The following is a 57,671-nucleotide window of genomic DNA, read 5'->3' as shown; positions in this document are numbered from 1 at the left end:
GGTCATGACGAGCTTTTGGTACAGGCCGCGGGCCGGGTCGGCGTAGACGATTTCGAGCGACCCCGCCGTGGTGGCAAGCGCGTCGCCGAAACTCGCGACGTCGACGCCGGAGAGCTTGAGCTTGGTGGCATCGTCGACGGTTGTGAACTCGGCGCTGCCACCGAGCAGCCGGTCGGCCACGACCTCGGCCATGGCGTTCGCCGGGGCGACGAGGCCGACGCAGCGGTCGTTCCAGCTGGCAACCTCGCCGATGGCCCAGATATTCGCATCGCTCGTGCGGCAGTCGTTGCCGATCGTGACGCCGCCGCGGGTGCCGACGGCGAGTCCGGCGTCCCGGGCGAGCTCGTCGCGCGGGGAGATGCCGATCGCGTAGACGACCATATCGGCGGCGATCGTACGGCCGTTGCCGAGTTGCAGGCCGGTCACGGCGGTGTTGTCATCGTTCGTGAGAATGGTGCGGGCCCGGGTGCCGAGGTGCAGCTCGATGCCCTGGGCCACGATGAGCCGGCCGAGGGCCTGTCCGCCGCCCTCGTCTAGCTGGGCCGACATCAGCCAGCCGCCGGAGTGCACGATGGCGGATTCGGCGCCGAGCTTGTGCAGTCCGCCCGCCGCTTCGAGGCCGAGCAATCCGCCGCCGGCCACGACGACCTTGGGGGTGCGGCCGAGTGCGGCCGTGAGGGCGGCGAGTTCGTCGACGAGGGCGTCAACGTCGTCGACGGTGCGGTACACCCGAATGTGATCGCGACCGGGCATCTCCGGAACGGGCGCGCTTGACCCGGTGGCGAGCACGAGGTCGTCATACTCGAGCACGGCTCCGGTGGACGTCGTGACGGTCTGGTGGACCCGGTCGATGCGGGTGGCGCGTTCGTTGATGCGCAGGGCGATCCGTTCGCTGTCCCACGGCGCGGTGGGTTCCAGGGTGAGGTCGATCATTCCGGCGAGCCGCTGGCTCAGGGCGACCCGGTCGTAGGGGCGGTGGTTCTCCTCGGCCAGCACGACGATCGACAGGGTGTGCTCGGTGTCGCGGGAGTGCAGGGCGTCGGTGAGGCGGTGGGCAGCGGGTCCGCCGCCGATCACGATGACCCGGCGCGGCGTCTCGGCAGCGGGAATGGCGGCATCCGCTTTGCTCGTCGATGTGACGGCGTGTGTCGCAGTCCCAGCGGTTGTTGCAGGGTCTGGGGCAGAATACGCGGAAGCGGTTTCATTCGAAGCTGGCATCAGCATCCTTTCGAAGCGGGGCAATTGTGAGCGTAGTTCGGGGCAGTTTCCCCCTCGTGTCGCTCGTGTGTCCCGTGCTGGTCGAAAGCCCCACAGCGGCGCACCCCCGCTGTGAGGCGAGTTTCACGGCGAGGAAACATAGGGGGCGTCTGGTCGAAATATGGCCCGCCTACCGTGGGACCAACGCACAAACGCGACAACCCAGGGAGCGCACCATGACTATGACAACCGCCGAGTCCCGCCCTACCGCTGCACTGACCCGCCCCACCCTGGTCTGGGAGCGCGCCTGCGCCGTGGCCGATCTGGAACCCAGCTGGGGCGAAGCGGCCCTCATCCGCGAAAACCAGATCGCCCTGTTTCTGCTCTCGCCCACCGAGATCTACGCCGTCGACCACCGCGACCCGCACACCGAGGCCCACGTCATGGCCCGCGGCATCGTCGGCTCCAAGGGCGACCGCCCCACCATCGCCTCCCCGCTGCACAAAGAGGTCTATGACCTCGGCACCGGAGAATGCTTCACCAACCCGACGCTGGTGCTGAACACCTACGAAACCCGCGTGGTCGGCGGTTTCATCGAGGTCGCCGTCGAGACTGAACGGCACGCCCCTGAACTCCTCAGTGCCGCATGACCTTGCTCGGCGAACGACTCAGAACCGACCAGGTGCGAACCATTCCGGCTCGTACCCCACAGACTCGCACCGATCAGGTGCGAGCCGGTCGACCCCGCAGCAATCAAGCGGATGCCGCGCCCCAGACGGCGCTACCCGCCGCGCTCGTCGCCATCTCGCACGGCACGAGTTCTGCTGACGGGCAGGCCGCCATCGCCGCCCTCGTCGATGCCGTTGCGCTCGCGCGCCCCGATCTGGGCGTGACCGGCGGTTTCGTTGACGTGCAACAGCCGGATGTCGCGGCCAGCCTCGGCGCGCTGCGCCCGAAACGCGCCGCAGTGGTGGTACCCCTGCTGCTATCCGCCGGCTACCACGTGCACGTCGATCTGAAACGCGAGTCCCGCGTGCCCGGCCGCGTGACCACCGTCTCCCGGGCCCTCGGCCCCGATGATCGCCTCATCGATGTGCTCGAGCACCGGCTCGCCGCCGCCGGATTCACCGCCCAGCCCGGCCGCGAGGTCGTCCTCGCCGCTGCCGGTTCCAGCGACACACGCGCGGTCGAGGACTGCCGCCGAATCGGCGAGATGCTGGCGCAGCGCCTCGGCGTGCGCGTCACGGTCGGTTTTTTGTCCGCCGCCTCGCCCCGACTGGCGTGCGCCGTCACCGAGGCCCGCCTCCGCAGCGACAGCGTCACCGTGAGTACCTACTTGATGGCACCGGGATTTTTCTTCGACCTGACCCGCGCCCAGAGCGCCGGTGCCGAGTCGGTCACCGCTCCACTGCTGGTGCCGGGCGAACCAGCCCCCGCTCCGCTGGTCGATTTGGTCGTCGACCGGTACCTTGAGGCGAAAGCGCACGCCGGACTCTTCTAGAATTTGACCATGCGCATCGACATTGTCACCATTTTTCCCGAATTCTTCGATGTGCTCGATCTGTCGCTGCTCGGCAAGGCTCGCCAGAGCGGACTGATCGAACTCGGCGTGCATAACCTGCGCGACCACACCCACGACCGGCACCACTCGGTCGACGACACGCCCTATGGCGGCGGTGCCGGCATGGTCATGAAGGCCGAACCGTGGGGCGCAGCCCTCGACGCCATCCTCGGCGCCGCTCCCGAGGCTGTAGCGACCGAAGCTGTAGCGACCGACGCCGCGGCCGTAGCGACCGAGGCTGCCGCAACTGAAACGCCGACCGCCGACCAGGCCGAAACCGAAGCGCCGACCGTCGTCAACGCCGCCGACGACGGCCCGATCCTCATCTTTCCCTCCCCGGCCGGCGATCAGTTCACCCAGGCGATGGCCCGCGAACTCTCGCTCGAGCAGCACCTCGTTTTCGGCTGCGGCCGGTACGAGGGCATCGACCAGCGCGTCGTCGACCACTACTCACAGCGCGGCCGGGTGCGCCTGGTCAGCCTCGGCGACTACGTGCTCAACGGGGGAGAGGTTGCCGTAATGGCCATGATCGAAGCCATCGGACGCCTCATCCCCGGCGTTGTCGGCAACCCGGAAAGCCTCGTCGAGGAATCCCACGAAGACGGCCTGCTCGAATACCCGAGCTACACCAAACCGTCCAGCTGGCGCGGCCTCGACGTACCGCCCGTGCTGCTCAGCGGCAACCACGGCGCCATCAGCACCTGGCGCCGGCAGCAGCAGATTGAACGCACCGAACGGGTGCGCCCCGACCTGATGTCACCCGATCTTCTGCCCCCAGCGAACGCCAAGCAAAGCCCCAGCCGCCGTCGATAAACTGACGCGGTGATCATCCGCCGTGCCTTCTTCCACTGGCAATTCATTGCCGCCGGAGCCTTGCCGCTCTGGCTCCTCGTCGGGTCCTCGATCTTTGGATCGGGCGCCTGGGCCGTTCTGGGCATCTTCTTCGGAGCCGTGCTCATCGGCCTCGGGCTTCTCCTCGTCGCCCTCCTCTTCTATGCGCGCAAAGAGGTGCGCGAAACCCGCGCCGTCTCCTATGCCGACGTCGGCGTCCTCAGCCTCTGGCACACCCTCATCATCGCCATCCCCTTTTCCACGGATGCCGCCGGCTGGCTCAGCGTGTTGGTCATCCTCGGCGGACTGGCCGTGTTCTGGTTCGCGCTCTGGGAGCTGTTCGACTCTGCCAAGCGTCGAATGCTCGCGATGGTCGACCTGGTGGAGCAGACGGCACGCGGGCAGTCTGCACCGGCCGCGCCGGGACATCCACTGCCCTATGCGTCGCCGAAGACGACCAGGCCAACGCCCGGCTTTGGCCGTACGGGCACCCCCGAGGTCATCGTCATCGAAGAAAAGCGCGACCGCATCTAACTCAATCGAGCCCGACTTTGCAGCCGGGCCTCGTTCATGGCAGAATAAGCGATTGTGCCGCTGCAGGACTCTGCCACAGGGGAACCTGCTTTGTGCGGCGCACAACTCATACCGATTGCTTCGAATGAAGCACCGAGCGTAGTCGACCTGTGGCGGGTACAGAGAGCGAAACAACATGCATATTCTCGACGCGGTAGACGCCCCATCACTGAAGAAGGATCTTCCTGACTTCCGTGCCGGCGACACCGTCAAGGTTCACGTCAACATCATTGAGGGAACCCGCTCTCGTATCCAGGTCTTCCAGGGAGTCGTCATCGGCCGCTCCGGCGAAGGCGTGCGCGAAACGTTCTGCGTTCGCAAGGTCAGCTTTCAGATCGGCGTCGAGCGCACCTTCCCGGTGCACTCCCCGGTCATCGACCACATCGAGATCGTGACCCGCGGCGACGTTCGTCGCGCGAAGCTGTACTACCTGCGCGACCTGCGTGGCAAGAAGGCCAAGATCAAGGAAAAGCGCTAACTTTCGCGCTGACCCAAGGTTCAACCGGATTCTTACTGAGCTCCCCATCACCTAAACTGATGGGGAGCTCAGGCGGTTAAATGACAGATGAAGTGCTCACCTCCAGGTCCGATCATCGGGTGTCAGAGTCGAAGAGGTCCCGAAGCAAAATGGCACGAAGTACGAAGGCGCCCAGCAAGAAGCGCAGCGTCTTGCTGTTCATTCGCGACCTGTTGATCATTTTCGTGGTGGCTCTGCTGATCTCGTTTTTGATCAAGACCTTTCTGATTCGGTCGTTCTACATCCCGTCCGGGTCGATGGAGAACACTCTGCAGGTGGACGATCGCATCATCGTGAACCAGCTCGAACCCGAGCTCATCCCGATCACGCGCGGCGATGTCGTCGTATTCAAAGATCCGGGCGGATGGCTGCTGCCGCAGGCCGAGATCGTGCAAAATCCTGTTGTTGCCGGCGCCGACTGGCTGCTCTCGGTCGTGGGCCTGTCTGCCCCTGACAGTAACGACCACCTGATCAAACGGGTCATCGGCCTGCCCGGCGACCACGTCGTCTGCTGCAACGCCCTCGGCCAGATGAGTGTGAACGACGTTCCGCTCGACGAATCCGCCTACGTGCTGCTGCCGGCCGGCGAGGCCAAGGTCTCCGACATCGACTTCGACGTGACCATCCCGGACGACTCGCTCTGGATGATGGGGGACAACCGCTACAATTCCAAGGATTCCCGGTTCAACGGCGAGACCGCCGGTCAGGGCTATGTGCCCGTCGAGAACGTCGTCGGGCGGGCTCTGGTCGTGAGCTGGCCGCTGGCCCATTGGGCCTGGCTCGATGACTACCCCGAGGTGTTCCGCGAAGTCGAGCAGGCCGAGCAGGGCACCGAGTAGTGGCGGTTTCTGATCCCACCCTCGAGGTGGAGTTCGACCTCCTGCGCACCGGCGCGAGCTTCGTCATCGGATGCGACGAGGTCGGCCGCGGTGCCCTCGCCGGGCCGGTGGCCGTCGGATTCGCCGCGGTGAACGCATCCGTTCTGACCATGCCGGTTGGACTGCGCGACTCGAAGATGCTCAGCGAGCCGCGCCGCGAACGTCTTGCGCCGCTCGCCGCGGCCTGGGCGACGTTCTCGGCTGTCGGACTCGCCTCGGCCGCGGAGGTCGACGAACTCGGCATCATCGCCTGCCTCGGCCTGGCCGGCAAGCGTGCCCTGTCCGACCTGTATGCGCAGGGCGTCGACGTGGCCGGCAGTATCGTGCTGCTCGACGGCAGTGACGACTGGTTGAATAAGGCGCTGGCCACCCCGCTCAACGTCGTGACCCGCATCAAAGCCGACCGAGATTGCGCGTCGGTCGCGGCGGCATCCGTTATTGCGAAGGTACACCGCGACCGTCTGATGATCGCGGCGCACGATGACGAACCTGGCTACGGCTGGGCGTCGAATAAGGGCTATGGCAGCGCGGCGCACATGAGCGCGATCGACCTGCTCGGACCGAGCCCCTTACATCGAAAATCGTGGCTGAAAATCTCATTGTAAGATGAGATCATCATGGAAGAAGACGAAATCGAGGACTACGACCGAGAGGTCGAGTTGGCCCTGTACCGGGAATATCGAGACGTCGTTGGCCAGTTCCAGTACGTTGTCGAAACCGAACGACGCTTCTACCTCGCAAACGAGGTCGAATTGGTGCGCCGCGACACCGAGCACGACTTTTATTTCGAACTGACCATGAAGGACGTCTGGGTTTGGGACGTTTACCGCTCCGACCGGTTCGTGAAGTCGGTACGCGTGCTGACCTTCAAGGACGTCAACGTGGAAGAGCTCGCTTCGAAAGACTTCGAACTCCCCAAGGAACTTGCGCTCGACGAGTAAGGAATGACTCCGGGGCCGCGGGGTGGCCGGACATGCTCCGTCTAACTGACTAAAGATGGTTTAGGAAGGCAACCCTGTGATCCAGGACGCTGATCGTGCCCGTGCAACGTGGAGCAACCGCGAGGCTCTCGCCGAGGCGATGATTCCCCTGATCGGGCGCCTCTACCGCGATAACAATGTGGTGACGAGCGTCTACGGGCGCGGCCTGGTCAACCGGTCGGTCATTGGCCTGCTCAAGGCGCACCGCTTCGCCCGTCATATAGCGGATGTCGAGTTGCCGCTCGACGAGACGCTGCCGATTCTGCAGGCCCTCGACGGGTTGGGTCTCGGTGCTGCCTCGGTCGACCTGGCCCGCTTGGCCCTCGGCTTTCGCGAGCAGAACGACCGGGTCACCCTCGAGGAATACCTGCGCGGCGAACTCGCCGATGTGGTCGGCCAGCACGGACGCGGCGGTCGCTCCAGCACCGACGTGGTGCTCTACGGGTTCGGCCGGATCGGCCGACTGCTCGCGCGCATCCTGATCGAGCACGCCGGTGGTGGCCAGGGGCTGCGGCTGCGGGCCATCGTCGTGCGGCGCGGATCCGCCAATGACCTGGTGAAGCGCGCGAGCCTGCTGCGCCGCGACTCGGTACACGGCCCCTTCGAGGGCACGATCACCATCGACGAAGAGAACAACACCATCCTCGCCAACGGCACGCTCATCCAGGTGATCTACTCCGGCGACCCGGCCAGCGTCGACTACACGCAGTACGGCATCCACGACGCCATCGTCGTCGACAACACCGGCAAATGGCGCGACGAAGAAGGACTCTCGCAGCACCTGAAATGCCCCGGAGCGTCCCGGGTGCTGTTGACCGCGCCGGGCAAGGGCGCGCTCAAGAACATCGTGCACGGCATCAACCACGGCGACATCCTGGCGAGCGACCGCATCATCACCGCGGCGTCCTGCACCACGAACGCGATCACCCCGGTGCTCAAGGCGGTCAATGACCGCTACGGCATCATCGACGGCCACGTCGAAACGGTGCACTCCTTCACCAACGACCAGAACCTGATCGACAACTTCCACTCCGGCGACCGCCGTGGTCGCTCGGCCGCGCTCAATATGGTGATCACCGAGACCGGTGCGGCGAAGGCCGTCGCCAAGGCTCTGCCCGAGCTCGCCGGCAAACTCACCGGCAACGCGATTCGCGTGCCCACGCCCGACGTGTCGATGGCCATCCTCAACCTCAACCTGGCCGGAGCCACCGATAAGGACGAACTCAACACCTACCTGCGCACCATGTCGCTGCACTCCTCACTGCACCGGCAGATCGACTACATCGACTCGCCCGAGGTCGTCTCCAGCGACTTTCTCGGCTCGCGTCGCGCCGGTATCGTCGACGGGCTGGCCACCATCGTCACCGAGCAGAAGGCCGTGCTGTACGTCTGGTACGACAACGAATTCGGCTACAGCTGCCAGGTCATTCGGGTACTCGAGGAGATGGCGGGCGTGCACGCGCCCATCTTCCCGGCCATCCTCGCCACTGAGGCCCTCGAGCCCGTCGCCTAGCAGTGTGATTTGTACCGGGCCCGGGCCCGGAAAGTGGGCCCATGATCTATCACGGGCCCAGCTTCCTAAGGTGGGCCCGGGGATGTGATCGCGTTCCGCAGGCGGCCCGCCGCCGCTGCTTTCGCGTAGCGTAACCTCAACACCGGGTTAGCGCGGCTCGCAGATAACCACGGGAATGTCGCGCTCCGTGCGGCCTTGGTAGGCGCCATAGCCGGGGTAGGCGGCCACGATGCGCGGCCACAGCGCGGCTTTCTCAGCGGATGTCGCGGTGCGCGCCCGAAAAGGCCGCGTCACCCCGCGAATGGTCAGGTCTACGTCCGGCTGCGCCACGAGGTTGCTGTACCAGAACGGATGCCGGTCGTCGCCGCCCTTGGACGCCACCAGCACGTACCGCCCGCTCTCATGAATCGGCGCCGTGAGCATCGTCGACCGAGGACACCCGCTGCTGCGGCCGATCGTGTGCAGTTCAACGGTCTGCATGGTGCCGATGGTCCAGCCGAGGCGTCCGCCCGAGAGGGCCAGAAGCATCCGGTGCACACCATTCATGGCGCGCATTGTGAGATCGGTCACCCGGTTGCGCAGCGTGGTCATAAGCCCAGCGTACGTGGCCGCTGGCGATAGGTTGGAGGAATGACTCCAACAATGATGCTCAGCACGATTCTTCGCGAAGCGGGCTCGGCGCGCCCCTACGCCGACAGCCGCCCGCTGACGTTTGAGCAGATTCCGGTGCCGGTCCCGCGCGCCGGCGAGGTGCTCGTGCGCATCGAACGGGCCAGCCTCTGCCACTCGGACCTGTCGGTCATTGACGGTTCGCGCCAGCGCCCCCTGCCGATGGCGCTCGGCCACGAAGCCGCGGGAACCGTTGCCGGGCTCGGCGACGGCATCGACGATCTCAAGCTCGGCGACCGGGTCGTTCTCGTGTTCGTGCCGAGCTGCGGCGACTGCCGCGCCTGCCGGGCCGGGCGGCCAGCACTCTGCCACCGCGGCGCCGAGGCCAATGGAACCGGCGACCTGCTGCACGGCCCGGCCGTGCTGGTGGGCGGAGCGGGGGAGCGTATCAACCACCACCTGGGCGTCTCGGCGTTCTCCCAGTACGCCGTCGTCGCCCGCGAATCCGTCGTGGTGATCGACCAGGACGTTCCGTTCGAGGTCGCTGCAATGTTCGGCTGCGCGGCCCTGACCGGCATCGGCGCCGTGCTGGGCACCGGCGCCCTCGCGCCCGGCCAGTCGGTGATCGTGTTCGGTCTCGGCGCGGTCGGCCTGATGGCGGTCATGGCCGCCGCGCAGGTCGACGGCACGACCGTGATCGCCATCGACCCGCTGCCCGAAAAACAAGCCCTCGCCGTGCGGTGCGGCGCCGACCACACCGGATCGCCCGAGCAAGCAGCGGAGCTCGTGAACACGCATGCCGGCGACGGCGTTGATCTCGCCATCGAGGCGGTCGGCAGCGCCCGGGTCATGGAGGCGAGCCTCGCCCTCCTCACCCGCGGCGGCGCGCTCGTCTCGGTCGGCCTGCCGCACCCCGAGCAGACCATCACAACGCCCGCGCTGCAGTTCGCGGGGCTCGGTCGCCGACTGCTCGGCTCCTATATGGGCGACTCCGTGCCGAGCCGGGACATTCCGGCCTACCTGCAGCTCTGGCGCGACGGCAAGCTGCCGGTCGAGCTGCTGCACACCGATACGCGTCCGCTCGCCGACCTCAACGAGAGCCTGGATGCGCTCGTCGCCGGCGAGGTCGTGCGCCGCTTGTTCGTGCTGCAGGACGAGTAGCCGCCTCGGTCTGTTCTGCGCCCCGACGCAGCCTGCTCCTGCTCCTGCTGCGGGTAGCCTCCTCCACAGCGCCCGGATCGCCGCCTTCTGTACCAATGCGGTGGCGGCCCGGCCACGGCGCCCCGCGAGCGGTCACTCTGGTTCTCGGAGGCACTCGTGGCGCGCAAAGACGAAGTCGGCAAACTCGGCGAGCAGCAGGCCGCGCTCTTTCTCGAGGGTGCCGGCTACACAATTCTCACCCGCAACTGGCGGTGCGCCGAGGGAGAGATCGACCTCGTCGTACAACGCGGTTCTGCGGTGGTTTTTGTCGAGGTGAAGACGCGCAGCAGCCTGAGCTTTGGGCATCCGTTTGAAGCCATCACCGAGAAAAAACTTGCCCGCATGCGCCGCCTCGCCGCGGCCTGGTGTGTGCAGGCCGAGCGGTGGCCGCGCCAGATTAGGCTTGACGTCATCGCCGTGATCGCCCCGCGGGGCCGCGAACCGGTCATCGAACACCTCGAGGGCGTGTTCTGATGGGCATCGCCCGCACCCATGCCGTGGCGTTGCTCGGCCTGACCGGGGCGCTCGTCGAGGTCGAGGCCGATATCTCGGCGCAACTGCCCGGCATGATTCTGATCGGCCTGCCCGACGCTGCCCTGTCTCAGGCGACCCAGCGGGTGCGTGCTGCGGCCGCGAACAGTGGATGTCCCCTCACTGTTCACCGCCTCACCATCAATCTGTCGCCGGCCGCGCTGCCCAAACACGGTGCCGGGTTCGACCTCGCGATCGCCCTGGCCTGCCTCGCCGCCGACAGCACCATTTCGCAGGAGTCGGTGGGCAAGGTCGTGCACTTCGGCGAGCTCGCCCTCGACGGGCGGCTGCGACCGACCCCGGGAATCCTGCCGGGCGTGATGACCGCCGCCCGCCTCGGTCACACGACGGTGATGGTACCCATCGGCAATGAGGCAGAGGCGCGACTCGTTCCCGATATTCGAGTGATCGGCGTCGCATCGCTGCGCGAGGCGGCGATCTGGCATGGGGCAGACCTCCCGCCGATTCCGGTCGAGCCGATCCTGGCGGCGACCGTACCGAGCAGTCTGGCTGCCGAACCCGACCTGGCCGACGTGATCGGCAACGACGACGCCATCCTGGCGCTGCAGATCGCCGCCGCCGGTGGGCACCACGTCTTTCTGCTCGGCCCGCCCGGCGCCGGCAAGACCATGCTCGCGGCCCGACTGCCCGGGCTGTTGCCCGATCTCGACCCGGCCAGCTCGCTCGAAGTCAGCTCCCTGCGCTCGCTCAGCGGTCTCGGACTCGGCGATGCCCTGATCACCCGGCCGCCGTGGGAAGCACCCCATCACACCGCAACGGCCGCAGCCATGGTCGGCGGCGGCAACGGACAGATTCGTCCCGGTGCTGCCTCGCAAGCCTCGCACGGAGTGCTGTTTCTCGATGAAGCCCCCGAATTCGCTTCGCCGGTGCTTGACGCGCTGCGCCAACCGTTGGAATCCGGCTGGATCAGCATCCACCGGGCCAATGCCGTCGCCCACTTCCCGGCCAGTTTCCAACTGGTGATGGCGGCCAATCCGTGCCCCTGCGGGCAGTACGGGGCCGGCGACCTGAGCTGCACCTGCCCGCCGAACGCGCGCCGCCGCTATCTCGCGCGCATCTCCGGTCCGCTGCTCGACCGCATCGACATCCAACTCAACGTCAAGCGCATTACCGCCGCCCAGCTGCGCCTCGCCGCCGGCACCCAGCGCGTCACGAGCATTAGCGCCCGGGATCGGGTGGTGGCCGCTCGGGCTGCAGCAGCCGAACGGCTGGGCAGCACGCCGTGGACCGTGAACTCCCAGGTGCCCGGCCCGTGGCTGCGCGGTGCCCCGGTGCGGCTGGCCCCGGCATGCACGGCGGGCCTGGATCGCGCCCTCGAACGTGGCGGAATCACCATGCGCGGCTACGACCGGGTGCTGCGCATCGCCTGGACCCTCGCCGACTACGACGGTCTCACCAGTCCCGGCGCCGACCAGGTCGGTCAAGCCCTTTACCTACGCAAAGGAATGACATCATGAAGCTGTTTGGTCTCGACGAATCCCGGGTCAGGGCACTCGCCTCCGGGGTGCGCGGTGGGATGCCGGCGGCCGGTGACGGGCCGCCGGCCCGCGGTGGGACCGCGGCTGCAGGCCCGAACCTGGTCCCGATTTCGAGCGCCAGGACACCAGGTCTGGCCGGCAGCGCAGGCGTAGCTGATGGCACAGATCGGGCCGACGGTGCAGATCGGGCCGTCGGCACGGATCGGGCCGACGGTGCAGACGGGAGCGGCACGACCAACGGCGCCGCCATGGAAATCGAGACCGCAATGGTCGCCGAGGTGTTCGCCCGCGCCGCGTGGTCGGGCATCGCCGAGCCGGGCGACGGCACGGCGGGAGTGCTCGTGGCGAGCCTCGGTGCCAGCCTCGCCTTGACCGCTATTCTCGAGGCGTGGAGCCCGGTGCGCCTCGGTGCCCTGGTGCGCGACGCGCTCTCCGGCGACACGACGGTCGGCCCGAGTGCGCTTTTCGCCGTGAGTCCGTCCATTGATTTCAGCGAAGCGGATGCCGATACCAGCGCCGAACTCGAGGCCGCGTTAGACCAGGGGCTGCAGCGCTGGCGCCCGCGGCTCAACTCGACCGAGGTCATCCGCTCGCTGCAACAGGCGGCCCGCGTCGAGGCTCGTTTGCTGCTGGCCACGGATTCCCTCTGGCCGGCGGCTCTCAATGACCTCGAGAAGCACGCCCCGCTTGCCCTGTGGTGGCGTGGCGGACCCGGTGCCCTCGCCGCGCTGCCCAACTCCATCGCACTGGTCGGGGCGCGGGCCGCCACCGGATACGGCGAGCACATCGCCATGGAAGCTTCGGCGGGGTTGGTCGACCGTGGCTTCGCCATCGTTTCCGGTGCCGCGTACGGCATCGACGGGATGGCCCACCGGGCCGCCCTGGCCAGTGACGGTCTGACCGTGGCCTTTCTCGCCGGGGGAGTTGACCGGTTCTACCCGAGTGGCCACGACTCCCTGCTCACCCGCATCGTGGCCTCCGGCGCGGTCGTCTCCGAGCTTCCCTGCGGCGCAGCACCCACGAAATGGAGGTTTCTGCAACGAAACCGGCTCATCGCCGCGTCCAGTGCGGCGACGGTCGTGCTTGAGGCCGGCTGGCGGTCCGGCTCGCTCAACACAGCCGGCCACGCCTCCGCGCTCGGTCGCCCACTTGGCGCGGTGCCCGGCCCGATCACGAGCCCGACCTCGGCTGGCTGCCACCGCCTCATCCGGGAGTTCGCCGCGGTGTGCGTGACCAACCCGACCGAAATGGCCGAACTGGTCGGCGATCGGTCGATTCCGGTGCCCTTGGCCAATTTCCACCTGGAAGCGGGGCCCAACGCCGATGCGGGCCCCGGTCCGATTCCCCGCACGAGCGACCAGGTGCGCGTGTTTGATGCCCTCAGCGGTCGCTCGCCGCGCACGGTCGCCGACCTGTCACGCCGAGCCGGGCTGTCGAGTGCGGCCGTGCGCGGCGCCCTGGGCGGCCTCGACCTCGACGGCGCCGCCCAGGAACGCGAGGCTGGCTGGGTGCGCCGCGCGTAAGGCGCGTTTGGGGCTACCAGGAGCCAGCTGGAGCGGCCCTCCCGTGGCCGGGCGTGCGGCGTCACTGGATGGTGGTCGAATGCGGCCGCCAGATCCGCACGGTCAATTTCGATCGTCCGTCGCGGGGCTATGGATCGCTTGCGCGTGCGCGTGCGCGTGCGGAGCTGAGTACGTGGCATCCGGCCGGCGCTCCACTATGTCGTTGGCTGCGTCCACAACTGCGCCCATCGCTGCCTCCAAGTCCGGGACCACTGCTATGTCCTCGGCCCCGTCCATGGCCGCGCAGGCTCGCTTCACGGCGGCGAGGGAGAACGCGACGTCCGCGGCATCCGTCGACCAGTTCTTCACCGAGATGCGCAGAATGTCAAGGTCGTGCCAGAGCGCCCCCGACATCCACGCTAGGCCGTCGGCAACGAGCTGTTGCGTCACATGCCGGGTGCGATCGTCGCTGCCGAAACTCACGCACACCTGCATGAACACCACCTCGTTGAACACCTCGACCCCCGGCATCGCCCGCAGCCCATCGGCCAGGGCACGCGCATCGGTCGCGAGACGGTCAACCAGCGCGATCGTGCCATCACGACCGAGCGATCGGAGCGCCGCCCAGACCGGAACGCCTCGTGCCCCACGGGACAGCTCCGGCACCTTCTCGAACGGGTTGCCCGGGCCAATGTTGCCGGAGTGCCATCGGCTGCTACCCACAGGCCGAAAGCCCCGTCCACGTGCGCCCAGGCTCCCTGCCGCTTCGCCACGTCGATCGCTGCACCCATCGTGTCGGATGCTCCAGAACCCACTGCCGACCGGCGGCAAGACCGACGAAATTGCCCATCGTCGCGCCCATCGTGAATCCGACATCCGTTCCGAGAGGAAGCCCGAGCAGATCGAGGATCCAGCCCGCAGCGTTCTCCTCGAGTACGGCAGTTCCGGGAGTGGCGAAGCGCATTCCAGCGTTCTGGTCCCACGCGGTCACCAGCTAGTCGGCGGCGAGGGATGCGGGAAGGGTTCCCTCAATCACCCAGCCGAAGAACCGACCGGACGGCAGTGCCATCAGTCCGGGTTCCGCGAAGGGAGTGACGTAAGCCAGGCTTGGGCGTGCAACAGTGCACGGTCCAAAGCCTGGGTGTAGAAGTCCGGCTGGGCAGACATGCCGCCATAATAGCCCCGGGTGACCGGCCTGTCGGTGGCAGCCCGTAGGGTGGATCCCAACGACGGGACGGGAAATGGCGAGCATGCAGTGGGGCCAGTATGCGCCCGCCGACAAGATTCTGGTTCACCTCAGCGACACCCATTTTCTAGCGGATGCCGCGGCGCTGTACGGCACCGTCGACACCGACACCACGGTGCATCGTGCCCTCGAACAGCTGCACCGGTCGGGCATCCGCCCCGATGCCCTCATAATCACCGGTGATGTCGCTGATCGTGGCGAAGCGGATGCCTACCGACGTATTCGCGGCATCGTCGAATCCGCCGCGGCCCAGTGGCAAGCGAAGGTCATCTGGGTGATGGGCAACCACGACCAGCGCGCCGCATTTCGGAGCGTCCTACTCGGGCAGGATCAGCCGGGCGAAGCAGCGGCGCCGTTCGTTCAGGACGCCAACGTTCGCGACCCCGCCGATCAGGACCTTGTCGATCAGGACCCTGTCGATCAGGACCCTGTCGATCAGGACCCTGTCGATCAGGTGCACGACCTCGATGGCCTGCGAGTCATTGCCCTCGACACCAGCGTGCCGGGCTATCACCACGGTGAGGTGACCGCCGCGCAGCTGGAGTGGCTGCGCGGGGTGCTCAGCACGCCCGCCCGTCACGGCTCCATTCTCGCGCTGCACCACCCGCCGATTCCCACCCCGCTGCCGTTGATGAGCGTGCTCGAGCTGCAGGAACAGCCGCGCTTGGCGGCGGTGCTGGCCGGCAGCGACGTACGCGCGATCCTCGGTGGTCACCTGCACTATGCGACCCAGGGCCTGTTCGCCGGAATTCCAGTGTCCGTGGCCGCGGCCACCTGCTACACGATGGATCTCAGCGCCCCCGAGCGTGAGCTGACCGGCGTCAACGGCGGCCGGACCCTCAACCTGGTGCACGTCTACGGCGACGAGATCACGCACTCGCAGGTGCCGATCGGCGCCTTCGATACGGCCACGCATTTTCCGGCCGACTATGTCGATCGACTGGCCGCCCTGTCACCCGAAGCCCGACTCGAAGCCTTTTCCCGCCAACTATGATCACGCGAGGCACCCCAGCGCCAGCAGACCAACTTGACCACGAACGGATGCCGTTCGGCCCGCCAATTCTGCCCCCGTGCCGCGGGTCGCGTGCGGCACGCTCGCTGCCGAGACGAAACTGAAACCGTGACCCTGACCGACGACATCGACGCGTTTCTGCGCTACCTGAGCGCAGAGCGTGGCTACTCGGCGCACACCGTTCGGGCGTACCGCACCGATCTGGCGCAGCTGGCCGCGTTTGCTGCGGAACGTGGTGCCGCGGCATCCGCTGATCTGACCCTGGAGCTGCTCCGGGAATGGCTGTGGGTGGGCACCCAGGCCGGCCTCGCCCGCGCGACGCTCGCCCGTCGGTCGGCGTCGGCGCGCAGCTTCACCGCCTGGCTGGCGCGGGCCCGCGACGACAGCGTGGATCCAGCCGCTCGCCTGCGCTCGCCGAAACCTGGCCACACGCTTCCCCGCGTGATCACCCACACTCAGATGAACGAGTTGCTCGAACTGCTCACGGCCCGCGCGCACGGGGGAGTGGAGGCCGGCGGCGGGTCAGGTGGCGCCGAATCCGGGGCCCGCATCGATCGTGAACCTGCCGCGCGTGATCTGGCCGCGCGTGATCTGGCCGCGCGTGATCTGGCGATCGTCGAACTGCTCTACGCCTCGGCCCTGCGTGTTTCCGAACTCGTCGGACTCGACGTCGCCGACGTCGACCTCGAGCGGTTGACCGTGCGGGTCACGGGCAAGGGCTCCAAGGAGCGCGTGGTGCCGTTCGGTGTGCCGGCGCAGCGTGCGATCGTGCAGTACCTCGGCCAGGCCCGCCGCTCGCTCGTGGAGCACGCGTCGAGCTCGGGCCCGACGTCAGCGGACGGCACCACAGCACCCGGCACCACAGCACCCGGCACCACCGCGTTGTTTCTTGGCCGCCAGGGTCAGCGTCTGGGCACACGCGGGGTCTACCGACTGGTTGCCACCCTGCTCGCCGAGGTTCCCGGAACCGGTCCGGCGGGTCCCCACGCCTTGCGACACACCGCGGCCACCCACCTTCTCGACGGCGGCGCCGACCTGCGGGCCGTGCAGGAGCTACTTGGACACGTTAGCCTCGGCACCACCCAGATCTACACGCACGTCTCCGCCGAACGTCTCAAGGCCAGCTACGGACTGGCCCACCCCCGCGCCTGATCGCCGGCGTTGGTATGGTCGCGCTGACCTGCCAGTACGGCGCACCGTTACGGGCCGGCCGGAAGTAACACGGCCCGCTGCAAGCCGCCGAGATAGAGCAGCGGCGACACGTAGTTCCCGTGCAGGCGTACCCCCAGGTGCAGGCAGCCCGGCGCGCAATGACCGCCCGTCGCCACAGTTCCGATCTGCTGCCCGGCCTGCACCCGGTCGCCCTCGGCCACGAGCGCCAGCACCGGCTCCACCGTTGTGATCAGATCACCGGCCTGGGTGATGGAGAGCACCGGTCGATCAACGACCACTCCGGCGAACGATACGACGCCGTCGTGCGGAGCCAGCACGGTATCGCCGGTCTGCGCCATCAGGTCGATGCCGCGATGACCGGCAGCATACGGCGTGACCGGCGCAATGAACGGGGCGATCACCCGGTGCGGCTCCGGGAGCGGCCAGCGCCAGACATCCGCTGCCAGCGTCACGACCGCCGGGGGAACCGCGCTCGCCGTGGCAAACTGACTCCCGAGGAGAATGAGCAGCATTACAGCGGATGCCGCCAGGCGGCGAATCGCGAGATTGCGTAACGTATGCATGGGGCCAGCCTGGCCGGGGGCGCCTCGGGCGAACAGCTCGTGGGCGCATTCGTGCAGAGGACATAAGGACTGCTGCGGTGGAGGAGCTGTTTTCCTGCAGTCCGGTCTCGACCACCCGGCCGACGGTGATACGCTATCCCCAGCAGCGCTTTGTGCGCTGACTACGCGTGCCCATTTGGCCGCCATGTCCAATCGGTCCCGTACAGCCAGATTCATGCACAGCGAATCTTGCAGGTACAGGGCGGACATGTGCCGGGTACCAGGAGCGATGATCGACCGATCATCGCACAAACCGATTGGTGTGCGTGCAAGCGCGCATCAGAACAGGAGTACGGCACATGGCCGTCGTAACAATTCGCCAGCTGCTTGACAGCGGTGTGCACTTCGGGCACCAGACCCGCCGTTGGAACCCGAAGATGAAGCGCTTCATCTTCACCGAGCGTTCCGGCATCTACATCATCGACCTGCAGCAGTCGCTCGGGTTCGTTGACAAGGCCTATGACTTCGTCAAGGAGACGGTTGCCCACGGCGGCACCATCCTCTTCGTTGGCACCAAGAAGCAGGCCCAGGAATCCATTTCAGAGCAGGCGCAGCGCGTAGGTCAGCCCTACGTCAACCAGCGCTGGCTCGGTGGACTCCTCACCAACTTCCAGACCGTTTCCAAGCGTCTGGCCCGCATGAAAGAACTCGAAGAGCTCGACTTCGAAGACACCGCCAAGAGCGGTTTCACGAAGAAGGAAATGCTCATCAAGAAGCGCGAACTCGTCAAGCTGCACAAGAGCCTCGGCGGAATCCGCAACCTCACGAAGACCCCGTCTGCGCTGTGGGTTGTTGACACCAACAAGGAGCACCTCGCTATTGACGAGGCGCGCAAGCTCGGCATCCCCGTCATCGCCATCCTCGACACCAACTGCGACCCCGACGACGTGCAGTACCCGATCCCGGGCAACGACGACGCCATCCGCTCCGTTGGCCTGCTGACCCGCATTATCGCGGACGCAGCAGCCGAGGGCCTGATCCAGCGCCACGCCAAGCCGGAGGCCGAAGTTGAGCCCCTCGCCGCGTGGGAAGCTGAACTGCTTCAGGCCTCCGACGCCGAAACCACCCCCGCGCAGTCCTCTGCCGAGACCGAGAAGGTTGCCGACGCTACCGTCGCCGCCGACGAGGCCGTCGTTGCAGAGCCCTCCGTCACCATCGCCGACGCTGTCGCCGACTCCGACGTTGCCGCCGTACTGGCTGCCGTCGCCGATGAGCCGACCGTTGTTGCCGAAGAAACCAAGTAAGGAACCCGGTATGGCAAACTTCACACTCGAAAACGTCAAGGCTCTCCGCGAGAACCTCGGCACCGGAATGGTCGACACCAAGAACGCCCTCGTTGAAGCCGACGGCGACATGGAGAAGGCCATCGAGATCCTGCGTCTCAAGGGTGCAAAAGGCAACGCCAAGCGCGCTGACCGTTCCACCTCTGAGGGACTCGTCGCTGCCAAGGAAATCGGCACGACCGCATACATGATCGAACTCGCCTGCGAGACCGACTTCGTCGCCAAGGGTGACAAGTTCGTCGTTCTGGCCGACAAGGTGCTCGACGCGATCGCCGCCGCTGGCGCGACCACGGTTGAGGCTGGACTGGCCGCGACGGCCGGCACCCAGACCGTTGCCGAGCTCATCGACGGCGAAGCGGCCATCATCGGCGAGAAGTTCGAACTTCGCCGTGTTGCCGCCGTCACCGGCGAATCGTTCTCGATCTACCTGCACAAGACCAGCAAGGACCTGCCCCCGCAGGTCGGCGTTGTTCTCGGCTTCTCTGGAGCCGACGTGGAGACCGCTCGCAGCGTCGCCCAGCACATCTCGTTCGCCAACCCCGAGTACCTCGCGGCCAGCGATGTTCCTGCTGACCTGGTGGAGACCGAGCGCAAGATCGTCACCGAGATCTCGAAGAACGAGGGCAAGCCGGAAGCGGCACTGCCCAAGATCGTTGAGGGACGCGTCAAGGCGTACCTCAAGCAGGTCGCCCTGCTCGAACAGGACTACGCCAAGGACAACAAGGTGTCCGTCGCGAAGGTCCTCGACGATGCAAAACTGACCGTGTCGGGCTTCGCCCGGTTCAAGGTCGGCGCCTAACAACAAATGACGGAGGTCGGATTGCGAAAGCGATCCGGCCTCCGTTTTTGTGTGTGCCCCCTGGGGTACGCGCACGCTCTTGGTAGTTTGGTAACACCCCACTTCGGAAGGCCCCGCACGACATGACTGACACGGCCAGCACGCACACCCATAACAGCCCGGCCAGTACTTTTTCTGTACCGGTCAGGCCCACCGCTATCGTCAAGAAACGACGAGTGCTTCTGAAATTGTCGGGTGAGGCTTTTGGCGGCGGCGCCGTCGGAGTCAACCCGGATGTCGTCAGCTCGCTGGCCCGTGAAATCGCCGAGGGTGCCAAGCAGGTCGAGGTCGCCATCGTCGTAGGCGGCGGCAACTTCTTCCGCGGCGCAGAGCTCTCCCAGCGCGGCATGGACCGTGGCCGCGCCGACTATATGGGCATGCTCGGCACAGTCATGAACGCACTGGCCCTGCAGGACTTCCTGGAGCAGGCCGGCGCTGAAACCCGGGTGCAGTCCGCGATCTCGATGACTCAGGTCGCTGAGCAGTACATTCCGCGCCGCGCCGAGCGTCACCTCGAAAAGGGCCGCGTCGTCATCTTCGGCGCCGGCGCCGGCCTGCCCTACTTTTCCACCGACACCGTCGCTGCCCAGCGCGCCCTTGAAATCGACGCTGACGTCGTGCTCGTGGCAAAAAACGGTGTCGACGGCGTTTATTCTGACGACCCACGCACCAACCCCGATGCGCAGAAGATCCACCACATCACCTACCTCGAGGCGCTGCAGCGCGGGCTCAAGGTGGTCGACTCCACCGCTTTCAGCCTGTGCATGGACAACCACATGCCGATGCAGGTCTTCGGCATGGCCCCGGAAGGCAACGTCACCGCCGCCATTCTGGGCACCGATCTGGGCACGCGCGTCTCCAACTAGAATTATTCCACCACCAATAAAGGAGTCACCGTGATCGCGGATGTTCTTTCCGACGCCACTGCGCGCATGAACCGGGCCCTCGAGGCCGCCAAAGATGATTTTGGAACCGTGCGTACTGGGCGTGCCAACCCGCAGATGTTCGCGAAAATCCTGGTGAGCTACTACGGCACCATGACCCCGCTGGAGCAGCTTGCTTCCCTGCAGAACCAGGAAGCCCGCACCATGCTGATCGGCCCGTATGACAAGGCGGCCCTGCGCGACATCGAGATCGCCATTCGCGACACTCCGAACCTGGGCGCCAACGTCGGCAACGACGGCACCACCATTCGTGCGACCCTCCCAGAGCTCACCACGGAACGCCGCAAGGAATTCGTGAAAATCGTCAAGGCCAAAGCAGAGGATGCCCGCATCTCGGTGCGAAACATCCGTCGCAAGGCCAAGGATGAGCTCGACGCCCTCAAGAGCGAGGTCGGCGACGACGAGGTCGGTCGGGCCGAGAAAGAGCTGGAGCTGATCACCAAGAGCCACGTGGACGGCATTGATGACGCGTTCAAGCGCAAGGAAGCCGAACTCCTCGAGATCTAGGGAGCCTTTAGATGACCGAGAAACCCGGGAACGACCAGCCGCCGAGGCGCGGTCACGGTGTCAGTCGTGCCGAGTTTCGGGCGCAAGTGAAGACGACGCGGGCCGATTTTGAACGTCAGGTGCAAACTACCAAGGCTGATTTCGAGCGGCAGGTGCAGGCGACGCGTGCCCAGCTCGATGCCACCAACGAGCGCATTGAAGCCCGTACCGGGCGCAACCTCATTCTCGCGATACTGATCGGGCTCGTGCTCGGCGGTTCGATGCTGGTCAGCCTCATCATCGTCAAGCAATTGTTCATGATCTTCGCGGTCGTGATCGTCGCCTTCTGTGCGTTCGAGCTGGCCCAGGCGCTGCGGCACGCCGGACGCAACGTTCCGCGTATCCCGGTCGTCATCTCTGCTGTCGCGATCGTCCCGGCCGCGTTCTACGGCGAGGCGACCGGCCAGTGGCTCGTGATGCTCGGCGGGATCGTGCTGATCGCCCTGTGGCGGCTGGCGCTTCTGGTGATTCCGTCCCATCGCGCCCCGGCCCGGTCCATTGTCGGCGACGTGGGCGGCGGCATCCTGATTCAGGTCTATGTCGTGTTCCTGGCGAGCTTTGCCGTGCTGCTCGTCGCCCAGCCCGAGGGGCAGTGGTGGGCGCTCGCCTTCCTGATCCTGGTTATTTCCGCCGATACCGGGGCCTACGTCAGCGGGCTCAATTTTGGCAAGCATCCGATGGCACCCTCGATCAGCCCCAAGAAAACCTGGGAAGGCTTTATCGGTGCCGGCCTGATCTGCATGATCGCCGGCGTTCTGCTGTCCATCTTTATGCTGGATCAGGAGTGGTGGTTCGGGCTGGTCTTCGGCGTCGTGATTCTGCTCACGGCGACGTTCGGCGATCTGGCCGAATCGCTGATCAAACGCGACCTCGGTATCAAGGACATGAGCTCCTGGCTGCCCGGGCACGGCGGTTTTCTGGACCGGCTGGACTCGATCCTCCCGTCGGCTGCCGCGGCCTACGCCCTCTACCTGGTCTTTGCGTGAGCCGAACCGATTCGCCCCCCGTCAGCACAACCGAGACAATGAGGCTATGAGCACCATATTTCCCCGAGTGGCCAAGAAAACTCTCGGTTACAACGTGAGTCAGGTCGATGCCTTTCTGGCCGCGGCCCGACGCGCCTACGATCGGCACGACCTGACCGACAATGAAACGGATGCCGACACCGGCGTCGTCGAGTCCGGCTTCGAATCAGTGGACGAGGTCGCCGTCCGCAATGGCGCTGACCGCCACGGAAGCCCGGCATCGGGCACCGGCCCGAAGGTGACCGAGGCCATCCACGCCATCGTCGCGGACAAGGCAGCCGCGGAAGCCGAGCGTACCGGCGCGACCTTGACGGCCGAAGCCATTCGACACACCGCCTTCGCCATGCACAAGGGCGGATATTCGCCGGAACATGTCGACGCTGCACTGGAGCGACTCGAGGACGCCTTTGCCGCCCGGGAACGCGATCACGCCTCGCGCACCGGGGGAGAGCAGGCCTGGATGGTCGGCGCCGAGAAGACCGCCACGGTACTTGTTGCCCGCCTCAGCCGTGCGCCCGGTCACCGATTCACCCGTACCAGTGTGCTCGCGGTCGGCTACAAACGGGTCGATGTCGATCGGTTCGCAAACAAACTGGTGAAGTATTTTCTGGACGGTCGTGAGCTCACCGTCGACGAAGTACGAACCGCCGTTTTTCGCCCTGAACGGGGCGGATACCGCGAAGCCCAGGTCGACCTGGTGCTCGACAGCGTCGTCGACGTGATGCTGTCGGTACGTTGATTTGGTGACCGTTATCTGGCCGTTACCAAAGATGTGGGCTAGGGTCATCTAGTAATGGGTAGGCATCTGCAACTAATCGAATCCGTCCCGGCCAAGGCGCGGCCGCCGGTTCGTCGAACTCGGCGTCGAGCCAAGCCGACTCACTTTCTGTTCGGATTCACCGCCGCCTTCGCGTTCGTGCTCGTGACCGTCGTCGATCCCTACTCGGGTGCCACTGCATCCCCCTACTTTCAACTCGCCGGCAGCGCCACCGACGAGGGGCCGGCCCAGGCCGTGCTCGTTGCCGGCAGCTACACCAATACCATCACTCGCGACGGCTTCACCGTCACCGAGAAGCCCAAACCGGTTCCGGTGGTCGTCGCCGTGGAAAAGAAGCGAAGCGTCACCGCCCCGTCCGCCGCAGTGCCGGATCCCGGTTCGGCTCAGGCCTACGCCTACGACGCTGTCGCGGGTCGCGGCTGGGGCGAAGACCAATACAACTGCCTGGTCTCGCTGTGGCAGAAGGAATCACGCTGGCGTGTGAACGCCGAGAACAGTTCGAGCGGAGCCTACGGCATCCCGCAGGCGCTTCCCGGCTCCAAAATGGCCACGGCCGGTGACGACTGGGCGACTAACGCCGGAACCCAGATCGAATGGGGCCTCAGCTATATCACCGGCCGCTACGGCACTCCGTGCGGTGCCTGGGCCAAGTCCCAGGCTTCCGGCTGGTATTAGCGCTTACCCTTCTGATTTACGGCGTCGTCGGGCAGCGACCTAGACTGTTGTGATGGCGCGCAGCAATCGACCCCGAGGGCGCAAGAGCGCTCCGCGAGACGATGGCGAAGGCGCTGACCTGAACGACCTGCTGGCGGGCTGGCGCCGCAGCGAGGTGCGCCGCGACGGACTGTGGCATGTTCAACCGGTGCCGGCCAAGCAGGCCGCGAAGACCTATCTGTGTCCCGGCTGCACCCTCGACATCGTGCCCGGTACGGCGCACATGGTCGCCTGGCGCGGCGACGGAGTGCTCGGCGATGCGGCCGACCTGGCCAACCGGCGGCACTGGCACACTCACTGTTGGAGAATCAAATGACCGAGGAGACGTCCGTGACCCTGCCGGTCGGCATTCGTGGCAGCATCAAACTGCCCGCCAGCATCGAGCACATTGAACTGAAAACCAGCGATGGCCTCACCCTGGTGGGGGAGTTGGCGACCCCGATCGGGCGTACGCCGGTGGCGACGCTCGTGACGCTGCATCCGCTGCCCACGGCCGGTGGATTCATGGACTCGCACATTCTGCGCAAGGCGGCCAACCGCCTGCCGGCGATGGCCGATCTGGCCGTACTGCGCTTCAACACCCGCGGGACCTCGTCGCCGCGCGGCACCAGTGGCGGTGACTTCGGGGAGGGCATCACCGAACGCGCCGACGTGGCCGCGGCGATGGCCTTCGTCGCCGAACGCCAGTTGCCCAATCCGTGGCTGGTCGGCTGGTCCTTCGGCACTGAGCTCGCCCTCAAGTACGGGCTGGAGCACCCGATCCGCGGCGCTATTCTGCTGTCGCCGCCGCTGCACCGCACGACGAAGGCCGAACTGGCCGCGTGGGCTGGGAATGAGCGGCAGCTGGTCGCGGTCATTCCCGAATTCGACGATTACCTGCGACCGGATGCCGCTCGCTTGCGGTTCGCGAGTGTGCCCAGCCTTCGGTTCGTCGCCGTCGAGGGCGGCAAACACCTCTGGGTCGGCGAAAACCTGACCCGGCGGGTTCTCACCGAGATCGTCGCCACCGTCAACCCCGCCGCGCTGCCACTACCCATCGAATGGACGGACGGCCTGCGCGACCCGTCCTAAGCCGGTTGTAGCAGCTAGAGCTCGTTCTGGCGGGGGATGACGACCTGCTTGACGATCATGATGACCGACGCGGCGACTGGGATGGCGATCAGCGCGCCGAGAATGCCGAGCAGGCTGCCGCCGGCCAGTGCCGCAATCACCACGACAGCGCCCGGAACCGACACGGCGCGGCTCATGATGTTGGGGCTGAGAACGTATGCTTCCACCTGCATATAGATGAGGTAGTAGATGGCGGCGGCCAGCGCGGTCTGGGGTGAGCTGCCGATCTCGGGAATCAAACAGGTCAGCACGATGATGACCGACCCCGAGATGGTACCGACGAGCGGAACGAGCGAGAGCAGAAAAGCGATGAAGGCGAGCAACGCCGGGAACGGTGCGCCGATGATCGAGAGAAAGATGAAGCTCAGCACGCCGTTCACCGAGGCGAGCGCGGCCTGTCCCACGATGTAGCGGCCGACGGCCGTGGTGATCTGCTCACTGATATCGGTGAACCGCTCCCGCTTCGACGCGGGAACCAGCTGGTAGGTGGCGCGCTTCATGCTGTTGAGGGAGGCGGTGAAGTACAGCGTGAGAATAAGAATGATGAGGGCACCGAACAGGCCACCGACGAACGCGAGTCCGGACTGAACGATCGTGGTGGTGATGTTGGTGAGGTTGCCGCCCACAGAGTCGGTGACGGTCTTGGTGATCCCCGTGATGTCGAGGCCGGGAAACTGCTCCTGGAGATCACTCAGAAACGTAGAACTGTTCACCGCCTTGACCAAATCCGGAATGAGCTGGGCCAGCTTGGAGACCTGGTCGACGATGATCGGAGCGATTGCGAAAACGACGCCGGTGAGCACACCGAGCACGGCGGCGACCACGGTGAGAATCGCGGCCCAGCGGGGAAATCGCTTCTTCTCCAGCCAGGAGACGGCCGGATCGAGACCAAGCGCAATAAATAGCGCGGCTCCCACGTAGATGATGATCGTCTGCAGGGTGATCACCGAGGTGATGATCAAAAGGCCGAGGCCTACGCCCAGGGTGCCGACGAGTCCGAACCGAAACGCATTCTGAATTTTCACGGGTCGTCTCCAGGAGTAGGGAATTACTCGGCTGCGACCCGTTCTGCCTGGGTCAAAACGCTGCGCAGACTTTCAAAGTACCCTGCTACGGCATCGCGCTCAATTCTAATCTGCGCCATGCGATCTTCCGCGTCAGCGACCAGGGCACGCGACCGTGTCGTCGCATCCTCGACGAGTGCCGAAGCGCTGGTCTGGGCGTCGTGCAGAATGCGCGCGGCAGTCTCGTCGGCGTGGTCCTTGTTGGCCTTGGCCTCCGCCCGGGCTCCTGTGTCCAGCTGCTCGTTGAGCGCACGCAGTTCGAGCGTACGTTCAGTTGTCTCGGCGAGCTGCCCGGCGGCATCAGTCTGGAATTTCTGCGCCAGTGCCACCGCCTCCTGGTGCGAGGTGAGGTGTTCCTGCTCTGCTTCGTCGCGGCGGGCTTTCAGCTCGACATCGAAGTCGGCTCGGGCCTGGTCGATTTCTCTGGCCAGCTGGGCGGCCTCGTGCTGGCCGGTCTTCCGGGTCGCGGCGAGCTCGGTTTGTACGTCGATGCGGGCCTGCTCGGCCTCGGCCTCCGCCTCGAGGCGGGCTTGCTGGTTATCCCTGGTCAGGTCGGCGCCGGCCTGTTCCACGTCGGCGGCCAGGGCGGCACGTGCCTGCTCGATCTCGCGATCGGCCGTGACGCGCTTGCGCTCGAGGTCGCGGGCGAGGTCAGTCTGGGCCTGCGCGCTTTCGACCTCGGCGACTGCGCGGGCCTGCTCGATCTCGCGGGCCACGTCGATGCGGCCCTGTTCCACCTCGGCGGCGAGCAGGGTGCGTGCCTGCTCGGCTTCGTGAGCGCGGCTCAGTCGGGCTTCTTCGGTGTCGCGTGCGAGATCCACACGAGCCTGGTCGGTTTCGGCAGCCAGCGTCACGCGGGCCTGGTCGGTTTCCTGTTTGAGGGTCGCGCGCTGCTGGTCGAGTTCCAGCGCTACTTCGGCGCGAATAAGTTCCGTTTCGCGCGTCAGGCCGGCCGCTTCTTCGCGAGCCTCGGTGGCCTCACGCTGCGCGACGACGCGCACCTCGGCGGCTTCGCGATCCGCTTCAGAGCGGATGGCTGACACCTCACGTTTCACTGTGGCTCGGGCCTCGGCCGCCTCGGTGGCGACAGAGCCGCGAATCAGCGAGGCGTCCCGGGCAGCGTCCTGCATGACCCTCGCCTGCTCGTCCTGGGTACGTGCGCGCAAATCATCCGTTTCAATGCGAGCATCGTCGAGCAGTCGGCGAGCTTTGACGGCGGCGTCGGAAAGGGTGCGCTCGGCCTGCTCAGTGGAATTCCGTCGCAGCTGCTCGACCTCGTCGCTGGTCGTGGCGCGCAGTTTCTCCGCGTCGATATCGGCCTGGGCGATGACGCGGGTGGACTGTTCCTCCGCGACGCGAAGGGTGTTTTCCAACTTCGTGCCCAGACCGGAGAACGTGGGACTGCCGACCTCTTCGATCTCGGCGGTGAGGTCATCGATGCGGGCGGCCAATCGTTTGACCTCGCGGCCGGCCTCAGCATTTTGGGTATTGGCCTGGATGAGTTGTCGGCGCAGGGATTGAACAGCCTTGGCGACCTCATCCTTGTCATAGCCACGAAATACCTGGGTGAAATCGGCGTCGTCGTCAGACACTTGTACTCCTTACACGCGGGGCCCGGCCCCTCAATGGATCGTGCATTACGGGGCACCCGGTCAATTTTAGTGTGTTGGTGCCCCGTACGGTACGCGCCGGCTGCCGAATGGAGGCTGGACGGCTATTAGGCTCCTTTCAGGCGAACGGAGTAACGTTGAAAATCGTGTCTGAGGCGTTTCAGTCATGTGGTTCAGCCAAAGTGACTGAACAGTACCAACCAGCTCAATTGCTGAAGGGTGATACGTGCGTTTTGTTCTAGCCATCGTGGCATTCGTGCTTGCCGCCGTGATGATCGTGCTCGGCATCGCGCAGCGAACTATCCTGCTCGAACCAGCCTTCAGCTCACTAACCTCGACCGCCACCGGCGAGACTTTGTACACCGTGATCGACCCGAGCGCCCTCGCGGCCTCCCCGGGGAGCCAGACGATCAACGTACGCGGCGAGGGACCCATCTTTTTGGCCTACGGGCGCTCCGAAGACGTGGCCGCCTGGATCGGTGATGACGCCTATGCCACCGTGGCACTGAGCGAAAAAACGGGCGAACTGACCTCCACTGTCACGGCTGCCGTCGAACCCGACACGGACGACGACAGCTCGGATGAGCCGGTTGCCGCCGATGCTGCCGAGCCCCTGATCGTCAATCCGGCCGGTTCCGACCTGTGGCTCGAGGAGGTCAGTGACACGGATTCGTTGACGACCACGCAGACCCTCCCGGAGGGTATCTCGGTGCTCGTTGCTTCGGACGGGGTCGAACCGGCGCCCGCGAACATCCGTTTGTCGTGGGCATCGGATAATTCCACCCCGTGGGCCGGCCCGCTGCTTGCCGGCGGCGCCCTGTTGCTGCTGTTCGGACTCGTGTTGTACCTGCTGGCCCTGTTGCACCTGCGCCGGTCCCGGCGACCGCGCCGCAACGTTCCGCGCGGACCGCGCCTGCCGCGGCTGCCGCGCGCACCCCGGCCGAAGGCCATCAAGGCCAGTCAGATCACCTCGTCGCGCCGCGGTATCGCCCGTCGCACAGCGATCCTGCCGATGATTTTGGTGTCCGGTCTCGCTCTGAGCGGATGCTCGGCCGATCTCTGGCCGGATTTCAGCGCAACGACGACGGAAACGGCGACCCCGACCCCGACTCCGGTGTCTACCGACTCGGTTGAAGCGGCCGCCGAGCTGGCACCACCGGCCGTCACAGTCCCGCAGCTTGAAATCATCATGGGCGAGATTTCGCTCCTGACAGCGGATGCCGATGCGACCCTCAACGCGGACACTCTCGCGACCCGGTTCACCGGACCCGCGCTGGAACAGCGCCTGGCCAACTACGCGATTCGGGCGGTCGACGCGACAGTGCCGCCACTGCTGGCCTTGCCGGGAGCCCCACTCACCTTCACGCTGCCGCAGCAGACGAATTCCTGGCCGCGAGTGGTGATGACGGTGATTCAGAACGAAACGGATGCCGAGATTCCACCGACCGCAATTATTCTGCAGCAGGAATCACCGCGGGCGAATTACCTCATCGAGTACGCCTTCCAGCTTGAGCCGGCTGCGCGAGTGCCCGAAGTTGCTCCGGCCCTGATCGGGGCGCCGGCGATCGCGCCCGACAACAAACTCCTGCTCTTGCCGCCGAACGAATTGGCCGCGGCCTACGCCGATGTGCTCCTGCAGGGCGCTGCGAGCCCGTCCGTCAACCTGTTCGAAGACGAAGTGGATGCCTTCCGCGCCCAGTTTGACGCCAGTCGCGCCGACCGGCAGGCGACCCTGCCCGCCACCGCATCGATCGAATTCGGCACGGCGGCGGGGGACGGCAGCACTGTCGCCCTGGCCACCAACGACTCGGGCAGCATCGTGGCGGTCAGCGTCAACGAGACCGAGATCGTCAAACCGATCAATGACGGTGCCACGGTCAGCCCGAGCGGGGCCGCCAGCAAGGCACTGTCGGGAATCTCGTCGTCGTCGAAGGGCATTCTCAACACCTACAGTGACCAGCTGTTGTTCTACGTGCCGACGGCCGGATCGAGCGAAAAAATCATCCTCCTGGGCTTTGCTCAGGGCCTCACCCAATCTGCGGAGCTTCCATGACCAACCTGCCCCCGTCCGGATCCAACCTGCGCGGAGCGGTTGACCTTTCCTCGCTCGTCAACCGTGGCCAGGCGGCAGCGCCCGCGACACCCGGTGCCGCGGCGGCACCAGCGGCTGCTGGCGCGCCCGCCGGTGTCGTGCCGGTGCCGAGCCTCGTGCTCGACGGCACCGACGCGAACTTCGGTGAGCTGCTCGAGCTGTCCTCGCGCGTTCCGGTTATCGTCGGTCTTTGGGCCTCGCGGAGCGAACCGTCCACGGCGCTGATGACCGTGCTGGAGAAGCTGATCACCGATCTGGCCGGCCGGTTCGTACTGGCCCGCGTCGACATCGACGCCAACCCCCAACTCGCCCAGGCGTTTCAGGCCCAGTCGGTGCCCACGGTCGCCGCCGTCATTACCGGCCAGCCGGTACAGCTGTTCAACGGCCCGCTGGCCGAGGAGCAGATCAGCGACGTGCTCGGCCGCGTGCTCGAACTCGCTGCCCAGCAGGGCGTGACCGGCACGGCCGAGGCGCCGGCCGCCGCCGCAGACGGAGAACCGGCCGAGGTCGTCGAAGAGCCCCTGCCGCCGCACCACCTCGAGGCCTATGCCGCGATCGAGGCCGGCGATTATGCGACCGCGCAGAGCGAATACCGCACGGCGATCGCCCAGAACCCGAATGACACCATGGCCGTCGCCGGCCTTGCCCAGGTCAGCCTGCTGGCCCGCCTGCAGGGCAAAACGATCGACCAGATTCGGAACGGTGCCGCTTCTTCTCCCGACGATCTCGACGCGCAGCTGCTGGTTGCCGACCTCGACCTGTCCGGTGGGCACATCGAGGACGCCTTCGACCGACTGCTGAGCCTGTTTCCGGCCCAGCCAGCTCCCGGCCGCAACGCTATTCGCGAGCGCATCCTCGAACTGTTCGAGGTCATCGGCCAGGACGACCCCCGGGTCCCGCCGACTCGCTCTCGGCTGACCGCCCTGCTCTACTAGCGTCCTGCGGCGGAAGCCTGTCGTTTCACGGATTCGGGGACCTGGTTCAGATTAAGGACCTGAGGTTCGCCGCGACTGCTGCACGAATGGATGCCGCCGCCGACGTATGAGTCGGAGGCGCCGGTCACCTGCTGCGCGAAGCAGGTGACCGGCTGCCGGTCGGAAGCGTCGAAACCGTCTCTAACCAAGGCGGGTGGCCTGCGAAACCGGCCATCCCCGTTGGTCGAGCCTACCGAGACCCCCATGGACTGGCCTGAGCCGGTCTCGACAACGCGCGCTCTGCCCGAATGCATCTTCGCACAGATATCCAAACATATCTGAGAATCTCTCGACTTAGGCCTCGGTTTTTGGTACACTTCTTCTATGAGCCAGAGCGGCGATACTCCCCAGCCGGGCCGTGTCGATCCGTTCTTCGCGGCTCACGGCTACCCGCCGTCCACGCTCGAAGAGCGTGCCGAGTTCGAGGTGTTCTGGGCGCAGTGCCAGGCCGATTGGCGGTGTGAAATTGCCGAGGGGCTCGGAGAATTCGCCCCGTATGAGGTCACCGACCCGGTCGATCTGGAACCGGTCAGCCCGGCACCGGTCAGCCCGACACCAGTGAGTCTGGCGGCTGACCGCCCGGAGTTGATTGACGGCCCGACCATTCCGGTCGGCTTGGACCTGACCGAGGTGTTCGCTGCGGTGCCGCCCGAGAACCTCTTCGATGAGGACCTCCGCGAAGAGTTCCTCTATACGAACTACCTCGCGGACAATTTTCTCCCGGTCGATTTCATCCCGGACGGATGCACCACTGACGGATGCACCGCTGACGAGCGTCACACTGACCCTGCCGACGCTGACCGTGCCGAGGCTGACCCGGCTGAGGCTGACCCGGACCAACCCGGCCTGGCCCCTGGTAGTCCCGCGGACGTGCTGAGTCCGTTCCAGCGCAGGCAGGCGCAATTCGTCGACCGAGTGATCTACCTCGAGAAGGTCATCGCTTGGGCGCAGGCGAGTAAGGCTGAGGTCTTGACGGAGGCGTGGGAGTACACCACTAACAGTGCTGAGACCGGTCGTCCGCAGGCCGGTCCGCAGCATGAGCATGACTGGGATGCGACCTTCGCGGCTCAGCAGGGCCTGGTCGCCGAAATGGCCTGTGCGCTGCGCATCCCCGCCGGCACTGCCTCCGGCCTGTTGCACCAGAGCCGGGTGCTGGTCGAATCCCGGCCCGAGACCCTGACCGCGCTCCGCACCGGGGAGATCTCCCTGCGGCATGCCCAGCGGCTGCTCGACCAGCTCGACTCCGTCCCGCAGCCCGCCCGCGCCGAGTTAGAGGCGGTGCTGCTGCCGCACGCGAAACGCCTCACTCCGGCGCAGTTCGACGGAAAGGCCCGCAAACTGCGGGAGCGGTTCCACCCCGACAGCATCACCGTTCGCCGCACCCGGTGTCTGGCCGACCGCAAGGTGCAGTTCTTCCCCGACCAGGACGGCATGGCCACCCTCTGGCTGCGCGCGGCCGGGGATGACGTGCAGAGTATCTATACCCGGGTCACCGATGCTGCGATCAGTCTGCAGGGCCCCGATGAGCCCCGCACCCTCAGCCAGTTGCGCGCCGATGTCGCCATTGACCTGCTCCAGCAGGGCGTCACCGGCACAGGTCTCGGCGCTGGCCTCACCGCGAACGTCAACATCACCGTCCCGGTCCTGACCCTGATGGGTCTGAGCGAGGAACCCGGCGAGCTCGAAGGGTACGGCCCGATCGATCCGGAGACGGCCCGCCGGCTGGCTGGGACCGCGACGAGTTTCCTCCGCGTCCTGACCCACCCGCACACCGGCATCGTCCTCGACGTCAGCTCCACCCCGTTCCGCGTGCCCGCGGCGCTGAAGAAATACCTGCGCCTACGCGATGGAACCTGCCGTTTCCCCGGCTGCAACCGCTCCGCCGGCCACTCCGACCTTGACCACACCATAGATAAACAATTCGGCGGCCCCACCACCGCCACCAACCTCCACTTCCTCTCGCCCGCCCACCACAACCTCAAGCACTTCTCCGACTGGAAAGCCGTCGCCGATCCCGACGGCACCGTCCACTGGACCAGCCCCGCCGGCAAACACTACGCCACCGACCCCGCCACCCGCATCAACCCAACGCGACAACAACAGGCAGCGCCACAGGCAGCAGCGCCACCCGAACCGCCCGCCCCACCACCGCCGGACTCGCCTGCACCGCTGCCGCCAGCCGAACCGATCAGCGATCCGTGGAATGGCGACTGGAACGGCAGCTGGAACACCGCGCGGGACACCGACCCCACCGAGCCCCCACCGTTCTAGGGTCGACGGACAGGCTGAACACCACCGATTCTCAATGAATGCTGCGTCGCCAGATTGCTGTCGTTGGGCGCAGCCCCCCGCAATGGAGGGTCGGGGAGTTAGCGGCGGAGGCGCAGCCAAAGACCGGCCAGGGGCGGCAGGGTCAGGGTCGCGGAGGCGGGGCGACCGGCCCAGGGCTCGTTGTAGGCCTCGACGCTGCCTTGGTTACCCACCCCGGAACCACCGAAGTCGCCGGCATCCGTGTTGAGAATCTCCTCCCACGCTCCGGCGAATGGCAGCCCCACCCGGTAGTCCGTGTGCGGCTGCCCGGCGAAGTTGAAGAAGCACGCGACCGGAACGCCGTGGTTGTCCCAGCGCAGGAACGACACGATATTTTGGCTGGCGGCACCGCCGTCGAGCAACTCAAAACCACCCGGGTCGTTGTCGCGGCTCCACAGACTCGGGTTGTCGCGGTAGACCCGGTTGAGCTGACCGACCAGGTTGAACAGGCCGCGGTGCGCCGGCTGGTCGAGCATCCACCAGTCCAGGCCGCGCTCCTCGCTCCACTCCGACCGCTGTCCGAACTCGCTTCCCATGAACAACAGCTGCTTGCCCGGGTGCGCCCACATGAACGAGAGGTAGGCGCGCACGTTGGCAAGCTGCTGCCAGGAGTCGCCGGGCATCTTCGACACCAGGGCGCCCTTGCCGTGGACGACCTCGTCATGGCTGATCGGCAGCAGAAAATTCTCGCTGAACGCGTAGATGAACGAGAACGTGATGTCGCTGTGGTGGTACGAGCGGTACATCGGGTCGACCTGCATGTACTCGAGCGAGTCGTGCATCCAGCCCATGTTCCACTTGAACCCGAAGCCGAGCCCGCCGCCGCTGGTCGGCGCCGTGACCCCGCCCCAGTTGGTGGATTCCTCAGCGATCATGATGGTGCCGGGGTTGCGTTTGTAGGCGGTAGCGGTGATCTCCTGCAGCAGGCTGATGGCCTCGAGGTTCTCGTTGCCGCCATACTGGTTCGGCTCCCACTGGCCGTCTTCGCGCGAATAGTCGAGGTAGAGCATCGAGGCGACCGCGTCGACGCGCAGGGCATCAATATGGAATTCCTCGAGCCAGTACAGGGCATTAGCGACGAGGAAGTTGCGCACCTGCATCTGACCGAAGTCGAAGATGTACGTTCCCCAGTCCAGCTGTTCACCGCGGCGCGGGTCCGGGTGCTCATACAGGGCCTGGCCGTCGAAGCGGGCGAGGGCGAAGTCGTCCTTCGGAAAGTGGCCGGGCACCCAGTCCATGATCACGCCGATGCCGGCCTGGTGCAGTCGGTCGATCAGGTAGCGCAGGTCGTCTGGCGAGCCGAACCGGCTGGTCGGCGCGTAATAGCCGCTGACCTGATAGCCCCACGATCCGCCAAACGGATGCTCAGCCAGGGGCATGAATTCCACGTGCGTGAAGCTGAGTTCGTTCAGGTACCCGACCAGCTCGTCGGCGAGTTCCCGGTAACCGAGCCCGGGTCGCCAGGAGCCTACGTGCATCTCGTAGATGCTCATGGCCTGGTTGTGCGGATCGGTGGCGCTACGGTTGGTGAGCCATTCGGTATCCGCCCATTCGTAGGTGGAAGCGGTGACGACCGACGCCGTCTGCGGTGGAACTTCGGCGAGGCGGGCCATCGGGTCGGCCTTATCGATCCAGGCGCCGGACTGCGTGAGCAGCTGGAACTTGTAGTTGGTGCCGAGCGCCAGACCCGGAATGAACAGTTCCCACACGCCGGTGCTGCCCATGTTGCGCATGGCGTGGGTAGAGCCGCTCCACCCGTTGAAGTCACCGATGACCCGCGCGGCCTGCGCGTGCGGCGCCCAGACGGCAAACGAGGTACCGGTCGAACTGGCCGTGACGCCCTGGTGCTGACGGTGGTGTGCTCCCAGCACGTCCCATAGACGTTCGTGGCGGCCCTCGCCGATCAGGTGCAGGTCGAGTTCGCCGAGGGTAGGAATGAAGCGGTAGGGGTCGTCGCAGATCCACGGTGGCGCTGACTCATAGCGGGCTTCGATCGTATAGTCGCTGAGCCCGACGGTGCTTTCGCCCTGCCAGATGCCGTGCGCGAGGTGGGCCAGCTCAACGTGCGACCCGTTGGCGAGAATCGCGAACACCTCGGTGGCAAGCGGACGCAGCGCCCGGATGGAGACGCGTGGGTCGGACACGCCGGTCTGGTGGGCGAGGTGCTGGCCGAGGATTTCGTGCGGGTTGTAGTACCGGCCGGCGGCGACGGCCTCGAGCACGTGCTCGGGTATGGTCGCGGGTTCGATCGGGGCCGAGTTCTTCTGGACTGTGCTGGGCCCGGATTTCGGGGACTGTGCCTTCTTGCCGTCGATTTTCTTTGCCTGACCCTTCGTATCCGTGGACTCGTGCTTCTGGTGTTTCTTGTGTTTCTTGTTTTTATCTTTGTGACCGCTCATGCTGGGGCCGAAGTGTGCGGTGTGACGTGCAGAATATGCACCGGCTCTGTGAAGGCGTCGAGTCGCACGAAGTTGTCGGCCGCCCAGGTCCAGGTGGCTCCGGAGACCAGATCGTGCACGTCGAAGTTGTCACCGCGGACAATGCCGAACCGGGTGACGTCGAGGTGCACGATCGTTTCGCGCACGGAGTGCGGGTCGACGTTGGCGACGATGATGAGAGCATCCGCTTGGCCGGTGCCGGTGAACGCGGCGTCGAGGTACTTGCTGTAGACCAGAATCGAGTCGTCGTCACTGGCGTGGATGTCGAGGTTGCGCAGTTGCGCCAGCGCCGGATGCTCGGCCCGAATGCGGTTGAGCAGGGTGAGGTAGGGCGCGAGGGACTTGCCGAGCTCCTCGGCCTTGCTCCAGTCGCGCGGCCGATACTCGTACTTCTCGTTGTCGATGCTCTCTTCGGCGCCGGGCCGGGCGACGTTCTCGAACAGGTCGAAACCCGCGTAGACGCCCCAGCTAGGCGCTGCCGTAGCGGCGAGGGCCGCACGAATCTTGAACGCGGCCGGGCCGCCGAACTGCAGGTACTCGGTGAGAATATCCGGCGTGTTCACAAACAGGTTGGGGCGCAGAAAATCGGCCGTGTCGTTGGCGAGGCCATCGAAGAATTCCTCGAGCTCAGTCTTCGTGTTGCGCCAGGTGAAGTAGGTGTACGACTGCTGGAAGCCGACCTTGCCGAGCGCCTGCATGAGCGCCGGGCGGGTGAACGCCTCGGCCAGGAACACCACGTCGGGGTCGGTCTGATTGACTTCGGCGATCAGCCACTCCCAGAAGTCCAGCGGCTTGGTGTGGGGGTTATCGACCCGAAAGATGCGCACGCCGAGGCTGATCCAGTAGCGGAGCAGGCGCAGCGCCTCGAGCCGGATGCCGGCCGGATCGTTATCGAAATTGATCGGGTAGATGTCCTGGTATTTTTTCGGCGGGTTCTCGGCGTAGGCGATGGAGCCGTCGGGCAGGGTCGTGAACCACTCCGGGTGCTGCTGCACCCAGGGGTGGTCGGGGGAAGCCTGCAGGGCAAAGTCGAGGGCGATCTCAATGCCAAGGTCCGCCGCTTTTTTCAGAAAGGACTTGAAGTCGGCGACGGTGCCGAGGTCGGGGTGGATGGCATCGTGGCCGCCGTCGGCCGAGCCGATCGCCCACGGCGAGCCAGGATCACCGGGGGCGACTGTGAGTGAGTTGTTTGGACCCTTGCGGAAGGCCTGCCCGATCGGGTGGATCGGCGGCAGATACAGCACGTTGAACCCCATCGCCGCGACGGCGGGCAGGCGTTTCGCGGCGGTGGGGAACGTTCCGCTCTTCCAGCTGCCATCTTTTTGCCGAACGGCGCCCTCCGAGCGCGGGAAGAACTCGTACCACGAGCCCACTCCAGCCCTGGCGCGTTCGACGATGATGGTGCGTTCGGCCGAGAGCGAGGCCAGCCCGGCGAGGGGGTGAGCGGCGATGGCTTGCCGCAGCGCGGCATCCGCGACCGCGAGTAGTCGTGCGGCGGCCGGCTTGCTGGTGTCGGCGAGGGCGGTCGCTGCGGCCTGAAACAGGCGGCGGGCCGCGAGCGGGCGATTCTGGTCGATGCCGGCCTGCTGCAGCAGCGCGTCGCCGATGCTGAACATGAGTTCCACGTCGATGCCGGCCGGAACCTTGATCTGCGCGTTGTGTTCCCAGGTGGCGAACTCGTCGGCATAAGCACGCACCCGATACCGCCAGTGGCCGGCGACGCCGAGGAGCACCTGCACGCCGTAGCGGTCGGTCCCCTCGCCCTGCAGCAGCATGGGATGCCGGGTTTCGCTGCCGTCGGGCGCCGTGAGCTGCAGGTCGACGCCGATCAGGTCGTGGCCCTCACGAAAAGCGGTCGCGCCAAATGGGACGACCTCGCCGGCGAAGGCGCGGGCCGGCCATTGGTTGTCGTTCAGCTGAGGCGAGAGGTCGAGAACGGGGATACGGCCAATGGCTGCGCCGGAGGCACCGCTAGCCTCCTGCGGAGACGCACCGGCCGTGGCGCTGCTCGATGCTGTCGGCAGGGTCGTCTTTTTTGCTGCTGTCTTGGCCACAGAATGACCGTAGCGTGAAAGCGTGGCAATCATGCTCGCCTCGCGCCAGCCTCGCCCGCGGGACGCGAACATTCGGCGTTACGTGTTCGTCATCTGGCACCCCTAAGGTTGACCTCGTGAAGGCCATCCGCAAATTTACCGTCCGTGCCGTCCTGCCTCAGCCCCTCGCGGCGCTGGAGGAGCTTGCCGGCAATCTTCGCTGGTCGTGGCACGAGCCCACCCGCCAGCTGTTCGAGCGCATCGCCCCCGAGCTCTGGCGCGAGATCGGCACCGACCCGGTCGCCCTGCTCGGCGCCGTCGACCCGCACCGTCTCGACGATCTCGCCCAGGACCACGATTATGTGGCCGAGGTCAACTCCGCCCGAGACGCCCTGCGCGACTATCTGGAGCAGCCGCGCTGGTATCAGAGCCTCGACGGCGAGAAGCCCGCCGCGATCGCGTATTTCTCACCGGAATTCGGTATCGCCGCCGCGCTGCCGCAGTACTCCGGAGGCCTGGGTATTCTGGCCGGCGACCACCTCAAGAGCGCCTCCGACCTCGGCCTGCCACTCGTCGGCGTTGGCCTGTTCTACCGCGCCGGCTACTTCAGCCAGGCCATCTCGCCGGACGGCTGGCAGATGGAAAGCTACCCGCTGCTCGACCCCGACGGGCTGCCGCTCTCCGTGTTGCGTCGAGCCGACGGCTCTGCAGTGCAGGTCTCGCTCGCCCTACCGGATGACCGAACCCTGCATGCCCGGGTCTGGCAGGCCAAGGTCGGTCGGGTGCGCCTGCTGCTGCTCGACGCCGACATTCCCGAAAACGCCGACGACCTGCGCCTGGTCACCGACCGGCTCTACGGCGGCGGCGGCGAACACCGCCTGTTGCAGGAGCTGCTGCTCGGCATCGGCGGCGCACGCGCTGTCAAACTGTGGAGCTCGCTGCACGGTCTGCCCGAACCCGAAGTGTTCCACACCAATGAGGGCCACGCCGGTTTTCTCGGTCTGGAGCGCATCTCGAGCCTGATCGGCGAGGGCCTGAGCTTTCAGGAAGCCCTGCAGGTGGCCCGCGCCGGAACCGTCTTCACCACCCATACCCCGGTCGCCGCCGGCATCGATCGGTTTGAACGCTCCCTGGTTCGCCGCTATTTCGGCACCGACCTGCTGCCTGGCGTTGACGTCGAGGACCTGCTCGCTCTCGGGGCCGAAAGCTACGCCGGCGGTTCCTCCGACGTGTTCAACATGGCCATTATGGGCCTGCGCCTGGGCCAGCACGCCAACGGCGTGTCGACCCTGCACGGGGAGGTCAGCCGCCGCATGTTCAACGGCCTCTGGCCCGGTTTTGATTCAGCGGATGTCCCGATCACGTCGATCACGAACGGCGTGCACGCTCCGAGCTGGACAGACCCGGCGCTCAAGAGCCTCGCGCTGAATAAACTCGGCACCAGTGACACGTCAACGGCCAACTGGGCCTCCGGCGAGGTTTCGGACCAGGATCTCTGGTCGGTGCGCGGTCAGATGCGCCTGCAGTTCGTCGAGGATGCCCGCCGGCGCCTGCTGAATGCCTGGCGCGACCAGAACCCGGGGGGCATCGCCCCGGCCTGGATCGGCCGGGTCTTCGACCCGAACGTGCTGACCATCGGATTCGCCCGCCGCGTGCCCACCTACAAGCGCCTGACCCTGATGATGCACGACCCCGAGCGCTTGCGTGCCCTGCTGCTGCACCCGGAGCATCCGATTCAGATCGTGATTGCCGGCAAATCGCACCCCGCCGATGAGGAAGGCAAACGGCTGATCCAGAAGATCGTGCAGTTCGCCGCCGACCCGGCGCTGCGGAGCCGCATCGCATTTCTGCCGGACTACAACATTGCGATGGCCCAGTTGATGTATCCGGGAACGGATGTCTGGCTCAACAATCCGCTCCGCCCGCTCGAAGCCTGCGGCACGAGCGGCATGAAGGCCGCGCTGAACGGCGCGCTCAACCTGTCGATCCTTGACGGTTGGTGGCCGGAATATTACGACGGCAAGAACGGCTGGGCGATTCCCTCGGCCGATTCCGCCGGGGATTCCGCTGAACGTGACCGGCTCGAGGCCGAAGCGCTCTACGAGCTGATCGAGCACCAGGTCGCGCCGATGTTCTACGAGCGTAACGCCGACGACGTGCCCGAACGCTGGGTCTCCAACATTCGGCACACACTGTCCACGCTGTCACCGCAGCTGTCGGCGGATCGGATGGTGAGCGAGTACGTGCAGCGCCTGTACCGTCCGGCCGGTCATTTTGAGACGCTGATGTCGGCCAACAACTACCGGGCCGCCCGCGAACTGGCTGCCTGGAAGGGCAAGATCGTCTCCGCCTGGCCCCAGGTTGCCGTGACCCACGTCGAATCCGGCGGGGTCTCCTCGGTGCCCGAAGTCGGCGACGACCTTCACCTGCGGGCGCACGTGCAGCTGAACGGGCTGTCCGCCGACGATGTGACCGTCGAAGTCGTCTACGGCAAGAGCCTCGGTACCGACGAACTGCGCGATGTCGCGATTCAGGCGCTCGCTCCGGCTTCGCTGAAGGAAGCACCGGCCGGCGGAGCGACCCTGTTCACCGGAACGGTCGAACTCGACCGGGCCGGAACCTTCGGTTACACCGTTCGGGTCGTGCCCAAGAACGCGCTGCTGATTAGCCCGGCCGAGATGGGTCTGGTCGCCGTCGCGAACTAGCGGTTGCGGCCGGCCGACCGGTTCACGCCGACCGGTTCACGCCGGCCGGCTCATGCTGGTCGGTCAGGGGCGCGAGGTGCTGCGCGGAACGAACGCGCCGTGCGCCCGCATCAGCTGCATCGAGGCCCCCGGCACGAACAGGCGAGCGCCCGGCGCATGCTCGATGACCGAATCGCGCAGGTCGTCGTGACTGGAATCCCAGAGCAGCGTGTAGGCATCCACTCCCTCGTGTTTGGGCAGGGTGACGGTCTCATCCTGCTCGCGCGCGTTCACCACGAGCAGGATGCGGTTGAAGGCTTCGTGCTCCGGTGTGGACGCCGCCATGTACTGCAGGGTGCGTTCGGTGGGGGAATTCCAGGCGTCACCCTGCAGCGCGTCACCGGCGATGTTGTACCAGTCCAGTTGGCTGGCACTCGGGGTGGTCTCGCCGAACCGGCCGAAGTGCACCGGCCGTAATGCCGGGTTCTCCCGGCGCAGCTGCAGCAGCCGCCGGGTGACTCGGTGCAGGTCCTGCTGCCAGTCGTCGAAGTCCCAGTTGAGCCAGGTCAGCTCGCTGTCCTGGCAGTAGGCGTTATTGTTGCCGCGCTGGCTGCGACCGAATTCGTCACCGGCCGTGAGCATCGGAATTCCGGCCGACAACAGCAGCGTGCCGAGCAGATTACGCATGGCCTTGCGCCTTGTGGCCAGAATCGCCACGTCGCGGGTCGGGCCCTCGACGCCGTGGTTGTACGAGCTGTTGTTGTCGGTTCCGTCGCGGTTCGACTCGCCGTTGCCGAGGTTGTGCTTGCTGTTGTACGCGGTCAGGTCGGCGAGCGTGAACCCGTCGTGTGCGGTGATGAAATTGAGCGAGGCGAGTGGGCCGCGCTCTTTGGAGAAGGTGTTCGACGAACCGGCGACGCGGGTCGCGAAGCGTCCGATGCCGCTGCCGGCCGAGCCGGTCAGGCGCAGGCTCTGCATGTCGGACAGCCAGAAGTCGCGCATGCGGTCGCGGTAGCGGTCGTTCCATTCGGTCCAGCCGGGCGGAAAATTGCCGGTCTGCCAGCCGCCCTGGCCGACATCCCAGGGTTCGGCGATGAGCTTCACCCCGGCCAGCTCCGGATCGTCACGAATATCGCGCAGCAGCGGATGCTCCTGGTCGTAGACGACGCCGGCGTCACGCCCGAGGGTCGCGGCCAGGTCAAAGCGAAAACCATCGATCTGCACCTCGTTCGCCCAGTAGCGCAGCGAATCGAGTACGAGCCGCTTGGGCACATCATGGCTGAAGTTGACCGTATTGCCGCAGCCGGTCACGTCGATGTAGGCACCGGAATCGTCCTGGCGGTAATAGGCGGCGTTGTCGATGCCGCGCAGGCTGGTCACCGGGCCATTGCGTCCCTCCTCGGCGGTGTGGTTGTAGACCACATCGAGGATGACCTCGAGCCCGGCCTCGTGCAGCAGCTTGACCATGCCCTTGAACTCCCGCAGCACGGCTTCCGGACCGGCCGACTGAGCGGCCTGGGTGGCATAATCGGCGTGCGGCGAGAAGAAATTGAGGGTGTTGTAGCCCCAATAGTTGATCAGGCCCTGCTTGATCAGGCGCTGCTCCGACACGAAGGCCTGCACCGGCAACAGCTCGATCGCGGTCACTCCGAGATCTTTCAGGTATCGGATGGTCGATTCATGGGCCAGACCTGCGTAGGTTCCGCGCAGGGCGGCCGGAACGAGCGGGTTGAGCCGGCTGATCCCACGCACGTGCGCTTCGTAGACGACGGTGTGATCGAGCAGCGTCGCCGGTTTGGTGGCACCGTTCCAATCGAACGCGTCATCGACGACCGAGGACTGCCACAGCCCGGCACCGACCCGAACCAAACCACGGGAATACGGCTCGATCAGGGTTTTCTCCGGGTGAAAGGAGTTATTGGGGTTCGCCGGACCCGAGACGCGGATGCCGTAGCGCTGCCCCGGCGACAGGGTGCGCGATTTACCGGACCAGACGCCGTGCACGTCCTTGGTCATCGGCACGCTCTTGATGATCCAGTTGGGATCGGTGTCGTCAAACAGACACAGGTCCATGGCGTCGGCGTGTTCGGCCCAGACGCGCAGTTCACCACCGGAGCTGGTGAGTCGCACGCCGAGATTACGCAGGGGGTCGGCGGAGCTCATGAGTTCAAGAGTAAGCCGTGATCAGCACCGGCCTCCGCCCATCTGTAAAATAGGGGGATGGTTGTCTATTTGGATCATGCGGCGACCACGCCCATGCTTCCCGCTGCAATTGCCGCTTACGCCGAGGCGATGGGGGTCGTCGGTAACCCCGCGTCCGTGCACAGCCAAGGTCAAAATGCGAAACGGATGCTCGAAGAGTCGCGTGAAATCGTGGCCGCGAGCCTCGCCTGTGACCCGATCGAGGTCGTCTTCACCGGCAGCGGCACCGAGGCGATCAACCTCGGCATCAAGGGTTTGTACTGGGCGCGCGCACCACGCCGGCGCATTCTGGTGCCCGGCGGAGAACACCACGCCACGCTCGACACGGTCGAGTGGCTGGCTCAGCACGAAGACGCCATCGTCGAGTGGATTCCGCTCGACGACCGGGGCCGCATCGACCTCGGCGCGCTCGAGGCCGCCATTGCGCGTGACCCGCTCGATATCGCCCTGGTCAGCGTGATCATGGCCAACAACGAGGTCGGCACCATCGAACCTGTCGCGGAGGTGGCGGCGCTCGCCGCAGCCCACGGCATTCCGGTGCACGTCGATGCGGTCGCGGCCTACGGCTACATACCGGTCGATTTTCGTATCCTCGCGGCCGCGGGCGTGTCGGCGCTGAGCGTCTCGGCGCACAAGGTCGGCGGCCCGGTCGGTATCGGGGCGCTCGTGCTCGGGCGTGCCACGACCGTCGAACCTCTCATTCATGGTGGTGGCCAGCAGCGCAAGGTGCGCAGCGGCACCCAGGATGTTGCGGCGGCGGTCTCGTTCGCGGTGGCGGCATCCGCTCTCATCGCGCACGGCGATGTAAACGCTGGCCTAATTGCGCTGCGCGACCGCGTCATCGCCGGTGTGGCCCTGGTCGCGCCGGGGGCGCAGCGCAACGGTGACCCGACCCACCGGCTGCCCGGTAACGCCCATTTCAGTTTTCCGGGCTGCGAGGGCGACTCGTTACTGTTCGCCCTCGACGTTGCCGGCGTGTCGGTGTCGACCGGATCGGCCTGCCAAGCCGGCGTGCCTGAGCCCTCGCACGTGCTGCGAGCGATGGGACGCAGCGAGGTCGAATCCCGTGGGGCGCTGCGCATAACGCTCGGGCACACGTCGACCGACGCCGACGTCGACGCGCTACTGGCGGCGCTGCCCGCGGCGCACGCCCTGGCGCTGGCCGCGGGCATGGCCGATCGAGTGCCCGGGCACTGACCGTTACGTTTGCGGGGTCAGCACTGGCGCGTACACTCGTTGGGTGAAGGTTTTAGCAGCAATGAGTGGCGGTGTTGATTCCGCCGTGGCAGCCGCGCGCGCGGTCGAAGCAGGGCACGAGGTGGTCGGCGTGCATCTCGCACTGAGCCGCATGCCGGGCACGCTGCGCACCGGCAGCCGCGGCTGCTGCACCGTCGAAGATTCGATGGATGCCCAGCGCGCCGCCAATATCATGGGCATTCCTTACTACGTCTGGGATTTCTCCGAACGGTTCAAGCTCGACGTCGTTGACGACTTCATCGCCGAGTACGCGGCCGGCCGCACCCCGAACCCCTGCATGCGCTGCAACGAGAAGATCAAGTTTGCCGCCCTGCTCGAAAAGGCCATGGCCCTCGGCTTCGACGCCGTCTGCACCGGCCACTACGCGAGCATTCTGACGGATGCCGACGGCAACAAGGAGCTGCACCGCGCGGCCGCCTGGGCCAAGGATCAGTCCTATGTGCTCGGCGTGCTCACCGCCGACCAGATCAACCACTCCATGTTCCCGCTCGGCGCCACGCCGACCAAGGCCGAGGTGCGGAAAGAAGCGGCCGAACGCGGCTTTTCAGTGGCGAACAAGCCCGACTCCTACGACATCTGCTTCATTCCTGACGGTGACACCAAGGGCTGGCTCGGCGAACGCGTCGCCCCGGTCACCGGCGACATTCTCGACCGGGAGGGCAACACACTCGGCCAGCACGACGGCGCCGTTGCCTTCACCGTGGGCCAGCGTAAAGGGCTGTCGATCGGCACCCCGGCCGCCGACGGCAAGCCGCGCTTCGTGCTTGAGGTGCGCCCGATCACCAACACCGTCGTCGTCGGCCCGAAGGAGGCGCTCGCCATCAAGGAGATCGCCGGCAACAAGTACACCTGGGCTGGGCTCGCCCCCGAACATCCAGAGGTGGAATTCGCCTGCCACGTGCAGATTCGCGCTCACGCCGACCCGGTTCCGGCCGTCGCCCAGCTTGTGTCGACCACGGCCGTGACCGGCGTTGACGGTTCTGTCGAACTGCGCATCATTCCGAACGAACCACTCAATGGCGTCGCCCCCGGCCAGACCGCCGTCGTCTACGTCGGTACTCGGGTGCTCGGCCAGTGCACCATCGACCGCACGGTCAGCGCCGTACCGATCTCTTCAGACAGTTCCGTCTCAGCACCTACCGCTTCGGCCAGCCCCGTCCCGGTCAATGCCTGAGTCCGTCGCGGATTCCACCCCTGACGCGCTGAGCGCAGCGGCAGCCGAGGCTGCTGATATCACCACCCGCGTGCTCGCAGCCCGCGATGCCTACTACGGGCAGGACGCGGCCGTTTTCTCTGACGCCGACTACGACCTGCTGGTGCGGCGCTTGGCCGAACTCGAACGGCTCTACCCCGAGCTGCAAAGCCAGGACAGCCCCACCCAGACGGTCGGCGGGCGCGCCGAAACGACCCTGTTCGACCCGGTCACCCACGCCGAACGCATGCTCAGCCTCGACAACGTCTTCTCGATCGAAGAATTCGAGACCTGGGCTCGCAAGGCCGCGGAGAATTCCGGCCGCGCCGTGCACTACCTGTGTGAACTCAAGATCGACGGCCTCGCCATCAATCTGCGCTACGCCAACGGCGTGCTCGTCTCGGCGGCCACCCGCGGCGACGGCGTCGTCGGCGAAGACGTCACCGAGAACATCGACCTGGTCCCCGGCATCCCGTCTCGGCTGGCCGGCAGCGGGCATCCGTCCTTGATGGAAGTACGTGGCGAAGTCTTCTTCCCAGTGGCTGCGTTCGACGAACTCAACGCCGCGCAGTCCGCCGCGGGAGAGCGGATGTTCGCGAACGCCCGCAACGCGGCGGCCGGGTCGCTGCGACAGAAGGCCGCTGGCAAGAACACCGACCAGTTGGTTCTGATGAAGGCCCGCCTGGGCCGGCTGCGCATGCTCGTGCACGGCATCGGCGCCTGGGAGGACCCGCCCGTGCAGGCCCAGTCCGAGGTCTACGGCCTGCTCGAAAACTGGGGTCTGCCGACCAGCAGCTACTTTCGCGTGGTCGAGTCTGTCGCCGAAGCGGCCGAGTTCATCGAGTATTACGGAGCCCACCGCGGCAGCGTCGTGCACGAACTCGACGGTATCGTCATCAAGATCGACGAGCTCGCCCTGCACGCCGAACTCGGCGCCACCAACCGGGCGCCGCGCTGGGCCATCGCCTACAAATACCCGCCGGAGCAGGTCAACACCAAGCTGCTCGACATCGTCGTCAGCGTCGGACGCACCGGCCGCGCGACACCGTTCGCCGTGATGGAAAAGGTGCTCGTGGCCGGCAGCGAAGTGCGCCAGGCCACCCTGCACAACCAGGACGTTGTGAAGGCCAAGGGCGTGCTGATCGGCGACACCATCGTGCTGCGCAAGGCCGGGGACGTTATTCCCGAGGTGCTCGGCCCGGTCGTGGAGCTGCGCGACGGCACCGAACGCGAATTCGTCATGCCGATCAACTGCCCCGAATGCGGCACCCCGCTGGCCGCGGCCAAGGAGGGCGATATCGACCTGCGCTGCCCGAACGCGCGCAGCTGCCCCGCCCAGGTGCGCGGCCGCGTCGAGCACATCGGCAGCCGCGGCGGCCTCGACATTGAGGTGCTCGGCGAGGTCGCGGCCTCCGCTCTCACCCAGCCGACCGTGCCCTCGCGGCCGCCACTGCCGACCGAGGCCGGACTGTTCGACCTCGAATTGGCCGACCTGCTGCCGATCCAGGTGATCGTGCGCGACGCCGAAACCGGGCTGCCCAAGGAAGGCGCCGACGGCACAGCAAGGCAGCGCATGCCCTTCCAGCGCAATCCCACGGCCGCCGAGAAGAAGCAGGGGCTGGAGGGCCCGCAACCGTCCTCGAGCGCGCTCAAACTCCTCGTCGAGATCGATAAGGCCAAAACCAAGCCGCTGTGGCGCATCCTGGTCTCGCTCAATATTCGTCACGTCGGCCCGGTCGCCGCCCGCGCCCTGGCTAACCATTTCGGCTCCCTCGACGCCATTCGGGCGGCCTCCCGCGAGGAACTCGCCGAGGTCGACGGTGTCGGCGGCATTATCGCCGACGCGGTGCTCGCCTGGTTCCTGGTGGACTGGCACGTGGACATCGTCACCCAGTGGGCCGCGGCCGGCGTGCAATTCGCCACGCCGGGCCACCCCGGTCCGGGCGCGGCCGAGACGGCCGGGGGAGTGCTCGCCGGGCTGACCGTCGTGGCTACCGGCTCGCTCGAGGGCTTCACCCGGGAGGGCGCCCAGGAGGCGATCATCGCCGCGGGCGGCAAGAGTGCCTCCAGCGTGTCGAAGAACACCGACTTCGTCGCCGCCGGGCCGGGTGCCGGGTCGAAGCTCGGCAAAGCCGAAACCCTCGGCATTCGAGTCCTCGACGCCGACGAGTTTCGAACCTTACTCGCGGGCGGGCCAGACGGGTTGGCGCCCGCGTCCTCGCCTGTATCCACGTAGGCTGCCGCACAGGCCCCTTGGGTTCCCATAGATTTTTGACCGGTCGCCCACCGGGCTGCCGGTGTTTCTCCGAGTGGGCGACCATGACCTGACGAACTTGAGTTCACGCCCTCAAAGGTCGAGTCCGAGCGGTGATCGCGCCGCGGCGAGGTCGTTCAACAGTGCCCTATTCGGGCTTGAGGATTACTTTGGTCCACCCGTTGTTGCGGTCGCCGAAATTCTTGTAGGCATCCGCGGCGTCGCTGAGGGGGATCTCGTGGGAAACGATCCATGAAGGTTTGGCCTTGCCCACCGCAATCAGGTCGCGTAATTGTCGATTGTATTTCTTCACCGGGCATTGCCCGCTGCCCACGCTCTGGCCTTTGAGCCATTGCAGGCCGTAGTCAATGGCAATCTTGCCCTGCTTGGCGTTCTCGTCGAAGCCGCCGGGATCTGCTGGCAGGAAGACGCCGACAACGCCGATGCCCCCGGTGATGCGCACGGACTGAATCAGCCGATTCAGAGTCATGGCGGGATCTTCGGTGCCGTGGGGGTCGTGGGCCTGATAGCCAACGCATTCACACCCCCGGTCCGCGCCGATCCCCTGGGTTTGGTCCAAAACGAATTGAACCGGGTCCGTCTTTGAGTCATCAACGGCGATCGCGCCGATCTGCTCGGCGAGGGCCAGCCGGTCCGGGCGTCGGTCCACGACCCAGACTTTACTGGCGCCCTTGATCGTGGCAGACAGTGCAGCCATCAGCCCGACCGGACCTGCACCATAAATCACGACTGTGTCACCGGGCATGACGCCGGCCATCTCAGTAGCGTGGTAGCCGGTAGGGAAGATGTCCGAAAGCATCACGTAATCGTTCTGCTTTTCTATGGCGTCTTCACCCAGGCGCAGGCAGTTACTGTCACCGTAAGGCACACGCAGCATTTGGGCCTGCCCGCCGGGATACGGACCCATTCCCGCGAAGCCGTAGGCGGCGCCCGCGCCGACCGGGTCTGGTTGAGTGGTCATGCAATAGTTGGTAAAGCCGCGTTCGCAATTCTTGCAAAAACCGCAGGAAATATTGAACGGCAGCACGACCTGTTCGCCGACTCTTACCTTGTCGACGCCGTTACCAATCTCGATGACCTCGCCCATATTTTCGTGGCCAAACGTGCGTCCAACCTCGAAATCGGTGCGTCCCTCGTACATGTGCAAATCTGACCCGCAAATATTCGTGGCCGTAATGCGCACCAGAACGTCAGTGGGACGTTCGATCGTGGCATCCGGAACTTCTTCAACGTTGACCTCATTGGGCCCCTTGTACACGACTGCCTTCATTTTTTCACTCCCTGAATTTTTGCCCGTGTAAGACGGAAGGTCCGTCTTCACTTTCGGAGGTATTAAATGGATGAATGTCGGACAGCCTTAGGCTGTGCCGAAAATGAGCATGTATCAGTATTATCACGATCGGACATGACCTGCCACTGTGTATCTCGTCGGGCTGGCTGGTAGGGCGGTGACCAAATTCAGAGAACTCCGCCTGGCCAGAGTGCGTTTCAAGAAAGAGTGGACGGCGTCACAGAATGTCGAGTGGTCGCTTGCTGCGCGGCGCCGGAAATGCGTTATCCAAAGACAGGCAATCCTCGGCGTCGAGGACTACCGCGCCCGCGCTGACATTCTGCTGCACGTGCTCGAGCGACGATGCCTTGGGAATCGCGATGACGCCCGGTTGCCGAATGACCCAGGCGAGCGCGATCTGGGCACCCGTCACTCCGTGGCGCTCTCCGATTTCGGCCAGTAGTGGATGCTCAAGCAGGGTCGGTCCCTGACCGAGTGGCGAATAGGCCATGAGCGGCATGCCCCGGCGTTGTTGCCAGGGCAGGAGGTCAAACTCGATGCCCCGACTGCCGAGGTTGTACAGCACCTGATTGGTGGCGCATCCGTCTGGTGCTCGCCTCAGATCATCCCGGTCGAAATTCGATAACCCCCAGCTTCGAATCTTGCCAGCCGCACGCAGGTGTTCGAACCCGTCGACGGTCTCGGACAGGGGAAAACTGCCGGACCAATGCAGTAGATAGACATCGAGCCGATCGGTTCCGAGCCGGCGCAGGCTGCGCTCGCACGCAGCCACGACGCCGCTGCGGCTCGCGTTGTGCGGGTAAACCTTACTGACCAGAACGACGTCATCGCGGTGACCGCGGATGGCCTCGCCGACCAGTTCTTCCGAGGCGCCATCGCCATACATTTCGGCGGTGTCGATCACGGTCAGGCCAACGTCGATCCCCGCGCGTAGGGCCGACACCTCGGTCTTTCGCTTTGCGGCGTCCTCACCGAGATGCCAGGTTCCCTGGCCAATGACGGGCACCTGAACGCCGTTGAAGAAGTCAGTTTCGCGCATGCGGTCCCTTACCTAGTGTGCATTTCCAGACGGTCTGGCTTACGTATTCAGAAGACTGAGAACGATCTTGCCGAGGTGGGAGTTCGCGGCCATGAGATCCTGCGCTTGTTGGACTTCGGTCCAGGGCAGGATCCGATCAATCAATGGGCGCAGTGCTTCGGAAGCCAGGTCGACCTCGGACAGGAGCGTGGCGACGATGGCGGCTTTTTCGGCAGCGTCACGGGTGCGAAAGGTGACCCCGATGATGCGTAGTCGTTTAAAGGCCAGTGCTTCCAGATCAAGATCACCGTGGGCACCGCCGAGGCGCCCCACACCGACCAGGCGTCCCAGGAGTGCGGCGCAGCGAATATTGTCCGCAAGATATGGGCCACCGACGTGGTCGACGATGACGTCGACCCCGCGGCCATCCGTCAGTTCCAAAACCCGATCTGCAAAACCGGCCTCGCCCACCTCGACCACGTGATCGGCCCCCTGAGAACGGAGCACGTCAGTTGCCCGGTCCGTGCGAACGGAAGCAATGATGAGTCCGGCGCCGAGGTATTTTGCCAGCTGTACACACTGAAGCCCCACCGTTGAGGCCGCCGCATGAATGAGCACCGTTTCGCCCGGCTTGAGGTCACCCGCAGTGCGGAGCGCGTTGTGCTCGGTCATCAATCCGAGGATGGCAGCAGCACCCTCCGCGTAGGTCCACGCCGGCGGAATCGGTACAACCAGCGCAGCGTCGACAACGACTTCCTCGCTCAAACCTCCACTGACGGTGGCCATGACGCGGTCCCCGACGTGAACGCCCCTCACCTCGCTTCCCATCGTGACGACGTCGCCCGCAGCATCCAGCCCCACGACGACCGGAGTGCCGCCTGGGCTGACCGGCTGGTAGGTTCCCGCGCGCTGGCCCAGGTCGGCACGGTTCACCGACGCAGTCCGCACACGGATCTTCACCTGACGCGGGCCCGGTTCAGGGCTCGGGAGATCCCGCATCGACAGCACGGATCCGCCCGGGTTCTGCTCAACAACAATTGCTCTCATATCTGCCAGTGTGCTACTTCACGGTTACTTCCTGCCGAAATTCCGGCTCAGTGGAGACTTTTTTCTCGTCGTCGGCGATGCCTGGTTTTGTGCGATCAACGCGAATCGCCAACCGGTGCTGGTGTCGGCGCCGGTCCTGGGCAGCGGATACGGACTTCACCAGGGGCGCGGGTGCCCACCTAGCGCGGTCGGCGAATCGGGCGCGCGGCGGCTGGCGAATAGGATTGGATTATCCACCCCAATGCGTATCGGAGCACCATGTCTGAAATCACGGCCGAGCAGGTTGCCCATTTGGCATACCTTGCCCGGATCGACCTCAGCCCCCTCGAGATCACCAGTCTCACCCGTGACCTCGGCCAGATCGTCGACTCGATCGCCAAAGTCTCTGAAGTGGCCACCGCTGACACCCCGGCCACGAGCCACCCGATGCCGCTGACCAACGTCTACCGTGAGGACGTTGTCGTGCCGTCGCTGACGGTCGAGCAGGCCCTGTCCGGCGCCCCCGACCGCACTGGCGACAAATTCCGCGTGCCCGCCATTCTGGACGAGGAGTAACCATGACCTATCTCACCAAGCTCTCCGCCGCCGCGCTCAGCGACCTCCTGGTGCGCAAGGAGGTCAGCGCGGTTGAAGCGACCCGCGCCCACCTCGACCACATCACGGCCGTCGACACCGACCTGCACGCTTTTCTGCACGTCGCCGCTGACGCCGCCCTGGCGACCGCCGCCGAGATCGACGCCCGCCGCGCAGCCGGTGAGGCGCTGAACCCGCTCGCCGGCGTGCCGATCGCGATCAAGGACGTGCTCGCCACCCAGGACATGCCCACCACCGCGGGGTCAAGAATTCTCGAGGGCTGGGTTCCGCCCTACGACGCGACCGTCGTTGCCCGACTGCGTGCGGCCGGCCTGGTGCCGCTCGGCAAGACCAACATGGACGAGTTCGCCATGGGCTCCTCCACCGAACACTCCGCCTACGGAATTACCCGCAACCCGTGGGACCGCGAACGTATCCCCGGCGGCTCCGGCGGTGGCTCGGCCGCGGCTGTCGCCTCGTTCCAGGCACCGCTCGCCCTCGGCAGCGACACCGGCGGATCCATCCGCCAGCCCGCCGCCGTCACCGGCTCGGTCGGCGTCAAGCCCACCTATGGCGGAGTCTCCCGCTACGGCGCCATCGCGCTCGCCTCGAGCCTCGACCAGGTCGGCCCAGTCTCTCGCACGGTCTACGACGCCGCCCTGCTGCACGACGTCATCGGTGGCCACGACCCGCTCGACTCCACCTCGCTGACCGACAGCTGGCCGTCGATGGCCGCAGCCGCCCAGGCAGGTCTCAAGGACGGCGCCCTCAAGGGCGTGCGCATCGGAGTTATCAAGGAACTCTCCGGCGACGGCTTCCAAGCCGGCGTCACCCAGCGCTTCAACGAAACCCTCGCGCTGCTCGTCGCCGCCGGCGCCGAGATCACCGAGATTTCCGCCCCGAACTTCGAGTACGCCGTCGCGGCTTACTACCTGATCCTGCCGGCCGAAGCGTCGAGCAACCTGGCCCGCTTCGACTCGGTGCGCTTCGGCATCCGCGTCAACCCGGCCAGCGGTTCGCTCACGAGCGAACACGTGATGAGCGCCACCCGCGAGGCCGGTTTCGGGCCAGAGGTCAAGCGCCGCATCATCCTCGGAACCTACGCCCTGAGCGCTGGCTACTACGACGCCTACTATGGCAGCGCGCAGAAGGTGCGCACGCTCATTCAGCGTGACTTCGCCGCCGCGTTCAGCCAGGTCGACGTGCTCATGTCGCCCAGCGCCCCGACCACCGCGTTCAAATTCGGTGAAAAGCTAGCCGACCCGATGGCCATGTACATCAACGACATCACCACCATCCCGGCGAACCTCGCCGGCGTGCCCGGAATGAGCATCCCGATCGGGCTCGCGCCGGAAGACGGACTGCCGGTCGGCTTGCAGATCATGGCCCCCGCCAAAGCGGATGCCCGCCTCTACACCGTCGGCGCCGCGATCGAGCAGCTTCTCGAAGCGAGCTGGGGGCACACCATGCTCAGCCAGGCCCCAGCACTGACCCCGACCGAAATGTTTGCCAGCGAAGAGGGAGCCGTCTAATGGCCAAGCCAGAATTGATGGACTTCGACAAAGCGCTCGAATTGTTCGAGCCGGTGCTCGGCTTCGAGGTGCACGTCGAACTCAACACCAAGACCAAAATGTTTTGCGGCTGCGCCAACGAGTTCGGCTCCGGCGCCAACACGAACACCTGCCCCACCTGCCTCGGGCTGCCGGGCGGACTGCCGCAGGTGAACAAGAAGGCGCTGGAATCCAGCATCCGTTTGGGGCTGGCATTGGGTTGTGAAATCGCGGAACACTCGCGGTTCGCCCGCAAGAACTACTTCTACCCCGACACGGCGAAGAACTTTCAGACCAGCCAGTACGACGACCCGATCTGCCATGACGGATCGATCACGATCGAACTCGAAAGCGGCCGCTTGGTCACCGTCGAGATCGAACGTGCCCACATGGAAGACGATGCCGGCAAGCTCACCCACATGGGTGGCGCCACCGGACGCATCCAGGGTGCCGACTATTCGTTGGTCGACTACAACCGCGGCGGCGTGCCGCTGGTCGAAATCGTCACCCAGATGATCGAGGGCGCCGAACACGACGCCCCCGAGATCGGCAAGACCTACGTCGCGGCCATTCGCGAGATCGCCAAGGCGCTCGGCGTCTCCAACGCCCGGATGGAAGAGGGCAACGTGCGCTGCGACGCCAACGTCTCCCTGCGCCCGCGCGGGTCGAACGTGCTCGGCACCCGCACCGAAACCAAGAACGTCAACTCCCTGAGAAGCGTTGAACGCGCCGTGCGCTACGAGATCCAGCGTCAGGCAGCCGTGCTGTCTGGCGGCGGCACCATCACGCAGGAGACCCGGCACTGGCACGAAGACACCGGCATCACGAGCGCCGGTCGGCCGAAGAGCGACGCCGACGACTACCGCTACTTTCCGGAGCCCGACCTGCTGCCGATGGCGCCGTCGCGCGCCTGGGTCGAAGAATTGCGCCTCACCCTGCCGGAGCCGCCCGCGGCCCGCCGCAAGCGACTGCAGGCCGCGTGGGGTTTTGTGAACCTCGAGTTCCAGGACGTCGTGAACTCCGACCTGCTCGACGCGGTCGAGGCGACCGTCGCCGCCGGGGCATCCGCTCAGGCTGCGCGCAAGTGGTGGACCGGCGAGATCGCCCGGCTCGCCAACGTGGCCGGGGTCGCGGCCGACTCGCTCGTCACGCCGGAGCAGCTTGCCGCGCTGATCCAGCTGGTCGAGGCTGGCACCCTCACCGACCGCCTGGCCCGCCAGGTGCTCGAAGGCGTCATCGCCGGCGAGGGTACCCCTGCCGAGGTCGTCGAGAACCGTGGCCTGGCCGTGGTGTCCGACGACGGCGCGCTCATCGCGGCCATTGACGCCGCGCTGCTCGGTCAGCCCGACGTGCTCGCCAAGATTCGCGATGGCAAGGTGCAGGCCGCCGGCGCGGTCATTGGCGCGGTCATGAAGGCCATGCGTGGCCAAGCGGATGCCGCGCGCGTGCGCGAGCTCGTGCTCGAACGCGCCCAGGCGGTCGAGTAGCACGTGACAACTCAGGCTTTCGGCGTGGGCGTGCAGGTGATCGTGCACCTCGACCGCACCCGCTTTCCCGACTCCCTGATCGACGACCCGATCGGTGTGATCGTGGCTGCGGGGGAGTCGGAGGGGTCTGGGCTGTACGCACCGACCGTGGTGCGGGAGAAGTTCTGGGTGGTTCAGTTCGAGCAACCGTTCTTCGGCCTCGATGGCTCCGGCCCGCACGATTCGGCGCGCATTCCGCAGGGCTTCCTCGAAGCGGCGCCAGAGGCGTGACCGCTGCGGGGCCGGTCGGGCGTGAGCCATCGCAGCGGGACATCCGTCGGTGGCGGCAATACCTGGCCGACGAGCGGGCTGAGGCCGCGGTCTATCGTGACCTCGCCAACCGTCGGGCCGGTGAGGAGCGCCAGATTCTGCTCGCCCTCGCCGAAGCCGAGGGACGACACGAAGATCACTGGCGCCAACTGCTCGGCAGCGACGTGGGCTCGCCACGTCGTGGTGCCCTGCGCACCCGGTTTCTGGGGCTGCTGGCCCGCCGGTTCGGTTCGGTGTTCGTGCTCGCTCTCGCCCAACGGGCCGAGAGCCGCTCGCCCTACGATGCGGATGCCGACGCGACCAACGCGATGGCGGCCGACGAAACCGTGCACGAAGAGGTCGTGCGCGGCCTCGCCGCGCGCGGTCGCAAACGCCTGTCCGGTACCTTTCGCGCCGCCGTGTTCGGCGTCAATGACGGCCTGGTCAGCAACCTGGCCCTCGTGCTCGGCATCGGCGCCACCGGGGTACCGGCTGCAACGATTCTGTTCACCGGGATTGCCGGGTTATTGGCCGGGGCGCTGTCGATGGGCGCTGGCGAATATGTCTCGGTGCGGTCCCAGCGGGAGTTGCTCGAAGCATCCACTCCGGCGGCACCGGCCAAGAGTGTGCTCTCGCACCTAGACCTCGCCGCCAACGAGCTGACCCTGGTCTACCGGGCCCGCGGTATGTCCGAAGACGAGGCTGAGACCTATGCCCGTGGCGTGCTGGCCACCGCGTATGCGGCGACCGGTCCCATTTCCGCGGTCAACAACGCGGCCGTCGAGCCCGACGAGCACGAAGCCATCGGTACGGGCACCGGCGCGGCCCTGTCGAGTTTCTGCTTCTTCGCATCCGGAGCGCTGCTGCCCGTGCTGCCCTACCTGTTTGGCCTGAGCGGCTACCCGGCCATGATCCTGGCGACCGTGCTGGTCGGCGTTGCCTTGCTCGCGACCGGCGCTGTCGTCGGTTTGCTCTCCGGCGGGCCGCCGCTCAAGCGTGCCCTGCGGCAGCTTGTCATCGGCCTCGGCGCAGCCGCGGTGACCTATCTGCTCGGGTGGGTGTTCGGCGCGTCGATCGGCTGACCCGCGGCCGGGCCGACAACGACGGCGAGTCCGGTCTGACCGCACGACCGGAACGCGTGTGTACCCCATCGGCCAGTAGAGCCGGTGACGACGCCGGATCGCGCAGGCGGTCGGTCAGCCCCGGCAGGAGCAGCAGCGCCCCGGTCGCAAGGTGGGCGCCGGTCGAGGCGACGACCCGTGCGCTGGCGTTGATGAGCGTCACCGGCACACCGCCGGAGCCCATGCGTGGCACGAGTTCGCGCTCGACCTGATCCACCGACAGGTCGTCCGACCACAGCGATCAGCTCCGTCCCTCCGCGGTAGACCGGCAGGGTCAACGTGAGGGTGTATTCATCGGTGCACAGATAGTCCACGTAGGGACCGGTCACGTGGCGGCGGCCGGCAGCGCAGACCCCGCCGGGTTCTGCCCGCCCGGCGAAAGTGACGAAACTGCCGCCGTCGCGGCCGCGCTTAGTGTACACCAGTTTGTTGCGACGCAGAATCTCGCGTGCTTCCCGGGCGGTGACCGTGACGACGCCCAGCTGCCTGGCCAGTTCGGCCCGGCCGGCACCGTCGAGCGGGGCAAAAAGAGCCGCGCGGGTTCCCGATCCGGCGCGGATGGACTGCGGCATGGGCTGCTCATTTCAGGTTGTGACACGACCGTAACATCAACCCAGCGCGGGCCGCGGACCCCCGGGTTCGCGAGAACATCTCCGGCAGATCGAGAAGCGGATGCCGCCCGCCCGCGAGATCACGCGTCAGCCGCGTCAGCTGAAGAGAAATTGCCGGAGTTGTGCACGGGGGATGATTCTGTGTCGGCCGGTAGTGGAGAGGCGGGGGATCGGGTTAGGGTTTTTCGGTGGGTAGACAGGACGGTAGTGGGCGGCAGGTGTCGGCGCGGGACGTCGACGACCGTTCTGCGACCGTGCTGCACGTCGACCTCGACGCGTTCTTCGTGTCGGTCGAGTTGCTGTCGCACCCCGAATTCGTCAACCTGCCCGTGATCGTCGGCCACCGCGGTGGCCGGTCGGTCGTCACTGCGGCCAACTACATCGCCCGCAAATACGGCGTGAACTCGGCGATGCCGATGGCGCTCGCGCTGCGGCAATGCCCGAATGCAATCGTGCTCGAGCCGCACATAGGGCTCTATCGGGACTTTTCCAGCCGGGTCATGAGCATTTTCGATGACGTGACCCCGCTGGTGGAACGGCTCGGCATCGACGAGGCCTTTCTCGACGTGGCCGGCGCGACCAACCTGTTTGGCTCTCCGGCTGTGATCGGCGAACTCATTCGCGCCCGGGTGTTCGCCGAGACCGGGCTGGTCTGCTCGGTGGGCGCGGCCTCTACCAAGTTCGTCGCCAAACTTGCCTCCGGCCTGGCCAAACCGAACGGACTGCTCGTCGTTCCCGCCGAGGATACGGTCGAGTTTCTGCATCCGCTGCCCGTCGCGGCGCTGTGGGGCGTCGGGGCCGCCACCGAGCAGGCGCTGAGCAGACTCGGCCTGAAATTGATCGGCGACATCGCGCACACGCCGCTGGCGGTGCTGCGCAAAGCGCTGGGGGAGGCATCCGGTCAGAAACTGTTCGAGCTGTCCTGGGGTCGCGACCCGCGCGCGGTGACGCTCGAGCGGGAGGAGAAGAGCGTCGGTCACGAGGTGACCTTTGAACACGATGTGACGGATATCGACCGGTTGCGCAGCGAGTTGCTGCGGCAGTGCGACCTCGTTGCCGTGCGGCTGCGGCGGGGCGATCTCGTGGCCCGGCGTGTCGCCCTCAAGCTGCGCTACACGGACTTCAGCACGGTGACCCGGTCGCGCACCCTCGCCGAACCCAGCAATGTGGGCCGGCGCATCTACGAAGAGGCGGTGGCCGCGTTCGACCTGCTGGCGGCCTCCGGTATTCGGGTGCGGCTGATCGGGGTGCGTGCGGAGCAGCTCGGCACGGCATCTGGATCGGTCGGACTCTGGGACCCTGACGAAGACTGGCGCGGCGCGGAGCTGGCCGTGGATACCGTGACCGAGCGATTCGGAGCGGGAACCGTGCGCCCGGCCTCGCACTTCACACCTCGCCCCTGAAGTCTCAGTCACGCTAACCTGATGGCATGACCAGCCTCCCGGAAAAACTCGCAGAAACGTTCCGTTCCGCCGGTGTGAAGTCGGCGTACGGTGACCCTGTACAGATCGATGGCGTCGCCCTGGTGCCCGTCGCGCTCGCCTACTACGGCTTCGGCGGCGGTGATGCCGGTGAGGGCGGGGCCGGGTCCGGCGGGGGAGGAGGCGGCGTTTCGCTGCCGATCGGCGCGTACGTCAAGTCGGGCGGTACAGCCCGGTTCGAGCCGAACGTCATCGCCCTGCTCGCCGTCGGTGTGCCGTTCCTCATCGTCGCCGGCCGCGCCTTGGCCCGGGTGATCCGAGCCCTAAAGAAGTAGTCACTTTCTGCACGGGGCCCGGGCCCGGAAACCGGGCCCATGATAGATCATGGGCCCGCGCAGCTAAGGTGGGCCCGGGCGGGTGTGGCGCAACCGCCGCGCGGCGCGCGGACGGCGCGGACGGCGCGCGAAGCGT

The 57,671-nt window shown here is 66.1% G+C and carries 52 protein-coding genes (1 of these 52 running past the window's edge); 38 read left to right on the top strand and 14 right to left on the bottom strand.

What is annotated here, in order from left to right; all coding sequences use genetic code 11:
- On the bottom strand, window positions 1–1,218 hold the 5' end (the start) of the coding sequence (gene nirB, locus E3T46_RS14625; protein WP_134579106.1) for a nitrite reductase large subunit NirB. It extends 1,497 nt beyond the left edge of the window; 1,218 of the gene's 2,715 nt are visible here — the first part of the coding sequence; the start codon lies at window positions 1,216–1,218; its stop codon lies off the left edge, out of view.
- A gap of 221 nt (window positions 1,219–1,439) precedes the next feature.
- Between nirB and nirD the strand changes: the two genes are divergently transcribed.
- The 9 genes from nirD (at window position 1,440) to E3T46_RS14580 (ending at window position 8,050) form a co-directional block, all read left to right on the top strand.
- Window positions 1,440–1,847, top strand: coding sequence for a nitrite reductase small subunit NirD (nirD, locus tag E3T46_RS14620; protein ID WP_134442636.1), 408 nt, complete (start codon window positions 1,440–1,442; stop codon window positions 1,845–1,847).
- Window positions 1,844–2,698, top strand: coding sequence for a CbiX/SirB N-terminal domain-containing protein (locus tag E3T46_RS14615; RefSeq protein WP_134579105.1), 855 nt, complete (start codon window positions 1,844–1,846; stop codon window positions 2,696–2,698). Before nirD ends, E3T46_RS14615 begins: the two co-directional genes overlap by 4 nt.
- A gap of 9 nt (window positions 2,699–2,707) precedes the next feature.
- Entirely contained in the window at window positions 2,708–3,571 is an 864-nt protein-coding gene (trmD, locus tag E3T46_RS14610) for a tRNA (guanosine(37)-N1)-methyltransferase TrmD (protein WP_134579104.1), read from the top strand.
- 9 nt (window positions 3,572–3,580) lie between these two features.
- Window positions 3,581–4,123, top strand: coding sequence for an MFS transporter (locus E3T46_RS14605; RefSeq protein WP_134579103.1), 543 nt, complete (start codon window positions 3,581–3,583; stop codon window positions 4,121–4,123).
- Between the two features lie 175 nt (window positions 4,124–4,298).
- The gene (gene rplS / locus E3T46_RS14600) at window positions 4,299–4,640 is read left to right on the top strand and encodes a 50S ribosomal protein L19 (protein WP_092108884.1); all 342 of its coding nucleotides are present in this window, start codon (window positions 4,299–4,301) and stop codon (window positions 4,638–4,640) included.
- A gap of 149 nt (window positions 4,641–4,789) precedes the next feature.
- Window positions 4,790–5,518 carry a signal peptidase I gene (gene lepB / locus E3T46_RS14595; protein ID WP_134579102.1) on the top strand — a complete coding sequence of 243 codons (729 nt, stop codon included), beginning with the start codon at window positions 4,790–4,792 and terminating at the stop codon, window positions 5,516–5,518.
- A complete protein-coding gene (locus tag E3T46_RS14590) occupies window positions 5,518–6,162 on the top strand; it encodes a ribonuclease HII (protein WP_134579101.1) in 645 nt (214 codons plus the stop codon). The genes lepB and E3T46_RS14590 overlap by 1 nt, the downstream gene beginning before the upstream one ends.
- A 12-nt stretch (window positions 6,163–6,174) precedes the next feature.
- The gene (locus tag E3T46_RS14585) at window positions 6,175–6,498 is read left to right on the top strand and encodes a DUF2469 family protein (protein WP_092449218.1); all 324 of its coding nucleotides are present in this window, start codon (window positions 6,175–6,177) and stop codon (window positions 6,496–6,498) included.
- A 76-nt stretch (window positions 6,499–6,574) separates the two neighbouring features.
- A complete protein-coding gene (locus E3T46_RS14580; RefSeq protein WP_134579100.1) occupies window positions 6,575–8,050 on the top strand; it encodes a glyceraldehyde-3-phosphate dehydrogenase in 1,476 nt (491 codons plus the stop codon).
- 147 nt (window positions 8,051–8,197) lie between these two features.
- On the opposite strand, the gene E3T46_RS14575 is transcribed toward E3T46_RS14580, so the two are convergent.
- Window positions 8,198–8,641, bottom strand: coding sequence for a nitroreductase/quinone reductase family protein (locus tag E3T46_RS14575; RefSeq protein WP_134579099.1), 444 nt, complete (start codon window positions 8,639–8,641; stop codon window positions 8,198–8,200).
- Window positions 8,642–8,680: 39 nt separating this feature from the next.
- Here E3T46_RS14575 and E3T46_RS14570 point away from each other — a divergent pair, with 39 nt between their 5' ends.
- The 4 genes from E3T46_RS14570 (at window position 8,681) to dprA (ending at window position 13,412) form a co-directional block, all read left to right on the top strand.
- Complete coding sequence (locus E3T46_RS14570; RefSeq protein ID WP_134579098.1) at window positions 8,681–9,820, top strand: alcohol dehydrogenase catalytic domain-containing protein; 1,140 nt, start codon at window positions 8,681–8,683, stop codon at window positions 9,818–9,820.
- 156 nt (window positions 9,821–9,976) lie between these two features.
- The gene (locus E3T46_RS14565) at window positions 9,977–10,333 is read left to right on the top strand and encodes a YraN family protein (protein WP_134579097.1); all 357 of its coding nucleotides are present in this window, start codon (window positions 9,977–9,979) and stop codon (window positions 10,331–10,333) included.
- On the top strand, window positions 10,333–11,868 hold the full coding sequence (locus tag E3T46_RS14560; protein WP_134442785.1) for a YifB family Mg chelatase-like AAA ATPase: 1,536 nt from the start codon (window positions 10,333–10,335) through the stop codon (window positions 11,866–11,868). Before E3T46_RS14565 ends, E3T46_RS14560 begins: the two co-directional genes overlap by 1 nt.
- The gene (dprA, locus tag E3T46_RS14555; protein WP_241980791.1) at window positions 11,865–13,412 is read left to right on the top strand and encodes a DNA-processing protein DprA; all 1,548 of its coding nucleotides are present in this window, start codon (window positions 11,865–11,867) and stop codon (window positions 13,410–13,412) included. Before E3T46_RS14560 ends, dprA begins: the two co-directional genes overlap by 4 nt.
- Window positions 13,413–13,514: 102 nt before the next feature.
- Here the strand turns inward: dprA and E3T46_RS18825 are convergent, their stop codons facing one another.
- Window positions 13,515–14,114, bottom strand: coding sequence for a hypothetical protein (locus E3T46_RS18825; RefSeq protein WP_347232622.1), 600 nt, complete (start codon window positions 14,112–14,114; stop codon window positions 13,515–13,517).
- Window positions 14,107–14,382, bottom strand: coding sequence for a hypothetical protein (locus tag E3T46_RS18820; protein WP_347232621.1), 276 nt, complete (start codon window positions 14,380–14,382; stop codon window positions 14,107–14,109). Before E3T46_RS18820 ends, E3T46_RS18825 begins: the two co-directional genes overlap by 8 nt.
- 250 nt (window positions 14,383–14,632) lie before the next feature.
- Between E3T46_RS18820 and E3T46_RS14545 the strand changes: the two genes are divergently transcribed.
- Window positions 14,633–15,631, top strand: coding sequence for a metallophosphoesterase (locus tag E3T46_RS14545; RefSeq protein WP_134579096.1), 999 nt, complete (start codon window positions 14,633–14,635; stop codon window positions 15,629–15,631).
- A 126-nt stretch (window positions 15,632–15,757) separates the two neighbouring features.
- Window positions 15,758–16,801: a tyrosine recombinase XerC gene (locus tag E3T46_RS14540; RefSeq protein ID WP_134579095.1), complete on the top strand. Its 1,044-nt coding sequence runs from the start codon at window positions 15,758–15,760 to the stop codon at window positions 16,799–16,801.
- Window positions 16,802–16,848: 47 nt separating this feature from the next.
- On the opposite strand, the gene E3T46_RS14535 is transcribed toward E3T46_RS14540, so the two are convergent.
- Window positions 16,849–17,385 carry a M23 family metallopeptidase gene (locus E3T46_RS14535; RefSeq protein ID WP_134579094.1) on the bottom strand — a complete coding sequence of 179 codons (537 nt, stop codon included), beginning with the start codon at window positions 17,383–17,385 and terminating at the stop codon, window positions 16,849–16,851.
- 338 nt (window positions 17,386–17,723) lie between these two features.
- Between E3T46_RS14535 and rpsB the strand changes: the two genes are divergently transcribed.
- From rpsB to E3T46_RS14490, 9 genes are all read left to right on the top strand, one after another.
- Window positions 17,724–18,668 carry a 30S ribosomal protein S2 gene (rpsB, locus tag E3T46_RS14530; protein WP_134579093.1) on the top strand — a complete coding sequence of 315 codons (945 nt, stop codon included), beginning with the start codon at window positions 17,724–17,726 and terminating at the stop codon, window positions 18,666–18,668.
- Window positions 18,669–18,678: 10 nt separating this feature from the next.
- Complete coding sequence (gene tsf / locus E3T46_RS14525; RefSeq protein ID WP_134579092.1) at window positions 18,679–19,506, top strand: translation elongation factor Ts; 828 nt, start codon at window positions 18,679–18,681, stop codon at window positions 19,504–19,506.
- 122 nt (window positions 19,507–19,628) lie between these two features.
- Window positions 19,629–20,411 (top strand): UMP kinase, encoded by a 783-nt coding sequence (gene pyrH / locus E3T46_RS14520; protein WP_134579091.1) that lies wholly within the window; start codon window positions 19,629–19,631, stop codon window positions 20,409–20,411.
- Between the two features lie 30 nt (window positions 20,412–20,441).
- Window positions 20,442–20,996: a ribosome recycling factor gene (gene frr / locus E3T46_RS14515; RefSeq protein ID WP_092449207.1), complete on the top strand. Its 555-nt coding sequence runs from the start codon at window positions 20,442–20,444 to the stop codon at window positions 20,994–20,996.
- Window positions 20,997–21,007: 11 nt separating this feature from the next.
- On the top strand, window positions 21,008–22,021 hold the full coding sequence (locus E3T46_RS14510; protein ID WP_134442791.1) for a phosphatidate cytidylyltransferase: 1,014 nt from the start codon (window positions 21,008–21,010) through the stop codon (window positions 22,019–22,021).
- Window positions 22,022–22,067: 46 nt separating this feature from the next.
- Window positions 22,068–22,799 carry a DivIVA domain-containing protein gene (locus tag E3T46_RS14505; protein WP_134579090.1) on the top strand — a complete coding sequence of 244 codons (732 nt, stop codon included), beginning with the start codon at window positions 22,068–22,070 and terminating at the stop codon, window positions 22,797–22,799.
- Between the two features lie 54 nt (window positions 22,800–22,853).
- Window positions 22,854–23,513, top strand: coding sequence for a lytic transglycosylase domain-containing protein (locus E3T46_RS14500; protein ID WP_134579089.1), 660 nt, complete (start codon window positions 22,854–22,856; stop codon window positions 23,511–23,513).
- 52 nt (window positions 23,514–23,565) lie between these two features.
- A complete protein-coding gene (locus tag E3T46_RS14495; protein WP_174845409.1) occupies window positions 23,566–23,868 on the top strand; it encodes a hypothetical protein in 303 nt (100 codons plus the stop codon).
- Window positions 23,865–24,623, top strand: coding sequence for an alpha/beta fold hydrolase (locus tag E3T46_RS14490; protein ID WP_134579088.1), 759 nt, complete (start codon window positions 23,865–23,867; stop codon window positions 24,621–24,623). Before E3T46_RS14495 ends, E3T46_RS14490 begins: the two co-directional genes overlap by 4 nt.
- Window positions 24,624–24,637: 14 nt before the next feature.
- Here the strand turns inward: E3T46_RS14490 and E3T46_RS14485 are convergent, their stop codons facing one another.
- Both E3T46_RS14485 and E3T46_RS14480 read right to left on the bottom strand, forming a co-directional pair.
- Window positions 24,638–25,687 (bottom strand): AI-2E family transporter, encoded by a 1,050-nt coding sequence (locus tag E3T46_RS14485; protein ID WP_134470195.1) that lies wholly within the window; start codon window positions 25,685–25,687, stop codon window positions 24,638–24,640.
- Window positions 25,688–25,710: 23 nt separating this feature from the next.
- Window positions 25,711–27,318 carry a hypothetical protein gene (locus tag E3T46_RS14480; RefSeq protein WP_134579087.1) on the bottom strand — a complete coding sequence of 536 codons (1,608 nt, stop codon included), beginning with the start codon at window positions 27,316–27,318 and terminating at the stop codon, window positions 25,711–25,713.
- Window positions 27,319–27,562: 244 nt separating this feature from the next.
- Between E3T46_RS14480 and E3T46_RS14475 the strand changes: the two genes are divergently transcribed.
- The 3 genes from E3T46_RS14475 to E3T46_RS14465 all read left to right on the top strand — a co-directional run bounded on the left by E3T46_RS14475 (window position 27,563) and on the right by E3T46_RS14465 (window position 32,673).
- On the top strand, window positions 27,563–29,389 hold the full coding sequence (locus E3T46_RS14475; RefSeq protein ID WP_134579086.1) for a hypothetical protein: 1,827 nt from the start codon (window positions 27,563–27,565) through the stop codon (window positions 29,387–29,389).
- A complete protein-coding gene (locus E3T46_RS14470) occupies window positions 29,386–30,363 on the top strand; it encodes a tetratricopeptide repeat protein (RefSeq protein WP_134579085.1) in 978 nt (325 codons plus the stop codon). The genes E3T46_RS14475 and E3T46_RS14470 overlap by 4 nt, the downstream gene beginning before the upstream one ends.
- Before the next feature lie 363 nt (window positions 30,364–30,726).
- Complete coding sequence (locus E3T46_RS14465) at window positions 30,727–32,673, top strand: HNH endonuclease signature motif containing protein (protein WP_134579084.1); 1,947 nt, start codon at window positions 30,727–30,729, stop codon at window positions 32,671–32,673.
- 98 nt (window positions 32,674–32,771) lie between these two features.
- On the opposite strand, the gene glgB is transcribed toward E3T46_RS14465, so the two are convergent.
- Entirely contained in the window at window positions 32,772–35,111 is a 2,340-nt protein-coding gene (gene glgB, locus E3T46_RS14460) for a 1,4-alpha-glucan branching protein GlgB (RefSeq protein WP_134579083.1), read from the bottom strand.
- Window positions 35,108–37,102, bottom strand: a complete 1,995-nt coding sequence (locus E3T46_RS14455; protein WP_277870979.1) for an alpha-1,4-glucan--maltose-1-phosphate maltosyltransferase — start codon at window positions 37,100–37,102, stop codon at window positions 35,108–35,110. Before E3T46_RS14455 ends, glgB begins: the two co-directional genes overlap by 4 nt.
- 218 nt (window positions 37,103–37,320) lie before the next feature.
- On the opposite strand from E3T46_RS14455, the gene glgP reads away from it, so the two are divergent.
- Entirely contained in the window at window positions 37,321–39,888 is a 2,568-nt protein-coding gene (gene glgP / locus E3T46_RS14450; RefSeq protein ID WP_134579081.1) for an alpha-glucan family phosphorylase, read from the top strand.
- Window positions 39,889–39,951: 63 nt separating this feature from the next.
- On the opposite strand, the gene glgX is transcribed toward glgP, so the two are convergent.
- Window positions 39,952–42,030: a glycogen debranching protein GlgX gene (glgX, locus tag E3T46_RS14445; RefSeq protein WP_134579080.1), complete on the bottom strand. Its 2,079-nt coding sequence runs from the start codon at window positions 42,028–42,030 to the stop codon at window positions 39,952–39,954.
- 57 nt (window positions 42,031–42,087) lie between these two features.
- Between glgX and E3T46_RS14440 the strand changes: the two genes are divergently transcribed.
- From E3T46_RS14440 to ligA, 3 genes are read left to right on the top strand one after another with little or no spacing between them, the layout of a single operon-like run.
- Window positions 42,088–43,266 carry a cysteine desulfurase family protein gene (locus E3T46_RS14440; protein WP_134579079.1) on the top strand — a complete coding sequence of 393 codons (1,179 nt, stop codon included), beginning with the start codon at window positions 42,088–42,090 and terminating at the stop codon, window positions 43,264–43,266.
- 43 nt (window positions 43,267–43,309) lie between these two features.
- A complete protein-coding gene (gene mnmA / locus E3T46_RS14435) occupies window positions 43,310–44,500 on the top strand; it encodes a tRNA 2-thiouridine(34) synthase MnmA (protein WP_174845408.1) in 1,191 nt (396 codons plus the stop codon).
- Window positions 44,493–46,754, top strand: a complete 2,262-nt coding sequence (gene ligA / locus E3T46_RS14430; protein ID WP_134579078.1) for an NAD-dependent DNA ligase LigA — start codon at window positions 44,493–44,495, stop codon at window positions 46,752–46,754. Before mnmA ends, ligA begins: the two co-directional genes overlap by 8 nt.
- Before the next feature lie 166 nt (window positions 46,755–46,920).
- On the opposite strand, the gene E3T46_RS14425 is transcribed toward ligA, so the two are convergent.
- From E3T46_RS14425 to E3T46_RS14415, 3 genes are all read right to left on the bottom strand, one after another.
- On the bottom strand, window positions 46,921–48,063 hold the full coding sequence (locus E3T46_RS14425) for a glutathione-independent formaldehyde dehydrogenase (protein ID WP_134579077.1): 1,143 nt from the start codon (window positions 48,061–48,063) through the stop codon (window positions 46,921–46,923).
- Window positions 48,064–48,301: 238 nt separating this feature from the next.
- A complete protein-coding gene (locus tag E3T46_RS14420) occupies window positions 48,302–49,123 on the bottom strand; it encodes an aldo/keto reductase (RefSeq protein WP_134579076.1) in 822 nt (273 codons plus the stop codon).
- Between the two features lie 39 nt (window positions 49,124–49,162).
- Window positions 49,163–50,149, bottom strand: a complete 987-nt coding sequence (locus E3T46_RS14415; RefSeq protein ID WP_134579075.1) for a zinc-binding dehydrogenase — start codon at window positions 50,147–50,149, stop codon at window positions 49,163–49,165.
- A 258-nt stretch (window positions 50,150–50,407) separates the two neighbouring features.
- Between E3T46_RS14415 and gatC the strand changes: the two genes are divergently transcribed.
- Genes gatC through E3T46_RS14390 form a run of 5 tightly spaced genes read left to right on the top strand, consistent with a single transcriptional unit; the run spans window position 50,408 to window position 55,129 of the window.
- On the top strand, window positions 50,408–50,704 hold the full coding sequence (gene gatC, locus E3T46_RS14410) for an Asp-tRNA(Asn)/Glu-tRNA(Gln) amidotransferase subunit GatC (RefSeq protein ID WP_134579074.1): 297 nt from the start codon (window positions 50,408–50,410) through the stop codon (window positions 50,702–50,704).
- Window positions 50,705–50,706: 2 nt separating this feature from the next.
- A complete protein-coding gene (gatA, locus tag E3T46_RS14405; RefSeq protein ID WP_134579073.1) occupies window positions 50,707–52,254 on the top strand; it encodes an Asp-tRNA(Asn)/Glu-tRNA(Gln) amidotransferase subunit GatA in 1,548 nt (515 codons plus the stop codon).
- Window positions 52,254–53,759 (top strand): Asp-tRNA(Asn)/Glu-tRNA(Gln) amidotransferase subunit GatB, encoded by a 1,506-nt coding sequence (gene gatB, locus E3T46_RS14400; protein ID WP_134441145.1) that lies wholly within the window; start codon window positions 52,254–52,256, stop codon window positions 53,757–53,759. The genes gatA and gatB overlap by 1 nt, the downstream gene beginning before the upstream one ends.
- A gap of 3 nt (window positions 53,760–53,762) precedes the next feature.
- Window positions 53,763–54,029 (top strand): hypothetical protein, encoded by a 267-nt coding sequence (locus tag E3T46_RS14395; protein ID WP_134441146.1) that lies wholly within the window; start codon window positions 53,763–53,765, stop codon window positions 54,027–54,029.
- Window positions 54,026–55,129, top strand: coding sequence for a VIT1/CCC1 transporter family protein (locus tag E3T46_RS14390; protein ID WP_134579072.1), 1,104 nt, complete (start codon window positions 54,026–54,028; stop codon window positions 55,127–55,129). The genes E3T46_RS14395 and E3T46_RS14390 overlap by 4 nt, the downstream gene beginning before the upstream one ends.
- Here the strand turns inward: E3T46_RS14390 and E3T46_RS14385 are convergent.
- Window positions 55,090–55,740 carry a hypothetical protein gene (locus E3T46_RS14385; protein ID WP_134579071.1) on the bottom strand — a complete coding sequence of 217 codons (651 nt, stop codon included), beginning with the start codon at window positions 55,738–55,740 and terminating at the stop codon, window positions 55,090–55,092. The two genes, E3T46_RS14390 and E3T46_RS14385, sit on opposite strands and share 40 nt — an antisense overlap.
- Window positions 55,741–55,967: 227 nt before the next feature.
- On the opposite strand from E3T46_RS14385, the gene dinB reads away from it, so the two are divergent.
- Both dinB and E3T46_RS14375 read left to right on the top strand, forming a co-directional pair.
- Window positions 55,968–57,182, top strand: coding sequence for a DNA polymerase IV (dinB, locus tag E3T46_RS14380; RefSeq protein ID WP_134579070.1), 1,215 nt, complete (start codon window positions 55,968–55,970; stop codon window positions 57,180–57,182).
- 26 nt (window positions 57,183–57,208) lie between these two features.
- A complete protein-coding gene (locus E3T46_RS14375; protein ID WP_134579069.1) occupies window positions 57,209–57,535 on the top strand; it encodes a hypothetical protein in 327 nt (108 codons plus the stop codon).
- Window positions 57,536–57,671: the final 136 nt, after the last annotated feature.

This window comes from Cryobacterium sp. Hh11 (genome assembly GCF_004404045.1).
Classification (GTDB): Bacteria; Actinomycetota; Actinomycetes; order Actinomycetales; family Microbacteriaceae; genus Cryobacterium; species Cryobacterium levicorallinum.
Note: the sequence above shows the minus strand (reverse complement) of the source record. Positions and strands in the feature narration are given on the sequence as shown.

What these genes read in the sequence shown, in the direction of transcription:
- nirD (WP_134442636.1), top strand. Translation starts at nt 1,440, where the DNA reads ATGACAACCGCCGAGTCCCGCCCTACCGCTGCACTGACCCGCCCCACC.
- E3T46_RS14615 (WP_134579105.1), top strand. Translation starts at nt 1,844, where the DNA reads ATGACCTTGCTCGGCGAACGACTCAGAACCGACCAGGTGCGAACCATT.
- trmD (WP_134579104.1), top strand. Translation starts at nt 2,708, where the DNA reads ATGCGCATCGACATTGTCACCATTTTTCCCGAATTCTTCGATGTGCTC.
- rplS (WP_092108884.1), top strand. Translation starts at nt 4,299, where the DNA reads ATGCATATTCTCGACGCGGTAGACGCCCCATCACTGAAGAAGGATCTT.
- lepB (WP_134579102.1), top strand. Translation starts at nt 4,790, where the DNA reads ATGGCACGAAGTACGAAGGCGCCCAGCAAGAAGCGCAGCGTCTTGCTG.
- E3T46_RS14585 (WP_092449218.1), top strand. Translation starts at nt 6,175, where the DNA reads ATGGAAGAAGACGAAATCGAGGACTACGACCGAGAGGTCGAGTTGGCC.
- E3T46_RS14575 (WP_134579099.1), bottom strand. Translation starts at nt 8,641, where the DNA reads ATGACCACGCTGCGCAACCGGGTGACCGATCTCACAATGCGCGCCATG.
- E3T46_RS14570 (WP_134579098.1), top strand. Translation starts at nt 8,681, where the DNA reads ATGACTCCAACAATGATGCTCAGCACGATTCTTCGCGAAGCGGGCTCG.
- E3T46_RS14560 (WP_134442785.1), top strand. Translation starts at nt 10,333, where the DNA reads ATGGGCATCGCCCGCACCCATGCCGTGGCGTTGCTCGGCCTGACCGGG.
- dprA (WP_241980791.1), top strand. Translation starts at nt 11,865, where the DNA reads ATGAAGCTGTTTGGTCTCGACGAATCCCGGGTCAGGGCACTCGCCTCC.
- E3T46_RS14545 (WP_134579096.1), top strand. Translation starts at nt 14,633, where the DNA reads ATGGCGAGCATGCAGTGGGGCCAGTATGCGCCCGCCGACAAGATTCTG.
- E3T46_RS14535 (WP_134579094.1), bottom strand. Translation starts at nt 17,385, where the DNA reads ATGCATACGTTACGCAATCTCGCGATTCGCCGCCTGGCGGCATCCGCT.
- rpsB (WP_134579093.1), top strand. Translation starts at nt 17,724, where the DNA reads ATGGCCGTCGTAACAATTCGCCAGCTGCTTGACAGCGGTGTGCACTTC.
- tsf (WP_134579092.1), top strand. Translation starts at nt 18,679, where the DNA reads ATGGCAAACTTCACACTCGAAAACGTCAAGGCTCTCCGCGAGAACCTC.
- pyrH (WP_134579091.1), top strand. Translation starts at nt 19,629, where the DNA reads ATGACTGACACGGCCAGCACGCACACCCATAACAGCCCGGCCAGTACT.
- E3T46_RS14510 (WP_134442791.1), top strand. Translation starts at nt 21,008, where the DNA reads ATGACCGAGAAACCCGGGAACGACCAGCCGCCGAGGCGCGGTCACGGT.
- E3T46_RS14505 (WP_134579090.1), top strand. Translation starts at nt 22,068, where the DNA reads ATGAGCACCATATTTCCCCGAGTGGCCAAGAAAACTCTCGGTTACAAC.
- E3T46_RS14500 (WP_134579089.1), top strand. Translation starts at nt 22,854, where the DNA reads ATGGGTAGGCATCTGCAACTAATCGAATCCGTCCCGGCCAAGGCGCGG.
- E3T46_RS14495 (WP_174845409.1), top strand. Translation starts at nt 23,566, where the DNA reads ATGGCGCGCAGCAATCGACCCCGAGGGCGCAAGAGCGCTCCGCGAGAC.
- E3T46_RS14490 (WP_134579088.1), top strand. Translation starts at nt 23,865, where the DNA reads ATGACCGAGGAGACGTCCGTGACCCTGCCGGTCGGCATTCGTGGCAGC.
- E3T46_RS14470 (WP_134579085.1), top strand. Translation starts at nt 29,386, where the DNA reads ATGACCAACCTGCCCCCGTCCGGATCCAACCTGCGCGGAGCGGTTGAC.
- E3T46_RS14465 (WP_134579084.1), top strand. Translation starts at nt 30,727, where the DNA reads ATGAGCCAGAGCGGCGATACTCCCCAGCCGGGCCGTGTCGATCCGTTC.
- glgB (WP_134579083.1), bottom strand. Translation starts at nt 35,111, where the DNA reads ATGAGCGGTCACAAAGATAAAAACAAGAAACACAAGAAACACCAGAAG.
- glgX (WP_134579080.1), bottom strand. Translation starts at nt 42,030, where the DNA reads ATGAGCTCCGCCGACCCCCTGCGTAATCTCGGCGTGCGACTCACCAGC.
- E3T46_RS14440 (WP_134579079.1), top strand. Translation starts at nt 42,088, where the DNA reads ATGGTTGTCTATTTGGATCATGCGGCGACCACGCCCATGCTTCCCGCT.
- ligA (WP_134579078.1), top strand. Translation starts at nt 44,493, where the DNA reads ATGCCTGAGTCCGTCGCGGATTCCACCCCTGACGCGCTGAGCGCAGCG.
- E3T46_RS14425 (WP_134579077.1), bottom strand. Translation starts at nt 48,063, where the DNA reads ATGAAGGCAGTCGTGTACAAGGGGCCCAATGAGGTCAACGTTGAAGAA.
- E3T46_RS14420 (WP_134579076.1), bottom strand. Translation starts at nt 49,123, where the DNA reads ATGCGCGAAACTGACTTCTTCAACGGCGTTCAGGTGCCCGTCATTGGC.
- E3T46_RS14415 (WP_134579075.1), bottom strand. Translation starts at nt 50,149, where the DNA reads ATGAGAGCAATTGTTGTTGAGCAGAACCCGGGCGGATCCGTGCTGTCG.
- gatC (WP_134579074.1), top strand. Translation starts at nt 50,408, where the DNA reads ATGTCTGAAATCACGGCCGAGCAGGTTGCCCATTTGGCATACCTTGCC.
- gatA (WP_134579073.1), top strand. Translation starts at nt 50,707, where the DNA reads ATGACCTATCTCACCAAGCTCTCCGCCGCCGCGCTCAGCGACCTCCTG.
- gatB (WP_134441145.1), top strand. Translation starts at nt 52,254, where the DNA reads ATGGCCAAGCCAGAATTGATGGACTTCGACAAAGCGCTCGAATTGTTC.
- E3T46_RS14385 (WP_134579071.1), bottom strand. Translation starts at nt 55,740, where the DNA reads ATGCCGCAGTCCATCCGCGCCGGATCGGGAACCCGCGCGGCTCTTTTT.
- E3T46_RS14375 (WP_134579069.1), top strand. Translation starts at nt 57,209, where the DNA reads ATGACCAGCCTCCCGGAAAAACTCGCAGAAACGTTCCGTTCCGCCGGT.